This is a genomic window from Paenibacillus sp. UNC496MF (assembly GCF_900113915.1).
GTDB classification, from domain to species: Bacteria; Bacillota; Bacilli; order Paenibacillales; family Paenibacillaceae; genus Paenibacillus_Z; species Paenibacillus_Z artemisiicola.
This window is the reverse complement of sequence record NZ_FORE01000006.1, coordinates 669,473-718,865: the sequence shown is the minus strand read 5'-3', so window position 1 is coordinate 718,865 and position 49,393 is coordinate 669,473. Positions and strand designations below refer to the sequence as shown.

General features: G+C 60.2%; 43 protein-coding genes, 7 tRNA genes, 1 rRNA gene and 1 other RNA gene. 48 read left to right on the top strand and 4 right to left on the bottom strand.

The genetic code is table 11. From position 1 onward, the window contains the following. The 31 genes from BMZ79_RS11730 to BMZ79_RS11580 all read left to right on the top strand — a co-directional run. Positions 1–269, top strand: a 23S ribosomal RNA gene (locus BMZ79_RS11730); the annotation flags it as partial. Between the two features lie 192 nt (positions 270–461). Beyond that, positions 462–538: transfer RNA gene (locus BMZ79_RS11725), tRNA-Met, on the top strand. A gap of 9 nt (positions 539–547) precedes the next feature. Continuing rightward, a tRNA-Val gene (locus BMZ79_RS11720) sits at positions 548–623 on the top strand. 14 nt (positions 624–637) lie between these two features. Then, a tRNA-Asp gene (locus BMZ79_RS11715) sits at positions 638–714 on the top strand. Between the two features lie 77 nt (positions 715–791). After that, positions 792–867 (top strand) — tRNA-Phe (locus tag BMZ79_RS11710). A gap of 34 nt (positions 868–901) precedes the next feature. After that, a tRNA-Tyr gene (locus tag BMZ79_RS11705) sits at positions 902–986 on the top strand. Between the two features lie 15 nt (positions 987–1,001). Further along, positions 1,002–1,074 (top strand) — tRNA-Lys (locus BMZ79_RS11700). A 270-nt stretch (positions 1,075–1,344) separates the two neighbouring features. Beyond that, complete coding sequence (locus BMZ79_RS11695; protein WP_371263672.1) at positions 1,345–2,148, top strand: MraY family glycosyltransferase; 804 nt, start codon at positions 1,345–1,347, stop codon at positions 2,146–2,148. A 198-nt stretch (positions 2,149–2,346) separates the two neighbouring features. After that, positions 2,347–3,375, top strand: a complete 1,029-nt coding sequence (locus BMZ79_RS11690; RefSeq protein ID WP_256252677.1) for a PucR family transcriptional regulator — start codon at positions 2,347–2,349, stop codon at positions 3,373–3,375. 91 nt (positions 3,376–3,466) lie between these two features. Continuing rightward, complete coding sequence (locus BMZ79_RS11685; protein ID WP_090640055.1) at positions 3,467–4,588, top strand: ABC transporter ATP-binding protein; 1,122 nt, start codon at positions 3,467–3,469, stop codon at positions 4,586–4,588. A gap of 208 nt (positions 4,589–4,796) precedes the next feature. Beyond that, entirely contained in the window at positions 4,797–5,735 is a 939-nt protein-coding gene (hprK, locus tag BMZ79_RS11680) for an HPr(Ser) kinase/phosphatase (protein WP_090640053.1), read from the top strand. A gap of 61 nt (positions 5,736–5,796) precedes the next feature. Continuing rightward, positions 5,797–6,831 (top strand): prolipoprotein diacylglyceryl transferase, encoded by a 1,035-nt coding sequence (lgt, locus tag BMZ79_RS11675; RefSeq protein ID WP_090640050.1) that lies wholly within the window; start codon positions 5,797–5,799, stop codon positions 6,829–6,831. A 10-nt stretch (positions 6,832–6,841) separates the two neighbouring features. Beyond that, a complete protein-coding gene (gene ppaX, locus BMZ79_RS11670; protein ID WP_090640048.1) occupies positions 6,842–7,498 on the top strand; it encodes a pyrophosphatase PpaX in 657 nt (218 codons plus the stop codon). Positions 7,499–7,504: 6 nt separating this feature from the next. Then, positions 7,505–7,996 (top strand): acyltransferase, encoded by a 492-nt coding sequence (locus BMZ79_RS11665; protein WP_090640045.1) that lies wholly within the window; start codon positions 7,505–7,507, stop codon positions 7,994–7,996. A 1-nt stretch (position 7,997) separates the two neighbouring features. Then, on the top strand, positions 7,998–9,131 hold the full coding sequence (locus BMZ79_RS11660) for a polysaccharide deacetylase family protein (protein ID WP_090640043.1): 1,134 nt from the start codon (positions 7,998–8,000) through the stop codon (positions 9,129–9,131). Positions 9,132–9,290: 159 nt separating this feature from the next. Continuing rightward, positions 9,291–10,523, top strand: a complete 1,233-nt coding sequence (locus BMZ79_RS11655; protein ID WP_090640039.1) for an ATP phosphoribosyltransferase regulatory subunit — start codon at positions 9,291–9,293, stop codon at positions 10,521–10,523. A gap of 5 nt (positions 10,524–10,528) precedes the next feature. After that, positions 10,529–11,194 (top strand): ATP phosphoribosyltransferase, encoded by a 666-nt coding sequence (hisG, locus tag BMZ79_RS11650; protein WP_090640036.1) that lies wholly within the window; start codon positions 10,529–10,531, stop codon positions 11,192–11,194. A gap of 157 nt (positions 11,195–11,351) precedes the next feature. Continuing rightward, positions 11,352–12,647, top strand: a complete 1,296-nt coding sequence (gene hisD, locus BMZ79_RS11645; RefSeq protein ID WP_090640034.1) for a histidinol dehydrogenase — start codon at positions 11,352–11,354, stop codon at positions 12,645–12,647. Positions 12,648–12,856: 209 nt separating this feature from the next. Then, positions 12,857–13,456, top strand: coding sequence for an imidazoleglycerol-phosphate dehydratase HisB (gene hisB / locus BMZ79_RS11640; protein WP_371263671.1), 600 nt, complete (start codon positions 12,857–12,859; stop codon positions 13,454–13,456). Then, a complete protein-coding gene (hisH, locus tag BMZ79_RS11635; RefSeq protein ID WP_090640029.1) occupies positions 13,457–14,077 on the top strand; it encodes an imidazole glycerol phosphate synthase subunit HisH in 621 nt (206 codons plus the stop codon). It begins immediately after the preceding gene. Positions 14,078–14,306: 229 nt separating this feature from the next. Next, entirely contained in the window at positions 14,307–15,065 is a 759-nt protein-coding gene (hisF, locus tag BMZ79_RS11630; protein ID WP_090640028.1) for an imidazole glycerol phosphate synthase subunit HisF, read from the top strand. Then, entirely contained in the window at positions 15,062–15,751 is a 690-nt protein-coding gene (hisIE, locus tag BMZ79_RS11625; protein WP_090640025.1) for a bifunctional phosphoribosyl-AMP cyclohydrolase/phosphoribosyl-ATP diphosphatase HisIE, read from the top strand. The genes hisF and hisIE overlap by 4 nt, the downstream gene beginning before the upstream one ends. A gap of 357 nt (positions 15,752–16,108) precedes the next feature. After that, positions 16,109–17,059 carry a ribose-phosphate diphosphokinase gene (locus tag BMZ79_RS11620; protein WP_090640228.1) on the top strand — a complete coding sequence of 317 codons (951 nt, stop codon included), beginning with the start codon at positions 16,109–16,111 and terminating at the stop codon, positions 17,057–17,059. A 224-nt stretch (positions 17,060–17,283) separates the two neighbouring features. Beyond that, the gene (locus tag BMZ79_RS11615) at positions 17,284–19,026 is read left to right on the top strand and encodes a tetratricopeptide repeat protein (RefSeq protein WP_090640024.1); all 1,743 of its coding nucleotides are present in this window, start codon (positions 17,284–17,286) and stop codon (positions 19,024–19,026) included. A gap of 29 nt (positions 19,027–19,055) precedes the next feature. Beyond that, positions 19,056–20,003, top strand: a complete 948-nt coding sequence (trxB, locus tag BMZ79_RS11610; RefSeq protein ID WP_090640021.1) for a thioredoxin-disulfide reductase — start codon at positions 19,056–19,058, stop codon at positions 20,001–20,003. Positions 20,004–20,205: 202 nt separating this feature from the next. Then, positions 20,206–21,156, top strand: a complete 951-nt coding sequence (locus tag BMZ79_RS11605; RefSeq protein WP_090640019.1) for an ROK family glucokinase — start codon at positions 20,206–20,208, stop codon at positions 21,154–21,156. Positions 21,157–21,234: 78 nt separating this feature from the next. Then, positions 21,235–22,125 (top strand): RNase adapter RapZ, encoded by an 891-nt coding sequence (rapZ, locus tag BMZ79_RS11600; protein WP_090640016.1) that lies wholly within the window; start codon positions 21,235–21,237, stop codon positions 22,123–22,125. A gap of 8 nt (positions 22,126–22,133) precedes the next feature. Further along, a complete protein-coding gene (yvcK, locus tag BMZ79_RS11595; protein ID WP_090640014.1) occupies positions 22,134–23,117 on the top strand; it encodes a gluconeogenesis factor YvcK family protein in 984 nt (327 codons plus the stop codon). Positions 23,118–23,123: 6 nt separating this feature from the next. Next, a complete protein-coding gene (gene whiA, locus BMZ79_RS11590; protein ID WP_090640011.1) occupies positions 23,124–24,053 on the top strand; it encodes a DNA-binding protein WhiA in 930 nt (309 codons plus the stop codon). A gap of 98 nt (positions 24,054–24,151) precedes the next feature. Then, a complete protein-coding gene (locus BMZ79_RS11585; RefSeq protein WP_090583454.1) occupies positions 24,152–24,421 on the top strand; it encodes an HPr family phosphocarrier protein in 270 nt (89 codons plus the stop codon). Positions 24,422–24,610: 189 nt separating this feature from the next. Beyond that, complete coding sequence (locus BMZ79_RS11580) at positions 24,611–25,375, top strand: SIMPL domain-containing protein (protein ID WP_256252675.1); 765 nt, start codon at positions 24,611–24,613, stop codon at positions 25,373–25,375. Between the two features lie 97 nt (positions 25,376–25,472). Here the strand turns inward: BMZ79_RS11580 and sda are convergent, their stop codons facing one another. From sda to BMZ79_RS11565, 3 genes are all read right to left on the bottom strand, one after another. Then, entirely contained in the window at positions 25,473–25,640 is a 168-nt protein-coding gene (sda, locus tag BMZ79_RS33600) for a sporulation histidine kinase inhibitor Sda (RefSeq protein WP_256252673.1), read from the bottom strand. Between the two features lie 410 nt (positions 25,641–26,050). Further along, the gene (clpP, locus tag BMZ79_RS11570; RefSeq protein WP_090640226.1) at positions 26,051–26,632 is read right to left on the bottom strand and encodes an ATP-dependent Clp endopeptidase proteolytic subunit ClpP; all 582 of its coding nucleotides are present in this window, start codon (positions 26,630–26,632) and stop codon (positions 26,051–26,053) included. Positions 26,633–26,893: 261 nt separating this feature from the next. Next, a tRNA-Arg gene (locus tag BMZ79_RS11565) sits at positions 26,894–26,968 on the bottom strand. 249 nt (positions 26,969–27,217) lie between these two features. Between BMZ79_RS11565 and BMZ79_RS11560 the strand changes: the two genes are divergently transcribed. The 7 genes from BMZ79_RS11560 to BMZ79_RS11530 all read left to right on the top strand — a co-directional run bounded on the left by BMZ79_RS11560 (position 27,218) and on the right by BMZ79_RS11530 (position 35,505). Continuing rightward, on the top strand, positions 27,218–28,264 hold the full coding sequence (locus BMZ79_RS11560; protein WP_090640222.1) for a sugar-binding transcriptional regulator: 1,047 nt from the start codon (positions 27,218–27,220) through the stop codon (positions 28,262–28,264). Positions 28,265–28,353: 89 nt separating this feature from the next. Further along, positions 28,354–29,358 carry a type I glyceraldehyde-3-phosphate dehydrogenase gene (gap, locus tag BMZ79_RS11555; protein WP_090640003.1) on the top strand — a complete coding sequence of 335 codons (1,005 nt, stop codon included), beginning with the start codon at positions 28,354–28,356 and terminating at the stop codon, positions 29,356–29,358. A 263-nt stretch (positions 29,359–29,621) separates the two neighbouring features. After that, a complete protein-coding gene (pgk, locus tag BMZ79_RS11550) occupies positions 29,622–30,803 on the top strand; it encodes a phosphoglycerate kinase (protein ID WP_090640000.1) in 1,182 nt (393 codons plus the stop codon). A 40-nt stretch (positions 30,804–30,843) separates the two neighbouring features. Next, positions 30,844–31,596 (top strand): triose-phosphate isomerase, encoded by a 753-nt coding sequence (gene tpiA / locus BMZ79_RS11545; protein WP_090639996.1) that lies wholly within the window; start codon positions 30,844–30,846, stop codon positions 31,594–31,596. A gap of 1 nt (position 31,597) precedes the next feature. Beyond that, entirely contained in the window at positions 31,598–33,130 is a 1,533-nt protein-coding gene (gene gpmI, locus BMZ79_RS11540; RefSeq protein ID WP_090639993.1) for a 2,3-bisphosphoglycerate-independent phosphoglycerate mutase, read from the top strand. A gap of 111 nt (positions 33,131–33,241) precedes the next feature. Then, positions 33,242–34,534 (top strand): phosphopyruvate hydratase, encoded by a 1,293-nt coding sequence (gene eno / locus BMZ79_RS11535; RefSeq protein ID WP_090639991.1) that lies wholly within the window; start codon positions 33,242–33,244, stop codon positions 34,532–34,534. 203 nt (positions 34,535–34,737) lie between these two features. Further along, a complete protein-coding gene (locus BMZ79_RS11530; protein ID WP_090640218.1) occupies positions 34,738–35,505 on the top strand; it encodes a sugar phosphate isomerase/epimerase family protein in 768 nt (255 codons plus the stop codon). 179 nt (positions 35,506–35,684) lie between these two features. Here BMZ79_RS11530 and BMZ79_RS11525 read toward each other — a convergent pair whose 3' ends face one another. Beyond that, positions 35,685–36,611: an AraC family transcriptional regulator gene (locus tag BMZ79_RS11525; RefSeq protein WP_090639988.1), complete on the bottom strand. Its 927-nt coding sequence runs from the start codon at positions 36,609–36,611 to the stop codon at positions 35,685–35,687. A 178-nt stretch (positions 36,612–36,789) separates the two neighbouring features. Here BMZ79_RS11525 and BMZ79_RS11520 point away from each other — a divergent pair, with 178 nt between their 5' ends. The 10 genes from BMZ79_RS11520 to BMZ79_RS11475 all read left to right on the top strand — a co-directional run bounded on the left by BMZ79_RS11520 (position 36,790) and on the right by BMZ79_RS11475 (position 49,391). Then, positions 36,790–37,725 (top strand): phytanoyl-CoA dioxygenase family protein, encoded by a 936-nt coding sequence (locus BMZ79_RS11520; RefSeq protein WP_177222109.1) that lies wholly within the window; start codon positions 36,790–36,792, stop codon positions 37,723–37,725. Positions 37,726–37,840: 115 nt separating this feature from the next. Next, entirely contained in the window at positions 37,841–38,077 is a 237-nt protein-coding gene (gene secG / locus BMZ79_RS11515; protein ID WP_090639985.1) for a preprotein translocase subunit SecG, read from the top strand. Between the two features lie 228 nt (positions 38,078–38,305). Further along, entirely contained in the window at positions 38,306–41,392 is a 3,087-nt protein-coding gene (gene rnr, locus BMZ79_RS11510) for a ribonuclease R (RefSeq protein ID WP_090639983.1), read from the top strand. Positions 41,393–41,512: 120 nt separating this feature from the next. Further along, the gene (smpB, locus tag BMZ79_RS11505) at positions 41,513–41,992 is read left to right on the top strand and encodes an SsrA-binding protein SmpB (protein WP_090639980.1); all 480 of its coding nucleotides are present in this window, start codon (positions 41,513–41,515) and stop codon (positions 41,990–41,992) included. A 189-nt stretch (positions 41,993–42,181) separates the two neighbouring features. Next, positions 42,182–42,545, top strand: a transfer-messenger RNA (tmRNA) gene (gene ssrA / locus BMZ79_RS11500). A 209-nt stretch (positions 42,546–42,754) separates the two neighbouring features. Further along, a complete protein-coding gene (locus BMZ79_RS11495) occupies positions 42,755–44,548 on the top strand; it encodes a sensor histidine kinase (protein WP_177222108.1) in 1,794 nt (597 codons plus the stop codon). Next, positions 44,545–45,642, top strand: coding sequence for a response regulator transcription factor (locus BMZ79_RS11490; protein WP_090639976.1), 1,098 nt, complete (start codon positions 44,545–44,547; stop codon positions 45,640–45,642). Before BMZ79_RS11495 ends, BMZ79_RS11490 begins: the two co-directional genes overlap by 4 nt. A gap of 216 nt (positions 45,643–45,858) precedes the next feature. Beyond that, positions 45,859–47,505 carry an extracellular solute-binding protein gene (locus BMZ79_RS11485; RefSeq protein ID WP_256252672.1) on the top strand — a complete coding sequence of 549 codons (1,647 nt, stop codon included), beginning with the start codon at positions 45,859–45,861 and terminating at the stop codon, positions 47,503–47,505. 93 nt (positions 47,506–47,598) lie between these two features. Then, positions 47,599–48,489 (top strand): ABC transporter permease, encoded by an 891-nt coding sequence (locus tag BMZ79_RS11480; RefSeq protein WP_090639971.1) that lies wholly within the window; start codon positions 47,599–47,601, stop codon positions 48,487–48,489. Positions 48,490–48,503: 14 nt separating this feature from the next. Then, positions 48,504–49,391 (top strand): carbohydrate ABC transporter permease, encoded by an 888-nt coding sequence (locus BMZ79_RS11475; protein WP_090639968.1) that lies wholly within the window; start codon positions 48,504–48,506, stop codon positions 49,389–49,391. Positions 49,392–49,393: the final 2 nt, after the last annotated feature.

Here is a 49,393-nt window from a genome sequence, read left to right as displayed (position 1 = left end):
GGGCGCAGGAAATTTGAGAGGAGCTGTCCTTAGTACGAGAGGACCGGGATGGACGCACCGCTGGTGTACCAGTTGTTCCGCCAGGAGCACCGCTGGGTAGCCAAGTGCGGACGGGATAAGCGCTGAAAGCATCTAAGCGTGAAGCCCCCCTCAAGATGAGATTTCCCAGTATGTAAGACCCCTTGAAGACGACGAGGTAGATAGGTTCGAGGTGGAAGCGCAGCAATGCGTGGAGCTGACGAATACTAATCGGTCGAGGGCTTATCCAAGGTACATCGCTTCAGCTAAGCAAGACCTTCGCAAAGGTTCGTATCCAGTTTTCAGGGTGCAATTTCGAGTAATGACTGTCGACAAGCGCGGCATGTTAATTACCGATTGTAAAGACGTTTGGCGACGTCTGAACCTGACCTACATAACTGCCTCGGTTATGAATGGACAAGCAATTCGCGAGGCAACAATGTGGCGGCGTAGCTCAGCTGGCTAGAGCATTCGGTTCATACCCGGAGGGTCGGGGGTTCGAGTCCCTCTGCCGCTACCATATTTCCTAGGAGGCTTAGCTCAGCTGGGAGAGCATCTGCCTTACAAGCAGAGGGTCGGGGGTTCGATCCCCTCAGCCTCCACCATTCATTACAAACGCGGAGCCGTGGTGTAGAGGCCTAACATGCCTGCCTGTCACGCAGGAGACCGCGGGTTCGAATCCCGTCGGCTCCGCCATTTCTTTCAAAATCGTGAGTTGTCTTCAGATAGCTGAACAATCGGCCGAAGCTCGACGTCACATTTTGTTCTTGCTTGGCTCGGTAGCTCAGTTGGTAGAGCAGAGGACTGAAAATCCTCGTGTCGGCGGTTCGATTCCGTCCCGAGCCACCATCTGTTTTTTAGGCGATATGCCTGAAGTATTCGTGGAGGGCTAGCGAAGTGGCCAAACGCGGGAGACTGTAAATCTCTTCCTTCCAGGTTCGGTGGTTCGAATCCATCGCCCTCCACCATTCCCTTCACAGTAAGAGCCATTAGCTCAGTTGGTAGAGCACCTGACTTTTAATCAGGGTGTCGTAGGTTCGAGTCCTACATGGCTCACTTCGACGCTTCCTAGAACCTGTAGGTCATTGACCTGCAGGTTTTTTGTTGTTCTCCGAGCGGATTATTCATTCGGCAGCGGGTAAACTGAACTCAAAGACGTACTGCTTCGCGTCAGGGGGTCCCATCTGGATGATATTCGCATTTGCGGCATTGCTATGCTTTACGATCGTGGCTACGCTCGTTCCCATTCTTCGGCGACTGGCGATCCGTTACGGATTCGTCGACCGTCCGAATGCCCGGAAAATTCACAAGACGCCGGTTCCGCTTATGGGCGGCGCCGCGCTTTACGTCGGCATTGTCACGACGCTTTTGATCGTTCAAGGCGCTACGTCGCTCAGTCTGACCATCGCCATCGGCGGCCTCGCGCTCGTCCTGACCGGGCTGCTCGACGATGCGGCAAAGACCAAAGGAAAGGATTTTCCCGTCTGGCCGCGCGTGATCGTCTATTTGGTCGTTGCAGCTATGCCCTTATGGTTCGGCATTGAGATCGAAGGTTTGTCGAGCCCGCACGGCATGCTTATTTTCCCGCATTGGCTGGGCATCGTCGGGTCGATTGTTTGGGTGTTCGCCTTAATCAACATGATCAACTTCATTGATGGCGTAGACGGTCTCGCCTCTGGGGTCGCAACGCTCTCTTCGTTGACCCTCTTCGTTGCCGCGTTGATCAAACATCAATTCCCGACCGCGCTGCTTGCGGTAATTCTGGTTGCCGCTTGCATCGCCTTTTTAATGTATAATTTTTACCCGGCGCGGATCTTCATGGGCGATGCGGGTGCTACGTTCCTCGGCTATTCCTTGGCCGTCACGGCGGTGGACGGGGCGTTCAAGAGCGCTACGCTGGTTACGGTGGCGGTTCCGCTGCTGGCCCTCGGGGTACCGATTTTGGATACGGCCGTCGTCATGCTCCGGAGGCTCCTATCCGGCAAAGGGCTTCATCGCGCGGATAAGCTGCATACGCACCATGTTCTCATGCGTTGGGGACTCACGCAAATTCAGACGGTTTCCTTCATTTATTTGATCGCCGCCCTCTTCTCGCTGCTGTCGCTGGTGCTGCTGCTCGCGCTAAGCTGAAAAAACAGTCGATTTGTGGTATACTGATGCATAAAAAAAGCGCGATTCGCGCCGACGGATAGGGGCAAACCGATGAGTGATGCAAAATGGATCACGCAGTTGCAAGCCGTTCTGGATTGCCCGGTCCGAGAGCATCAGCTCCCGATTCATGACTGGCGATTGTTGAGCAGCGAGCAGAGCCATTCTTCGAATGGCCGATTGCAAAAGTCAAAAACGAATGCGGTTACAATTGGCGATTATGTCGAAGGTCCGGAAGGCGCGACGTGGTTTGCGCTGGAGCAGGAAACGGAGCTTCTGCATATTCTCGAAGTTCATCGGCGCGAGCTGAGCGAGACGGAGCAGCGTCTCATCGGATGGACGTTGAGTCAAATGTTTACGGATCGTTCCAAAACGTTCGACGGCATGACGGAGTCCGAACGCTACGCCAGAGAACTAGGCGCGTGGATCGACGAGCAGTTGGAAACCGGCGATTCGAAGCAGCAGCTGCCCGATCGGTTTGTCTCGCGGGGACGATTGTTCTCGTCCATGATCCCGTTCCTGCTGGTCAGCGAACAGCCGGAGCCGGGGGGATCCAACTTCGGCGAACTGGAAAAGCTGCTGCGGACGTTCTTGGCGGAAGAGGTGCTGATCATTCCGCTGAAGGAGCAAGAGTGGCTGATTCTGGGGCCGGCATCCCTCATTCATGACGCCCAGTCGGGCGAGCGGGACGAGGAGGATGACGAATCCCTCGAAGAGAGCTTGTCTTCGATCGCTTCCGGTCTGCACGAAATGCTGTCCAGCGAATGGATGGGCGGCGAGTGCCACCTGGCGGTATCCCACCCGATCTCGCCGGCGAATTCCATCGTCGGGACAACGGCTCTGCTGCGCGAAACCGTTCATCTCGGCCGTGCCTTTCATCTCGGGTCGAATATTCATTTGCCGTGGATGCTTCATCTGGAGCGGCTGCTTAATACCATTCCCGAAGCGCACCGCATCAAATTCGTGGAACAGGCGCTCAAACGGACGGACGCCTTCTTGGATCCGGAAATTCTGACGACGCTGGAAACGTTCTTCGCGTTGGATTGCAATGTCAGCGAAACCGCGAAAAAGCTCTACATTCATCGGAATACGCTGCTGTACAGGTTGGACAAGCTGAAACAGGAGACGGAGCTGGACGTCCGGCAGTTCCGGGATGCGGTGCTCGTCAAAATTATTTTGCTATTGTATAAAGTGACGAAAAGGGCTTAGTTTTTTTGTAAGGTATGTGCATAGTCATATGGACAGCACTGATATAAACTAAATGTAGTGAAAGACAACTAATCGTTAGGGGGAAGCACAAATGGCTGGTGTACGCTTAGAACACGTTTACAAAAAATACGCGGGTAGTGACCTCGCTTCGGTTAAAGATTTCAACCTCGACATCAAAGACAAGGAATTCCTGGTTCTGGTCGGTCCGTCCGGTTGCGGCAAGTCCACGACGCTTCGTATGATCGCAGGTCTTGAAGAAATCTCCGAAGGTAAACTGTTCATCGGCGAACGTCTCGTTAACGACGTTGCTCCGAAAGACCGCGACATCGCGATGGTATTCCAATCGTACGCCCTGTACCCTCACATGAACGTTTACCAAAACATGGCTTTTGGTTTGAAACTGCGTAAATTCAAAAAAGCGGAGATCGACAAGCGCGTTCGCGAAGCCGCTAAAATTCTCGATATCGAACACCTGCTCGACCGTAAGCCGAAAGCACTGTCCGGCGGTCAGCGCCAACGTGTCGCCCTCGGCCGTGCTATCGTCCGTGAACCGCAAGTTTTCTTGATGGACGAACCGCTCTCCAACTTGGACGCGAAACTTCGCGGTCAAATGCGCGCGGAAATCTCCAAGCTGGCAAAACGTCTGGAAACGACCGTTATCTACGTAACGCATGACCAGATCGAAGCCATGACGATGGGTGACCGGATCGTCGTTATGAAAGACGGCATCATCCAACAAGCCGCTTCTCCCGAAGAGCTGTACAACCACCCGGTTAACATCTTCGTAGCAGGCTTCATCGGAGCTCCTGCGATGAACTTCATCACGGGCACCTTGGCAGAGGCCGGCGGTTCCGTTCGCTTCAAAGCGACGGGCGTCGACGTTCTCGTTCCGGACGGCAAAGCGCAATTGCTGCGCGAAAAAGGCTTGATCGGGAAAGAAATCATTCTGGGCATCCGTCCGGAAGACCTGCACGAAGAACCGGTATTCCACGAGGCTTCCCCGCAAACGATCGTGAACGCTCACGTCGAGGTTGCCGAGAACCTTGGTCACGAAATGTACCTGTACCTGAACGGCGTAGGCAAGGATACGGTTATCGCGCGTATCGACGGCCGTTCCGGCGTAAAAGAAGGCACGAACGTGAAGCTCGCGCTCGATATGAACAAAGTTCATATCTTCGACAAAGAGAGCGAACTGAACGTATTCGAAGCTTAATCAACGGGACTTCTCCTTTACGAACAGCCGTCCGATTTTATCGGGCGGCTGTTTTTGCGTATAGGCGTCCGACGGAGCAAGGACCTGTCTGTCTTCCCACTCGCCTGGCGTTGATTTCGGTTCTTATTTCCTATAGGATGAATACATCTGGAATTTTACTATTACCAATCAACGCGTAGCCGGCTGCGGGTTTTGAGGAGGCCAATCGATGGGCAAGAAAGTGAAAGTATCGGATCTGGTGAGCCAGTTTCAGCTCGAAATTTTGGGCGGCGAAGAAGGTCTGAAACGCAGCATCTCCCTGGACGATTTGTCCCGACCGGGACTTGAAATGGCAGGGTATTTCGATTTCTACCCGAAGGAACGCGTGCAAATTCTCGGGAAAACGGAAATTACGTTCATGGACACGCTGTCCAAGCAGGAGCGGATCGACCGGATCGAGCGGCTGTTCGACGACGAAACCCCTTGCTTCATTATTACGCGGGGCTTGGACGCGCCCGCCGAGCTGATCGAACAGGCAAATCTGCGGCAGATCCCGGTGCTGCGCAGCAACGCGGCGACGACCATCTTCTTAAGCCGCATCACGAACTTCCTCGAGCGCAAACTGGCACCATCCGCGACGATTCATGGCGTCCTCGTGGACGTGTACGGGGTCGGGATGCTGATAACGGGCGGCAGCGGCATCGGCAAAAGCGAAACGGCGCTCGAATTGGTGAAGCGCAGCCATCGCCTCGTTGCCGACGATGCGGTGGAAATCCGCCAGACGTCCGACAACCAGCTGCACGGGACGGCGCCCGAACTGATCCGGCATCTGCTCGAGATTCGCGGACTGGGCATCATCAACGTCATGACGCTGTTCGGCGCAGGCGCCGTTCGCAATAATAAGCGGATCAGCGTCGTCATTAAGCTGGAGAACTGGCAGGCCGACAAGCAGTATGACCGGCTTGGCCTCGACGAAGAGACGACGCGGATCATCGATACGGACGTGCCCATCGTGACGGTGCCGGTCCGGCCCGGACGAAACCTCGCGGTCATCATCGAAGTGGCGGCGATGAACTTTAGGCTGAAGCGGATGGGGTACAACGCGGCGCTGCAGTTTACGAACAAGCTGACGGAGACGATCGCGGAGGACGCGGACGATTTCGATTGATTGCCGGCTTGAGATGGACCCGGAACATCAAAACCGATCATAGAGAAGGAGCCAAGGACGCATGTTTGGATTACGTTTAGATCCGATCGCTTTCTCGCTGGGCCCGATTAGCGTGCACTGGTATGGCATCATTTTGGGAAGCGCGGCGCTTGTCGGCTTGCTGCTGGCGGTGCGGGAAGGCCGGCGCTTCGGGTTATCGCCGGACTTTTTCATGGATTTGCTGCTGTTCGGGGTACCGTCGGCCATTATCGGCGCCCGCATTTATTTCGTGGCCTTTCAATGGGACGAGTACAAGAACCATTTGATGGACGTCTTTAAAATTTGGAACGGCGGGATCGCGATCTACGGCGCGCTGATCGGCGCGTTCGTCTGCGGCATTATCTATTTCCGGCAAAAGGGCTACAGCTTCTGGCGGATCGCCGACATCTGCGCGCCGTCGCTCATCGCGGGCCAAATGATCGGCCGCTGGGGCAACTTCGTCAATCAGGAAGCGTACGGCGGCCCCGTCGAGGAGGGCTTCTTGCGCAATACGCTTCACCTGCCGGGCTGGATCGTAAACCAAATGAACGTCGAAGGCACGTTCCATCACCCGACTTTCCTCTACGAGTCGCTCTGGAACCTGGTCGGTCTCGTCATCCTGCTCATTATTCGCCGCCGTCCGTTTCTGCGCGCGGGCGAGGCGCTCTTCTTCTACTTCATCTGGTACTCCGTCGGCCGCTTCTACGTCGAAGGACTGCGGACGGACAGCTTGGCGTTCCATGGGGCGGACTGGGCCGCTAGCGTCCTGAACGCGCTCTGGTCGCCGATGAAAACGGTATTCTCGGCGCAAGGATTCCTGGATCCGTCGTACGGCAACATCCGGATCTCGCAGCTGCTGGCGGTATTGCTCGTCGTCGCGTCCATCGCGATGATCATCGTCCGGCGCCGCACGGGGGCCGCTGCCGAGCATTATAACGATCCGATCATCAACTTCAAGACCGGCCTTCCCGCCGGTGCCGAAAACAAGAAAAAGACGGATGCTGCGAACGGCAATCCGCCTGTCGAACACGACGGCGGCATGACGCGCGGAGCGGACGAATCGCCGATAAAGGAGTAACTCGCAAGGCATGACAAACACGATCAAAGCGGTACTGTTCGACTTGGACGGCACAATCATGGATACGAACGAGCTGATTATTCAGTCGTTTCTCTTCGCCTTGAAGGACATCGTTCCGCCCGACTTCACGCGGGAGCACATCATTCCGAGCATGGGGCTGCCGCTGTTTACGCAGCTGCAGCTGTTCTCGGGCCGCGAGCAGGTCGAAGATCTGGTGTCGGCGTACCGGGAAGTGAATCTCAGGCTGCATGACGAATACGTAAAGGCTTTTCCCAACGTCAACGAAGCATTCCTGAAGCTGCGCGAAGCCGGCATCAAGATCGGGATCGTCACGACGAAAATTCGGCTCACGACCGAGCGCGGGCTGCGATATGTCGGCCTGTACGAGTATGTGGAACCGGGCGCGATCGTGACGATCGAGGACGTGACCCGTCCGAAGCCCGATCCGGAGCCCGTGCGGCGCGCGCTGGACATCATCGGCACCAAGCCCGAAGAGACGCTGATGGTCGGCGACAGCGTGGTCGATATCCAAGCCGCGGAAGCGGCCGGCGTCGGATCGGTCGGCGTGGCTTGGTCGCTGAAGGGCGAACGGGTGCTGCGGGAATGCGGAGCCCGGCACATCCTACGCGATATGCGCGATTTATACGCCTTGGTCGGATTGGAGTAATCGCCGTTGAGAAACGTGGAGCGTTATCCCGTGGAAGGGCCGAACGCGCTTTGGCAGGTGTACCGGACGGTAAGCCGCCTGAAGGCGGTGCGCAACTTCGTCTTTATCCAGGCGGCGCGCTATTGTCCCTCCTTGCCGGTCAAAAACTGGATCTATCGGCGCGTGCTCGGCATGCAGGTTGGGCGCCATGCCGCGTTTGCGCTGATGGTCATGGTGGACGTGTTTTTTCCGGAGAAGATCGCGGTCGGGGACAACTCGATCATCGGTTATAACACCACGATTCTGACGCATGAATATTTGATCCGGGAATACAGGCTCGGCCCCGTCCGCATCGGGGCGAACGTCATGATCGGCGCGAACACGACGATATTGCCCGGCGTGACGATCGGCGACGGCGCGGTGGTCGCGGCCGGTTCCGTGGTGCATAAGGACGTTCCGCCGGGCGCATTCGTCGGCGGCAATCCCATCCAAGACATCCACAGAAGGCAGGAGAACTGACGTGAACACGAACCGCAAAGCGTCCCTGACGGCGCTCCTCGTCGTGCTGGCTGCCGTGCTGACGGGCGGCTATTACCTGCAAGTCAAATGGTTATCGCATTCGTCGGCGGCCGCAATGGCACGACCCGGAGGCACGCCGCGCAAGCCGAGCGCAGCCGGCAAGCCGGGGGGCGGACCGATCGAAACCGACAATCCGCACGGGGTGTATTACCGACATCGCGTCATCGTTCTCATGTACCACGAGGTGGCGGCAAAGCCGATGGACGACAAGGCGCTGCCGCTCGACAAGTTCAAACAGCAGCTGATGCTGATGAAACGAAACAACTTTCATTGGATTACGATGGAACAGTACAGACGGTTTATATTGAAGGATGCGCCTGTCCCGGACAATGCCGTGCTGATGACGTTCGACGACGGCTACGAATCGTATTACACGGACGCTTATCCGGTGCTCAGACAGTTCCATGTGCCGGCGACGAACTTCCTGATCGTCAACACCGTCGGCAATCCGCATCATATCGGGATTCCGAAGCTGACGTGGCAGCAGGTCGAGGAGATGCATCGGAACGGGTACGACTTCCACAACCACACTTTCGATTCCCATGCGTACGCTTCGCACGACGGCAAAGGCGGCAGGCAGCTGCCGATGCTGGCGGCGCCGATGTACCTGAAGAAGCTGCACCGGAGCGAAACGACGAAGGAGTACCTCGCCCGCGTGAAAGACGACCTAGCGAAGGCGGATGACGTATTGGACGGCAAGCTGGGCAACAAGGATCATATCCTGGCCTTCCCGTACGGCGCGTACAGCAATGCCGTCCTCCGTCTCTGCCACAAGCTGGGCATCGACGTCACGTTTACCGTCAAGCCCGGCATCAATGGCTACGGTCAGCGCAACGGATACCGCGTCAACGCCGGCGGCATCGACGACAAGCCTGTCGCCCTCATCGATTTGATGAAAGAAGGAACCCGCATCACCAAACCGGGAAGCGACGCTTCCCGGTTTTTGCTGGAATTCGGCGCGTTCAGCACGGCGATTCTGACGACCGTCCTGCTGAAGCTCCTGGTGAACGCGTGGGAGGACAAGCATGGCCGGCGGATGCTGCGCAGGCGCCACGCGAAGGACGATCGGGGGTAACCGGTACCCGGCGCCGCGCTTAGGATGTTTCGCTGCGGTAAAGAGCTGCCGTATTGACGGAACATTCGGGGCGTGGTATTATTACGACTAATCCTTTATTTTGGCAGTATGGTAATATGGTAACACGTTAACAAACTAAAGCGTCGTGGGTGAAGAGAAATGTCCAAACCGAAGGTATTCGAGAAACCGATCGGCGTGAAGGATTATCTGCCGCATGCGGTAACGAAGCTGAGACAAATCGAAAATCAAGTGCTGGCTTGCATGCGTTCATGGGGGTATGAACAAATCATGACCCCGACGATGGAATATTACGATACGGTCGGCGTAGCGAGCTCGACGTCCGACCAGAAGCTGTTCAAGCTGCTGAATAACCGCGGCACGACGCTCGTGCTCCGCTCCGATATGACGGCGCCGATCGCGCGCGTCGTGTCTTCCGTGCTAAAGGACGTCCAGTTCCCGATCCGGCTGTCGTATCATTCGTCGGTCTATCGCGCGATCGAAGAAGAAGCGGGCCGCGACGCGGAGTTTTTCCAGACGGGCGTGGAATTGGTCGGCGACGCCTCGCCGGACGCGGACGCGGAAGTGGTCGCGCTGGCCATCGCGTCGCTGAAGGCGGCGGGCGTGAAGCGGTTCAAGATCGCGATCGGCCATGTCGGCTTCTTGAACGGGCTGTTCGAAGCGGCGCTTCCGGGCTGCCGCGACGCGCAGGAGGAACTAAAGGCGTACCTGCTCGGCCGCGACTACGTCGGCTACCGGGAACGTCTGCGCTCGCTGACGATCTCGGACGAGATGCGCGGGGAGCTCGAAGGCATCCTTCGCCTGCGGGGCGGCCAGGAGATTTGCAATCAGGCCATGGCGCTGCGGCTGGACGAAATGGCGCTATCCTCCATCCGCCATCTATGCGAAATGTGGGACGTGCTCGATGCATACGGCGTCTGCGAGCATGCGCTGATCGACCTGACGATGATCGGGGACTTCCAATACTACACGGGCATGACGTTCGAAGCGTACGCCGCGGATCTGGGCTTCCCGGTGGCGAGCGGCGGCCGCTACGACAATCTGCTGAAGCAGTTCGGGCGTCCGGCGCCGGCGACGGGCTTCGCGCTGAAGACGACGCGCATCCTCGAGCTGATCGGAGATGCCGTCGACGACGCGGGGCCGGCGCGCGTGCTGATCGGCTACGACCCGGCAGGCCGCGCGGTCGCGCTGGAGAAGGCGCGCGAGCTGCGCGAAGCCGGCGGAGCGTCCGTCACCGTCATGACGGAACGGATGGATGCCGTTTCGCAAGCGGCCGTGCGCGAAGCGGCGTCGGCGGGCGGGCAGGTGCTGTACAAGGGCGTCGCGTTTACGAAGCTGCTGACGTATTTCGGCGGCGAGCGGGAAGGGGAGTAGCTGGCATGAATGCAAACGAACCGCAAGCGGCCGGGCGCGAGCTGCTGAAGGTCGCGATGCCGAAGGGCCGCATCTATAAGGTCGCCTCGCAGCTGTTCCGCGACGCGGGCGTGCCGATCCCGAGCGACTTCGACGACACGCGCAAGCTGATTATCGAGCTGCCGGATGCGGGCATGTCCTTCATCATGGCGAAGCCGGTGGACGTGCCGACCTACGTGGAATACGGCGTGGCCGATATCGGGATCGTGGGCAAGGACGTGCTGATGGAGGAAAACAAGGACGTCTACGAGCTGCTGGATCTCGGCATCGCGAAGTGCCGCATGTCGGTCATCGGGCTTCCGGATTGGAAGCCGGTGATTCATCCCCGCGTGGCGACGAAATACCCGAGCGTGGCCTCGCAGTATTTCCGCGAGCAGGGGCAGCAGGTCGAGGTCATCAAGCTGAACGGCTCCATCGAGTTGGCGCCGCTGATCGGGCTGGCCGACCGGATCGTCGACATGGTCGAGACCGGGCAGACGCTTCGCGAGAACGGCCTCGTGGAGATGGAGACGATCTTCGGCATCACGAGCCGGCTGATCGCGAACCGCGTCAGCTACCGGATGAAGAACGAGGCGATCCAAAGCCTGTGCGATAAGCTGCAGCACACGATCGCGGCGAAGGCGAACGTGTAAGAAAAGCCAGCCTGGCTCGGCGGCGTCGGGTGTGGCGGGAAACGAACGGCTGGCTCAGGGTGGCGCGCTAGCATATGCGGCGCCCCGGCGGGCCGGATGCGGGCGCGTACGAGCCTGCCCGTACAAACGATAACGGGCGCGAAAGGAGCGAAGCGGCATGCGAAAGCTGCGTGCGGAGCAATTTGGATTAGAACGCAAAGTGGAGTACGGCTCCCCCGAGCAAAACGAGACGGTCGCCCGGATCGTCGAGGACGTCCGGACGGAAGGCGACGCGGCGCTGCTGCGCTATACGGAGCAGCTGGACCGGGTAAAGTTGGACGCGGGGGCGCTGCGCGTCGCGGACGAGGAGATACAGGCCGCGTACGATCGCGTGAATGCGGACTTCCTGGCGGCCATCCGTCAAGCGGCGGCGAATATCCGGGCGTTCCACGAGAAGCAGCTGCGGCAGTCGTGGGTCGACGTGCAGCCGGACGGGACGATGCTCGGCCAGCTGCTGCGTCCGCTGAAGCGCGTCGGCGTCTACGTGCCGGGCGGCAAGGCGGCGTATCCGTCGTCCGTGCTGATGAACGTGATTCCGGCGCAGGTGGCGGGCGTGCCCGAGATCGTCATGGCGACGCCGCCGGCGACCGGCGGGCAGGCGGGCATCGATCCGTACATCCTGGTCGCCGCCGCGGAAGCGGGCGTCAAGGAGATGTACCGCGTCGGCGGCGCGCAAGCCGTCGCCGCGCTGGCGTACGGCACGGCCACGATTCCGCCGGTGGACAAAATCTGCGGCCCCGGCAACATCTACGTCGCGCTGGCGAAGCGCGCCGTCTTCGGCGTCGTGGCGATCGACAGCATCGCCGGCCCGAGCGAGATCGTCGTGCTCGCCGACGAGACGGCGGATCCCGCCTACGTCGCGGCCGACCTGCTGTCGCAGGCGGAGCATGACGAGATGGCGTCGGCGATTCTCGTGACGACGTCCGAGACGCTCGGCGACGCCGTGGCGGCCGAAGTCGAGCGCCAATTGGCGACGCTGCCGCGCGAGGGAACGGCCCGCCGCTCCATCGAGGGCTACGGCGCGATTCTGCTGGCCGCGTCGATGGACGAAGCCGTCGCGGCCGTGAACCGGATGGCGCCGGAGCACTTGGAAATCATGACGGCCGAACCGATGACGGTGCTGGGCCGGATCGAGAACGCGGGCGCGATCTTCGTCGGCCCGTACAGCTCGGAGCCGGTCGGCGATTATTTTGCCGGCCCGAACCACATCCTGCCGACCAACGGCACGGCGCGGTTCTCGTCGCCGGTGAACGTGGACGATTTCGTGAAGAAATCGAGCTTGATCTCCTACAGCCGCGAGGCGCTGCTGGCAAACGGCGATCAAATCATGACGCTGGCGCGGCACGAAGGCCTCGAGGCGCACGCGAGAGCGATCGAGATCCGGCTGGAGCGGGAGCGACGGAACGAACGCTAAGTTCAAGATGTAAGTTCTCGAGGCAAGATAAGCGGTATGACCGAACGGGAGATCGAGCGGCGAGACGATCCGCGCCGGTGCCGGCTAGCGCAGGCTCGACGGCCGCAAGCCGGCAGCGCGTTAGGATCCGTCTGCATTAGGCTCGCATCGCGCGTGCCCGGCGGCGGCATTACGATCAGATTCGACGGGAAAGAAGGATGGATGCGATTATGGCGGAACAAGCAATTCGCGCGGCCGACGTGGCGCGCAAGACGAACGAAACGGATATTACCCTCGCGTTTGCGCTGGATGGGACAGGCGTTTCGAAAATCGAGACGGACGTGCCGTTCCTGAACCACATGCTGGACCTGTTCGCCAAGCACGGCCAGTTCGACCTGACGGTCGAGGCGCGCGGCGACGTGGACATCGACGACCATCACACGGTCGAGGACATCGGCATCTGCCTCGGGCAAACGATTCGCGACGCGCTGGGCGACAAGCGCGGCATCAAGCGTTACGCGTCGGTGTTCGTGCCGATGGACGAGGCGCTGGCGCAGGTCGTGCTCGACCTCAGCAACCGGCCGCACTTCGAGTACCGGGCGGAATATCCGTCCCAGCAGGTCGGCAGCTTCTCGACGGAGCTCGTGCACGAGTTTCTGTGGAAGCTGGCGCTGGAGGCGCGCATGACGCTGCACGTCATCGTGCATTACGGCCACAATACCCATCATATGATCGAAGCGGTGTTCAAAGCGCTTGGCCGCGCGCTTGACGAAGCGTCGAGCATCGATCCGCGCGTACAAGGAGTGCCCTCGACGAAGGGAGTGCTGTAAATGATCGCCATCATCGATTACGGCATGGGCAATCTGCACAGCGTGAGCAAGGCGGTGGAACGGCTCGGCTTCGAAGCGGTCGTCACCGCGGACGCGAAGGCGATCATGGACGCGGACGGCGCGATTTTGCCGGGCGTGGGGGCCTTCGGCGACGCGATGGAAAATCTGCGGAACACCGGGCTCGACGATACGGCGCGGGCGTACGCGGCGACCGGCAAGCCGCTGCTCGGCATTTGCCTCGGCATGCAGCTGCTCTTCAGCGAAAGCGAGGAGTACGGCCCGCACGAGGGCTTGAACCTGCTGCCGGGCACGGTCATGCGGTTCCGGGGCGACTTCAAGGTGCCGCACATGGGCTGGAACAAGCTGACGTTCCGCCAAAAGAGTCCGCTGTTCGCGGGGCTTGAGCCGGGGCACGTCTACTTCGTGCATTCCTTCCACGCGAAGCCGGAACGCGACGGCGATCTGCTGGCGACGACGGATTACAACGGTCCGGTCACGGCGATCGTCGGCAGGGGCAACGTGTACGGCATGCAGTTCCACCCGGAGAAGAGCAGCGATCTCGGCATGGGCCTGCTCCGCAATTTCCTGACGCTGACCGGCGCGCGCGAAGCGGTTCGCTGACCGCGGGCGGGCTGGGAAGCACGGGACGTGCGACGAACGGATCTCCGGCGAACCCTTGATGCGGTTAAGTATTCGGATCGTAAATAAGGCATGGCGTGAGATTAAAGATTCGCATTACAAAGGTTTCACTCACAAAACTTGGCATATGCTTCCGAAGCGAGTTTTGCTTTTCTTGCCGGATTCCCGGGCAAGGCTTCAATCACAAAACTTTTAGAATGGAGCGTCCTCCATGTTAGCGAAACGGATTATTCCCTGCCTCGACGTGAAGGACGGGCGCGTCGTCAAAGGCGTGAATTTCGTGAACCTTCGCGACGCCGGCGATCCCGTCGAGCTGGCGGCGATTTACGATAAGGAAGGCGCGGACGAGCTGGTGTTTCTCGATATTTCCGCTTCCGTCGAAGGCCGGGCCACGATGGTCGAGGTCGTCAGACGGACGGCCGGCGAAATCACGATCCCGTTCACGGTCGGCGGGGGCATCGCCCGCGTCGACGACATGAAGCGGCTGCTGCGCGCCGGCGCCGACAAGATCGGCATCAACACGGCCGCCGTGAAGAACCCTTCGCTTGTCCAAGACGGCGCGAAGAAGTTCGGCTCGCAATGCATCGTGGTCGCGATCGACGCCAAGTTCAACCCCGAATGGGGCGAGTGGGAAGTGTACACGCACGGCGGCCGAACCGCGACCGGCATCAAGGCGCTCGCCTGGGCCAAGGAAGTCGAACGGCTCGGCGCCGGCGAGATTCTGCTGACGAGCATGGACGCCGACGGCACGAAGGACGGCTTCGACCTGAAGCTGACCCGCGCGGTGTCGGACGCGCTCGGCATTCCGGTCATCGCCTCCGGCGGCGCGGGCCGGGTGGAGCACTTTTACGACGTTTTCGAGCAGGGGCGCGCGGATGCGGGCCTGGCGGCGACGATTTTTCACTACAAAGAAATGACGATCCGCGACGTGAAGGACGACTTGCGGTTGAAAGGGGTCGAGATTCGATGAGCACGGGCAAGACGATTGGGGAACTAACCGAGCAAATCAAATGGGACGAGGCGGGCCTGGTCCCGGCGATCGTGCAGGACGCGAAAAGCAAAGAAGTGCTGATGCTGGCGTACATGAACCGGGAATCGCTGGCGCTGTCGGCGGAGTCGGGGACGACGTGGTTCTGGAGCCGCTCGCGCGGCGAGCTGTGGAACAAAGGCGCGACCAGCGGCCACACGCAGCGCATCGTGGCGATGCATTACGACTGCGACGGCGACACGCTGCTCGTCCGGGTGGACCAAACCGGTCCGGCGTGCCACACCGGCGCGTACAGCTGCTTCACCGGCGAAGTGGCGGGCATCAAGGGCACGGATGAAGGCGCGAGCTCCTTCCAGCAATCCGGCGATCGGTTCGCGATGCTGAACCAGCTGGAAGCGACGATCGCCGAGCGCTACGCCGAGCGTCCCGAGGGCGCGTACACGACGTACCTGTTCGAGAAAGGCGTCGACAAGATCTTGAAGAAGGTCGGCGAGGAGACGGCGGAAGTCATCATCGCGGCCAAGAACCAAGACAACGACGAGCTGCGCTGCGAGACGAGCGATCTCCTTTTCCACCTGATGGTGCTGCTGCGCGAGCGGGGCTTGTCGCTGGACGAGGTCATGCGCGAGCTCGGCCATCGCCATAATCAGAAGAAGGCGTCCTCCTGATCCGTTCGGGGAGAAACGGGCCGCAACCGAGCCGCGGAGCGCGCTCGGTTCTGCCGCGTCCGGAGGCGCGAAAATGCGTCAAGTTCGTGAACAAGCCCCGCGAGACGCCGCAAAGCGCCGGGATCGTGACGGCGGCCCGGGGCACGCGCGGTTGAGCGTCGGCCAGGGGCGGTCAGGGCGGTTCATTTCCAAAGATCGTTTTTTGAAATATGGCGGTTTCCATGTATAATGAAAGTTGTCGAAACAAGCGGTATTTTCAAATGCCGGAAAGTCGGTCGTTAAGTTGTATCTCCAGGCCGTTCGCGGTGGGAAGAAAGTCTTAAATTCAGTGGTCTAATCGCTCAGGAGGGTATTATGTTGTTTAGCGACAAGCTGCGTATTTTCTCGGGTTCCTCGAATCCCCAATTGGCTGAAAAAATCAGCGGAGAGCTCGGGCTGCCGCTCGGCAAAATCAAGGTGTCCCGGTTCAAAAGCGGCGAGATTTATGTTCACTACGAGGAAACGATCCGGAACTGCGACGTATTTCTGGTCCAATCGTTTTCGCATCCCATCAACGATCACTTCGTCGAATTGCTCGTCATGATCGATGCGGCGAAGCGCGCTTCCGCCCGTACGGTAAACATCATCATGCCTTATTACGGCTATGCGCGGCAAGAGCGCAAAGCGGCTCCCCGCGAACCGATTTCCGCCAAGATGGTCGCGGACGTCCTGACGACCGTAGGCGCGACGCGCGTCATTACGATCGATCTGCACGCCCCGGCGATTCAAGGGTTCTTCAACATTCCGGTGGATCACCTGACGGGTCTCGACCTGCTCAGCGACTACCTGAAATCGAAGAATATCCGGAACCCGGTCGTCGTATCCCCGGATGCCGGACGCGCGTCGACCGCCGAGAAGCTGGCCAACTACTTGGATGCGCCGTTTGCCATCATGATCAAGAAGCGCCCGACCCACAACGAGTCCATCATCACGCACGTCATCGGCGACGTCCAAGGGCAGACGCCGATCATCATCGAGGACATGATCGACACGGGCACCACGATCGTCAACGTCGTGGAAGGCTTGAAGGAACGCGGCGCCGAGGACGTATACGTCTGCGCGACGCATCCGCTCTTCTCGGGTCCCGCCCTGCAGCGATTGGATCATCCCAATATTAGAGAAGTCGTCGTCACGGACACGATCGCGCTCCCGGACAACCGTTCCGACCGGTTCAAGGTGCTCTCGGTCGCGCCGATCCTGGCGGAAACGACGCGGATCATCATCGAAGGCGGCTCCATCAGCACGCTCTTCAAGAACGCGGGCATCTAACCGGCGGCGGCCGGGGAGACGCCCCATACGGCCGCATTTTGCGGCCACCCACCGGAATCGCGGGCACTCGCCCGCGATTTGCCACGTATTCTTGCGTGTATGGATAGGCCGCGTTATGGTATAATCGTAGAAACTTTGTACGGGGCTGTTCATAATGACGTGCATAATTTCTAATGCGCATGCGGGTACCGCTCGCCTGCGCAACCGAGGAGGTGCCTTGCGTTTTGAAAGAAAAGAAACTTGCGTTCGCCGGCCGCAGCACGAAAATCATACCGATTCAATGGGACGCAACGTTCTTCTTCGAGCGCGCGGTTCGCTCGATGGATCGATATCATTATGACAAGGCACTGAAATATTTCCGGCGCGCGGCCGAATACGAACCGGACAATCCCGTCAACCACTGCAACATGGCGGGCATTTTGTCCGAGATGGGGAACTACGAAGAATCCAACCGCATTCTCCAGTCCATCGTGACCGAGCTCGATCCCGAAATGACGGAATGCCACTTTTATATGGCGAACAACTACGCCAACATGGAAAGGTACGAGGACGCGGAGAACGCGCTGATCCGTTACCTGGAGGAAGACGCCGAGGGGCAGTTCCTCGAGGAAGCGGAAGAGATGATGGAGCTGCTCCGCTACGAGCTCGAGCGTCCGACGAAGCTGGCGTTCGTCAAGGCGCGCGAAGGCTTCTTCGAGCACGACAAAGCGAGAGCGATGCTGGAAGAGGGCAAATTCGCCGAGGCCGTCCGGCTGCTGGAGAGCATCGTCGAGAAGAACGGCGAGTTCCTGGCGGCGCGCAACAATCTGGCGCTGGCGTACTATTACATGGGCGTGTTCGATAAAGCGATGACCACGATCAAGCAGGTGCTGGAGCTGGAGCCCGGCAACCTGCACGCCTTGTGCAACCTGGCGATTTTCTACCAGCATGGCGGCGACAAAGAGCTGCTCGCGCCGCTCGTCGAGCTGCTGCGCAAGACCGTGCCGTTCCACCAGGAGCACGTGTTTAAGCTGGCGACGACAATGGGCATTCTAGGAGAGCATGGCGAGGCCTACCGGCACTTCATGCGGCTGCTCAAGGACGGCGGGCTGAAATCGGATGCCTGCTTGTATCACTACGCGGCCGTGGCGGCGTTCAACCTGGAACGCTACGACGAATCGCGGCGGTTATGGCTGCAGGTCCGGAAGCTGGACGCCGACTCCCATGTGCCGGGCTACTATCTGGAGCAGCTCGACCGCATGGCCCAAGGCCAGCCCGCCGCGCCGGCCAGCTATCATTATCACCTGCCGTTCGAGGAGCAATTCAAGCTGTGGGAGAAGTCGACGGAATCGCTGCCGGACCATATGAAGCGCGACCCGCTCGTCCGCTCGTCCTTCTTCTGGGCGCTGCGCCACGGCGACCGGCACACCAAGCTGCAGGTCATCCAGGCGCTCGGCATGATCGCCGACGGCGAAGTGAAGGACGCGCTGCGCGACTTCATCGTGGAGCCGCAGGAGGACGACTACCTGAAACGGATCGCGATCTTCGTGCTCCGTTCCATCGGGGTGCACGAATCGCTCCATGCGATCCTCGAAGGCAAAGAGACCGTCATCGAGCACAGCCGGATGCCGTCCCGCCTGCCGGTCTGGGAAGACAAATGGCAGTCCGTGCTGGAAGCGGCGCTCATGCGCATGAATAAGCAGTACGACCTCGTGCAGCAGCATGACCTGCTCACGCTCTGGATCGAATTCCTGTCGCGGGTCTACCCCGACGTGCCCAAGCTCGGGAAAGTCGAAGGGTGGGCCGCCGCGCTCGAATATCTGACCGCGAAGATGCACCGCCGCGAAATTTCGTACCACGAGGTCTCGCAGCGCTACGGCATCTCGATCGCGACCGTCAGCAAATGCGCCAAGCGCATCGACGAGATTTGCGGCATCAAAGAAAAAATGAGAACGATCTTCCCGGCATTGGCGGATCACCGCGACTAAGGGAGCGCACACGCAAAGGAGGCAACATCGTGTACAAAGCTATTATTATCGGAACCGGCCCTGCGGGCCTCACGGCCGCGATTTACCTGGCTCGCGCCAACATGAACCCGCTGGTCATCGAAGGCCCCGAACCGGGCGGCCAATTGACGACGACGACGGAAGTCGAGAACTTCCCGGGCTTCCCGGACGGCATCATGGGTCCGGACCTGATGGCCAACATGCGCAAGCAGGCGGAGCGCTTCGGCGCGGAATTCCGCACCGGATGGGTCAACTCCGTCGATACCTCCAAGCGTCCGTTCACGCTGCAGGTCGAAGGCCAAGGCGAGCTGCAGGCCGAAGCGCTGATCATCTCGACCGGCGCCTCCGCAAAATACCTGGGCATCGCGAACGAGCGCGAGAACGTGGGCCGCGGCGTCAGCACGTGCGCGACCTGCGACGGCTTCTTCTTCCGCGGCAAGAAAATCATCGTGGTCGGCGGCGGCGACTCCGCCATGGAAGAAGCGAGCTTCCTCACGCGCTTCGCTTCCGAGGTCGTGCTGGTTCACCGCCGTCCGGAAATGCGCGCCTCCAAAATCATGCAGGACCGCGCGCGCGCGAACGACAAAATCAGCTGGGCGCTCGATCGCACGCCGCTTGAAGTCGTGGCCGGCGGCATGGGCGTCACCGGGCTGAAGGTGAAGAACAATGCGACGGGCGAAGAAGAAGTCATCGAGACGAACGGCATTTTCGTCGCGATCGGCCATACGCCGAACACGAAGTTCCTGAACGGCCAGTTGGACACGGACGAGACCGGCTATCTGATCGTCAAGCCGGGCACGTCGGAGACGAACATCCCGGGCATCTTCGCCTGCGGCGACGTGCAGGATCATAAGTACCGCCAAGCGATTACCGCGGCCGGCAGCGGCTGCATGGCGGCGCTGGATTGCGAGAAGTTCCTCGAGGGCCACGCGGTTCACGACTGGAGCCAATCGCTGTAATCGAAGCTCAAGGTAAGCGTAAGCGCGACAAGGACGCTGTTCGGACGGACGAACAGCGTCGCTTCATGTCGGCGGACGTGCGCGAACAGGATGTTTTTGGCAAGTCCGGCTTATTCTTGACCAGTTGGAAGCGTTCGCTTATAGTTTAGTTGGAACGGAAGCAAGACTCGATCCTTATATTAGTTATAGAGGTGGCCCAGTGATGTCCGAGAAAATTGTCGTAGGCGTTGATATTGGCGGTACGTCCATCAAGGTAGGCATTTGCGATAGTGAAGGCAGTCTGCTGCATACGTATGAAGGACCGACGGAAGTCGAGAAAGGCTCCGACGTCGTCTGCGATAACATCGCGGCGTACGCCCGGCTCATCGTGGAGCAGTCCCCGTTCGAGTGGGACCAAGTCGAAGGCGTCGGCATCGGCATCGCCGGCTTTTTGGACATTCCGCGCGGTTTCGTCCACAAGTCGGTCAACCTGTTCTTCGAGAACGTGCCGCTTAAAGATATTTTGGAAGAGAAGCTCGAGAAGAAAGTGCTCGTGAACAACGACGCGAACGTGGCGGCGCTCGGCGAAGCATGGGCCGGCGCGGGCCGCGGCATCTCGGATTGCGTCTGCTACACGCTCGGCACGGGCGTCGGCGGCGGCGTCATCATCAACGGTAAAGTCGTCGAAGGCTACAAAGGCATGGCCGGCGAGCTGGGCCATATGGCGATCGTGCCGGATCTCGAAGCGATCCAGTGCGGCTGCGGCAACAAAGGCTGCCTGGAAACCGTGTCGTCCGCGACCGGCATCATCCGGATGGCCAAAGACGCGGTAGAGCGCGGCGACCGCACGTCCCTGACGTTCGTGGAGCATATTATGGCGAAGGACGTCATCGACGCGGCGAAGGCCGGCGACGAAGTGGCGGCGCGCATCGTCAACCGCGCGGCGTTCTATCTGGGCAAATCGATGGCGACGGTCGCCGTCGTGCTCAATCCGCAGCGCTTCATCATCGGCGGCGGCGTATCGAAGGCGGGCGAGTTCCTGTTCGAACAAATCCGCGACGTCTTCCGCAAATCGACGCCGGACATGGCGCAGGAAGGCGTGGAAATCGTGCCGGCCATCCTCGGCAACGACGCGGGCGTCGTCGGCGCGGCCGGCCTGATCATCCGCGCGTAAGCAACCCGGGAAGACTTTGGTTATCATAGATGCGTTATTCGACGGTTGAAGGGTTTCACGGGTAAGGAGGGATTGACGATGGAATCGGGAGGAACGGCGAAGGCGAAGCTCGTCATCATAACGGGCATGTCCGGAGCGGGCAAGACGATCGCGGTGCAGAGCCTGGAGGATCTGGGCTACTTCTGCGTCGATAATCTGCCGCCGGTGCTTATACCGAAATTCGCCGAGTTGATCGAACAGTCCAACGGTAAAATCGGCAAGGTGGCGCTCGTGATCGACTTGCGGGGACGCGAGTTTTTCACGGCGCTGTCGGAGTCGCTCAGCTATGTGAAAGAACATTATACGATCAGCTACGAGATCATCTTCCTCGACGCGACGGACAGCGTGCTCGTGCAGCGCTACAAGGAGAGCCGCCGGATGCATCCGCTGGCGCCCGAAGGGCTGCCGCTCGAGGGGATCGGGCTGGAGCGCCGGATGCTGGAGGATTTGAAGGGCTGGGCGACGCAGGTGATCGATACGAGCAGCCTGAAGCCGTCCCAGCTGAAGGAACGGATCAAATCCCGGTTTACGAACTCGGATTTGAGCACGATCTCGGTGAACGTCATTTCCTTCGGTTTCAAATACGGCGTCCCGATCGACGCCGATCTGATCTTCGACGTCCGGTTTTTGCCCAATCCGCATTATGTCGACCATCTGCGCCCGAATACGGGGCAGGATCCCGAGGTCTACGAGTACGTGATGAAATGGCCGGAGACGCAGGCGTTTCTCGCGAAGCTGCTCGACATGCTGCAATTTCTTATCCCGTTATACCGCAAGGAAGGCAAGAGTCAAGTCGTGATCGGCATCGGCTGTACGGGCGGCAAGCACCGGTCCGTGGCGATCGCGGAATATTTGGGGCGCATGCTCGGCAGCAGCGATACGGAAATCGTGCGCGTCAGTCATCGAGATGCAGATCGTGATCGGAGCTGAGGCAACCCATGGCGCAAGCTAGAAAGCAACAACTGCCCCGTATCGTCGTCATCGGCGGCGGCACGGGCTTGTCGGTCATGCTCCGGGGACTGAAGGAGAAGCCGCTCGACATCACCGCGATCGTCACGGTGGCCGACGACGGCGGCAGCTCCGGCATCCTGCGGAGCGAGCTGCAGATGCCGCCGCCTGGCGATATCCGCAACGTGCTCATCGCGCTCGCGGACGTCGAGCCTTTGCTGTCCGACGTGCTGAAGTACCGGTTCAATTCCGGCACCGGTTTGGCGGGCCATAGTTTGGGCAACCTGATGCTGGCGGCGATGACCGACATTTCCGGCGATTTCGTCTCCGCGGTCCGGATGCTGAGCAAAGTCTTGGCCGTCCGGGGACGGGTGCTGCCGGCCGCGGGCGAAGCCATCGTGCTGAAGGGCGAAACGGTCGACGGCACCATCATTACGGGCGAATCCAACATTCCGAAAGCCGGCCAGGCGATCAAGCGGGTCTTCATCGAGCCGCCGGACGTCGAGCCGCTGGAGGAAGCGGTGGAGGCGATCCGGGAGGCGGACGCCATCCTGATCGGTCCGGGCAGCCTCTACACGAGCATCATTCCCAACCTGCTCGTGCCGAAGCTCGCGCAGAGCATCGTGGAGTCGTGCGCGATCAAAATGTTCGTCTGCAACGTCATGACGCAGCCGGGCGAGACGGACGATTATGCGGTCAGCGACCACTTGGCGGCCGTGCAGCAGCATATCGGCCATCAGTTGTTCGACTATGTCATCGTCAACGACGGCGAGATCCCGGAGCAGGTGCAGCAGAAATACGCGGAGATGGGGGCGAAAGCCGTCCATCTCGATTTGGACGAAGTGCAGCGGCGCGGTTACAAGGTAATTGCCGACAAGCTGGTCTTGTTCCGCACGTATTTGCGGCATGACGCCGACAAGTTGAGTCATCATATTTATCAGCTCGTGGAAAACTGGATGGAACGAAAGAGGTGAGGGAACATGTCTTTTGCGGGACAAACCAAAAAAGAATTGACGCTCATCGAAGCGGATGCGTGCTGTGAACGGGCGGAGTTGTCGGCGCTCATTCGCATGAACGGTTCGGTCTCGCTGTCCAGCCGAAAAATCATTCTCGACATCTCGACGGAAAACGCGGCAATCGCCAGACGGATTTACTCCCTCATCAAGAAGCAGTTCGCCGTGCATACGGAGCTGCTCGTGCGCAAGAAAATGAGGCTGAAGAAGAACAACGTGTATATCGTCCGAATCCCGGCCAAAGTGCAGGAGATCCTGAGCGAGCTCAGAATCGTCTCCGAGGGGTTCGTCTTTAATCAAGGCATCGACAAGGAGATCATCCGCAAATCATGCTGCAAGCGCTCCTACCTGAGAGGGGCGTTCTTGGCGGGCGGCTCCGTGAACAATCCGGAAGGCTCCTCGTACCACCTGGAGATTGCCACGATGTATGAAGAGCATTGCAAGGCGCTCGTAGAGCTGGCGAACAAGTTCGACTTGAACGCCCGCTGCATCGAACGGAAGAAGGGGTTCATCTTCTACATGAAAGAGGGCGAGAAAATCATCGAGCTCCTCAGCATCATCGGGGCGCATCAAGCGCTGTTCAAGTTCGAGGATGTCCGAATCATGCGGGATATGCGCAACTCCGTCAACCGGATCGTCAACTGCGAGACGGCGAATTTGAATAAGACGATCGGGGCGGCGGTCCGTCAGATCGATAATATCAAGCTGCTGGAGCGCGAGGTGGGGCTCGAAAGCCTGCCCGATAAGCTCCGCGAGGTGGCGCATATACGATTGAGCCATCCGGACCTGAATTTGACGGAGGTCGGCGAAATGCTCAAAGGCAAGGTGAGCAAGTCCGGCGTCAACCATCGGCTGCGTAAAATCGACGAGCTTGCGGAAAAATTAAGGAACGGATAGGCAGAGGCTAGTGTACAATGCGTAAAAGTGGTATAATAGTGAATAAAACGACGTTTGCATATGGTAACGGTTGAATTTCGTATAGGGGGTAAGGTTTCATGACAAGGCATCCGGTTGTCGTTCGACTGAAGACAGGTCTTCATGCAAGACCGGCCGCACTTTTTGTCCAGGAAGCGAACAAGTTTTCTTCCGAGGTCTTTGTTGAGAAAGACGATAAAAAAGTGAACGCAAAATCCATTATGGGGATTATGAGCCTTGCAATCAGCTCAGGTACTGAAGTCACGATAAGTGCGGAAGGTTCGGATGCCGACCAAGCTGTAACCGCTTTAGTCAACCTGGTCAGCAAGGAAGAGCTTGAGAACCAATAAGGACGAAATTACGGCTGTTTGGGGCCGTTCATTTCGATACGAGGAAACTCCCGTACGGGGGTTTTTTCTGTTTTTGTCCGGAGACGGGAGAATGTTTGCGCTTTCCCGCAACATCGATGCGGCGGAACGCGTCATACATAATGGAATCACCTAAATTTGTCCAAAAGGGGCGGGTCGAACGTGATGAAGATGGCAAAACCGAAATGGCTGCTGGTGCCGGTCTTGGCGCTCGCGGTAGGGGTGGGTGCGATGCTCGGAGGAGCGGGACAGGGCGGCAAGCCGGTCTATGCGGTGGACAACGGCGCCGCGGCGCAGAAGAACACGGTCACGGTGTCGGGCAACGGCAAGATCGAAGCGGCGCCGGACGTCGCGTACGTCAGCGTGGCGGTCGAGGCGAGGGCGGCGACGGCGAAGGACGCGCAGGCGAAGAACGCGACGCAGTTCTCGGGGCTGACGAAGCTGCTCTACGAGACGTACAAGATCGCGACGAAGGACGTCAAGACGACGGGCTTCTCCGTGCAGCCGGAGTACGAGTACAACCCGAAGGACGGCTCGAGCAAGATCAAGGACTACGCGGCCGTGCATGCGGTGCAAGTGACGACCCGCGACTTGAACGGCATCGGCAAGCTGCTGGACGATCTGTCCGCTGCCGGCGCGAACCGGGTCGACGGCGTGCGGTTCGATACGGAGAAGCAGGAGCAGTATGAGCTGCAGGCGCTCGATAATGCGATGGCGAACGCCAAAGCGAAAGCCGCGGCGCTCGCGAAGTCGGCCGGCAAGCAGGTGACGGACGTCATCGCGATTACGCAGAACAGCGCAAGCAGCGGTCCGATCTTCATCAATAAAGGCGAAATGGCGGCGGCGGATTCGGCGGCAGGGACGCCTAGCACGAGCGTGCAAACGGGCGAAATTACCGTCTCCGCCGACATTACCGTCGTGTACGAAATGCAATAAAGCGTGCAACGTGCTAACGCCCGTGCATTAACCAAAGAAGACCGGCCTCTCCGGAAGAGGCCGGTCTTCTTTATGAACCGCCTTGCAAGCGGCGCGGCTAAGCCGGCGACTTCTGGTCGTCGTTGACGTTCAGTCCGCGCTGCTCGATCGCGTGCTCGATCAGCGAGATGAACTCTTCGGAGAGGTGCATCGCTTTCGCTTCCTGGTACACTTCGATCAGATGAGTATCGCTAAGCGGACGCAGCAAAAGCGATCGATCCTGCATCGGCAGAAACAGATTGTGCGTATCGGGTTCGGACGGCGCATGCGTAAATTTGGGTTCGAACGTGGGTGCGTATGGCGTAAAGGCATTGCCCGAGTCATTGGATCGAATGAAATTTCGCACGCTTGCGAATGGTTTCGTAAGTTTCATGCGTGTGCAACTCCGTTTTATAGATTTTACTGCGTAGCCTAAGGGAAGGTGAAACTGGAATCATTTAGTACATATTATCACGATTTAAAGGGATCGTCCTTATGCATTCACAGCGTTGAATGCTTATTGACAATCAGGCGTATGTGTGATATATGAGAGAAATTTAACAACATTAAAACGCGTTAACCCCGTGAAGGATTAACGCGCCTGAATGTCGTGCCGCATGAAATCTTACAAATCTTACACAAAGCAAATCGCGGACCTTACAGCTTTTCGATCACTTTGTCGACGAGGCCGTAGGCCGCCGCTTCGGCCGCCGACATGAAGTAGTCGCGGTCCGTATCGCGTTCGATTTTTTCGAGCGATTGGCCGGTGCGCTCCACGAGGATGCGGTTCAGCGTGTCCCGCGTCTTCAGGATGTGCTTCGCGCGAATCTCGATGTCGCTGGCTTGGCCTTGCGCGCCGCCGAGCGGCTGATGGATCATCACTTCGCTGTTCGGGAGGGCGTAGCGCTTGCCTTTCGCGCCGGCCGCGAGAAGGAAGGCGCCCATGGAAGCCGCCATGCCGACGCAGATCGTCGAGACCTCCGGCTTAATGAAGTTCATTGTATCGAAGATGGCGAGACCGGCCGAAACCGAGCCGCCGGGGCTGTTGATGTAGAGCGAGATGTCTTTGTCGGGATCGTCCGCCGCCAGGAACAGCAGCTGCGCGATAATGGAGTTGGCGACCAGATCATTGACCGGCGTGCCGAGGAAGACAATCCGATCCTTCAGCAAGCGGGAGTAAATGTCGTAGGCGCGCTCCCCGCGGTTGTTTTGCTCGATAACCATGGGTACGAAGTTCATCGATTCCATCGTGGTTCCCTCCTAAAACGGAAATGGTTTTTGAAAAAGATGTAGCGTGTAATGACATTCTAACGGATAAAACGGCAAAAGTCAAAGAAGGTCAAATAACGGGCGGAAGCGAGGGAAACCGGGCCTCGGGGGTTACTTTCCGGGAGATTTGGAGATGCTGATTGGGTCGCCCGCGGTTCCGGAAACGCAAGAAGGACCTTCCGGAAGCGGAAGGTCCTTCTTCATATGTAGACGTTCTGATTGATAAGGTAATGGCGCGCCCGCGAGGAATTGAACCTCGATCTCAGGCTCCGGAGGCCTACGTCATATCCATTGGACCACGGGCGCATGCTCGTTTGTGACAGCAAAACTGATTATAGGGGATAGCAAGCAAAATTGCAAGTCCGACTTTGAAAATAATTTTGTGTAAATCGTGTCCGTAATCGTTTTCAATCGTCCGGCCGGTCTTGCCCCCGCCAATCGAATGGGTTACAATAGCGGTGGGACGAAAAACGATCATGCGGGACATTTTATGTCCCTTGGTGTTGTCGGTCCCGGAATGATCCAGCTCTCTCGTAACTGGAGTTGATGTTGAAGATGCACGCGCTGATCGCCATACAACAGCAGCTTCTGCCGGACTTGCTCGTCGTCATGCGCAAGCGGTACCTTATACTCCGTCAGGTGATGCTCTCGGATATGATCGGCAGGCGCTCGCTCGCCGCATCCCTGGACATGACGGAACGCGTGCTTCGCGCCGAAACGGACTTTCTCAAATCGCAGGACCTGCTGATCATCGACGCCGGCGGCATGCGGATCAGCGAAGCGGGCAAACGCCTCCTCGAAGAGATGGAGCCGTTCTATAAGGCGATGTTCGGCTTATCGGAGCTGGAAGAGAAGATCCGCAGGCATTTCGGCCTGAAGCAGGTGGTCATCGTATCCGGAGACTCGGACGAATCGCCGGTCACGCGGCGGGAGCTCGGGCGGGCAGGCTGCAGCGTGCTCCGCAAGGATATGAAGGACAACGACGTCATCGCGGTGACGGGCGGGTCGACGCTCGCGCAGATGGCGGGCCAGCTGACCTCGCAGGCGCCGCTCAAGAACAACCTGTTCGTGCCGGCGCGCGGCGGATTGGGCGAAAGCCTCGATTACCAGGCGAATACGATCGCCTCCACCATGGCAAAGCGGACGGGGGCGCAGTACCGGCTGCTGCACGTGCCCGACCACCTGGGCGAGGAAGCGTACACGTCGCTCATGCAGGAACCGAACGTGCGCGAGATCGTGGAGGTCATCCGCAGGTCCCGCATCGTCGTTCACGGCATCGGAGACGCTATGGTCATGGCAAGACGGAGGCGCGTGGACGCCACGGTCGCGGAAGCGATGCAGGCGGAGGGAGCGCTCGCGGAATCGTTCGGGTATTATTTCGACCGCAACGGCGCCGTCGTCCACAAGATGCTGACCGCCGGACTGCGGCTCGAAGACATCATGGAGACGGAAGTCGTCATCGCGATCGCCGGCGGACGGAGCAAAGGCGAAGCCATCGCGGCGGTCATGCGCTTCGGGCACGACGACGTGCTCGTGACGGACGAAGCCGCGGCGCTGGAAATCGCGTCGATCATTGATAAGGAATCGGCGCAGCAAGGATGAACGCAGTGATCTTGACGAATCGGGGCGGCCCCGTGGCCCGCCGAAGCTCGTCTTGAGATAAATGAAATCATGTCTAGGAGGAAACAAAAATGGTAAAAGTTGGTATTAACGGTTTTGGTCGCATCGGTCGTAACGTATTCCGCGCCGCTCTGAACAACCCGAATGTCGAAATCGTCGCAGTCAACGATCTGACGGACACGAACACGCTTGCACACCTGCTGAAGTACGACACGACGCACGGCAAGCTCGACGGCACGGTTGAAGCGAAAGAAGGCGCGCTGGTCGTAAACGGCCGCGAGATCAAAGTGTTTGCTGAACGCAACCCTGAAAACCTCCCTTGGGCATCCGTCGGCGCGGAAATCGTCGTTGAATCCACGGGTATTTTCACGGCGAAAGAAAAAGCCGAGCTTCACCTGAAAGGCGGCGCGAAGAAAGTCATCATCTCCGCACCGGCTTCCAACGAAGACATCACGATCGTTATGGGCGTCAACGAAGACAAATACGATGCGTCCGCTCACACGATTATCTCCAACGCGTCTTGCACGACGAACTGTCTGGCTCCGTTCGCAAAAGTGCTTAACGACAAATTCGGCATCGTAAAAGGCATGATGACGACCATTCACTCGTACACGAACGATCAATCCGTGCTTGACGTTCCGCATAAAGATCTGCGCCGCGCTCGCGCTGCCGCGGAAAACATCATTCCTTCTTCCACGGGCGCTGCCAAAGCGGTATCCCTTGTACTGCCTGAGCTGAAAGGCAAATTGAACGGCATGGCCATGCGCGTACCTACGCCTAACGTTTCCGTAACCGACCTGGTTGCCGAACTGAAAGTCAACGTTACGGTCGAAGAAGTGAACGCGGCGCTGAAAGACGCTTCCGAAACTTCCCTTAAAGGCATCTTGAACTACAACGAAGAGCCGCTTGTTTCGAGCGACTACAACCACGACCCTGCTTCCTCCACGATCGATGCGCTGTCGACGATGGTCGTTGAAGGCAACATGGTTAAAGTCATCTCCTGGTACGACAACGAGTGGGGCTATTCCAACCGCGTCGTCGACCTGGCTGCATATATCGCGTCGAAAGGCCTGTAAGAAGCGGCGGATGTCCGTTGTCCCCCTTTGAACGGGGATACCGAGGGTCCTCCTCTGGACACCCGACGTTTGGCGAAGGAGCTGCCGGTGCAGCTCCTTCGCGGTGGTTTACGGGGACCCGCGGCCGGCGCCGCGCGCGCGGCGCCTTTACACATAGACAGATAGACCCGCGAGAGCGGATCTTGGATAGCGTGGAGAATTTCAATACACTTTGACCTGTTTTCCGCCTCGTGGCGGCTTGGGTACCGGGAGGAATTCTGCTAATGAACAAAAAGAGTGTGCGTGACGTAGAAGTAGCGGGCAAGCGCGTATTCGTGCGCGTCGATTTCAACGTGCCGATGGAGAACGGATCGATTACGGACGATACGCGGATCCGCGAGACGCTGCCGACGATCCAGTACTTGATCGAGAAGGGCGCGAAAGTGATTTTGGCCAGCCACATGGGCCGTCCGAAAGGCCAAGTCGTGGAAGAGCTGCGCCTCACGAAAGCCGGCGAGCGTCTGTCCGAGCTGCTCGGCAAGCCCGTGGCGAAAGCCGACGCGGCGATCGGCGACGCGGTGAAGGCGGCGGTGGCCGGACTGAAGGACGGCGACGTGCTGCTGCTGGAGAACGTGCGCTTCTACGAGGGCGAAGAGAAGAACGATCCGGAGCTGGCGAAGGCGTTCGCCGAGCTGGCCGACCTGTTCGTCAACGACGCGTTCGGCGCCGCGCACCGCGCGCATGCGTCGACGGAAGGCATCGCGCACCACCTGCCGGCCGTATCCGGCCTGCTGATGGAGAAGGAACTCGACGTTCTCGGCAAGGCGCTCTCGAACCCCGAGCGTCCGTTCACGGCGATCGTCGGCGGCTCCAAGGTCAAGGACAAGATCGACGTCATCAACAAAATGATCGAGATCGCGGACAACATCATCATCGGCGGCGGCCTGTCCTACACGTTCTTCAAGGCGCAAGGCCATGAAATCGGCCAATCCCTGTGCGATAACTCGAAGCTCGACCTGGCGCTGGAATTCATCGAGAAGGCGAAGGCGCAAGGCAAGCAGTTCCTGCTGCCGGTCGACATCGTCATCACGGACGAGTTCAGCCCGAACGCGAACACGAAGATCGTCGACGTCGACGGCATCCCGGCCGACTGGGAAGGCATCGACATCGGACCGAAGACGCGCGAGATCTACGCGGACGTCATCAAGAACTCCAAGCTGGTCGTCTGGAACGGCCCGATGGGCGTGTTCGAGATCGAGCCGTTCTCCCACGGCACGCGCGCGGTCGCGCAAGCCTGCGCCGAGACGGAAGCCTATACGGTCATCGGCGGCGGCGACTCCGCGGCGGCGGCCGAGAAGTTCCACCTGGCCGACAAAATGGACCACATCTCCACGGGCGGCGGCGCTTCCCTGGAATTCATGGAAGGCAAGGCGCTTCCGGGCGTCGTTGCGCTGAACGATAAGTAAGAACCGAACCGATTGCGAAGGTAAAGGAGCGATTGCGACCATGCGTAAACCGATTATTGCGGGCAACTGGAAAATGTTCAAAACCGTGTCGGAGGCGACGGCATTCTTCGCGGACGTGAAGGGCAAAGCGGAAGTCGACGGCGTCGAAACCGTCATCTGCGCGCCGTTCACGGCGCTGCCGGCGCTCGTCGAAGCGGCGAAAGGCACGTCGATCGCCATCGGCGCGCAAAACGTCCATTTCGAGGACAACGGCGCGTTCACGGGCGAGATCAGCGGCGTCATGCTGAAGGACCTCGGCGTGAAATACGTCATCATCGGCCACTCCGAGCGCCGCGCGTACTTCGCGGAGACGGACGAGATCGTGAACAAGAAGGTGCAGGCGGCGTTCAAGCACGGCCTGACGCCGATCGTCTGCGTCGGCGAGAAGCTCGAAGAGCGCGAAGCCGAGCAAACGAAAACCGTCTGCAAGGTGCAGACGGAAGCGGCGTTCCAAGGCCTCTCCGCCGCGCAAGCGGCCGAAACGGTCGTCGCGTACGAGCCGATCTGGGCGATCGGAACGGGCAAATCGTCGACGGCGGCCGACGCCGAAGACGTCATCGCGTTCATCCGCGGCGTCATCGCCGGGCTGTACGACCCGGCGACGGCGAACGCGGTCCGCATCCAATACGGCGGCAGCGTAAAGCCGAACAACGTAAGCGAATATATGGGACAATCCGACATCGACGGCGCCTTGGTCGGCGGAGCGAGCCTCGAGCCCGCTTCCTTCATTCAGCTGGTCGAGGGGGCGAAATAAGATGACGGCACCGGTAGCACTCATCATCTTGGACGGTTTCGGCCTTCGCAATGACGTGACGGGCAACGCGGTCGCGCAGGCGAACAAGCCGAACTACGACCGTTATTGGTCGACGTATCCGCACACGACGCTCACGGCGAGCGGCGAAGCGGTCGGCTTGCCGGAAGGCCAGATGGGCAACTCCGAGGTCGGCCATCTGAACATCGGCGCGGGCCGGATCGTGTATCAAGACCTGACCCGCATCAGCAAGTCCATCCGCGACGGCGAGTTCTTCGATAACGAGACGCTGGTCGGCGCGGTTCGCCACGCCAAGGCGAACGGCAAGAAGCTTCACCTGTACGGCCTGCTCTCCGACGGCGGCGTGCACAGCCACATCGAACACCTCTTCGCGCTGCTTGACCTGGCGAAGAAGGAAGAGATGCCGGACGTGTACATCCACGCGTTCCTCGACGGCCGCGACGTCGCGCCGGACAGCGCGAAGGGCTACCTGGAGAGGCTGACGGCGAAGATTCAGGAAGTCGGCGTAGGCAAAATCGCGACGGTGCAAGGCCGCTACTACGCGATGGACCGCGACAAGCGCTGGGAGCGCACCGAGAAGTCGTTCCGCGCGATGGTATACGGCGAAGGTCCGCAATATACGGACCCGATCCAAGCGGTCACGGAATCGTACGAGAAATCGGTGTTCGACGAGTTCGTCATGCCGACGGTCATCGTGAAGGAAGACGGCAAACCGGTCGGCCTCGTCGAATCCGAAGATTCCGTCGTGTTCTTCAACTTCCGGCCTGACCGCGCGATTCAGCTGTCGCAGGTGTTCACGAACGAAGATTTCCGCGGCTTCGACCGCGGGCCGCAAGCGCCGAAGAACCTGTACTTCGTCTGCCTGACGCTGTTCAGCGAAACCGTGGGCGGGTACGTGGCGTATTCGCCGAAGAACCTGGACAACACGCTGGGCGAGGTGCTCGTGCAGAACGGCAAGCGCCAGCTGCGCATCGCCGAGACGGAGAAGTACCCGCACGTCACGTTCTTCTTCAGCGGCGGACGCGACCATGAGCTCGAAGGCGAAACGCGGATTCTGATCCCGTCGCCGAAGGTCGCCACGTACGACCTGAAGCCGGAAATGAGCGCGTACGAAGTGGCGGCGGCCGCGGTGAAAGAGATCGAAGCGGATCGTCAGGACGTCATCATCCTGAACTTCGCGAACCCCGACATGGTCGGCCACTCCGGCATGCTGGAGCCGACGATCAAGGCGGTCGAAGCGACGGACGCGTGCCTCGGACAAGTCGTGGAAGCGGTGCTGGCCAAAGGCGGCGTCTGCCTCATCACGGCGGACCACGGCAACGCGGACATGGTCATCGACGAGAACGGCCGTCCGTTCACGGCGCATACCACGAACCCGGTTCCGTTCATCGTGACCAAGCAGGTCGGCCCGCTGCGCGAAGGCGGCATCCTGGCCGACATCGCGCCGACGATCCTCCATTTCGCGGGTTTGAGCCAGCCGGAAGAAATGACCGGCCGGTCGCTTGTCCAAGGCTGAGAGATACAGTACAATCGTAGACGATAACGACCGGTACCGGGCGCGTCCCATTCGGCGCCCCCGGGGCCGCGCAAGAACCCAACCATCTATTAAAAGGAGTGTTTCGAAACCATGTCCATCATCACCGACGTATACGCACGCGAAGTCCTGGATTCCCGCGGCAACCCTACGGTAGAAGTCGAAGTCATCCTCGAGTCCGGCGGCAAAGGCCGCGCGATCGTGCCGTCCGGCGCGTCCACGGGCGCCTACGAAGCCGTTGAGCTCCGCGACGGCGACAAGTCCCGTTACCTCGGCAAAGGCGTCCTGAAAGCCGTCGAGAACGTCAACACGATCATCGCGCCGGAAATCATCGGCCTCGACGCGCTGGACCAAGTGCTGATCGACCGCAAGATGATCCAACTGGACGGCACGCATAACAAAGGCAAGCTGGGCGCCAACGCGATCCTCGCCGTATCCATGGCATGCGCGCGCGCGGCAGCCGACGCGCTGGACGTGCCGCTGTACACGTACCTGGGCGGCTTCAACGCCAAAACGCTGCCGGTTCCGATGATGAACATCGTCAACGGCGGCGAGCACGCCGACAACAACATCGACGTGCAGGAATTCATGGTTCTGCCGGTCGGCGCGGACAGCTTCAAGGAAGCGCTGCGCATCGGCGCGGAAATCTTCCACAACCTGAAATCGGTCCTGAAAGACAAAGGCCTGAACACGGCCGTCGGCGACGAAGGCGGCTTCGCGCCGAACCTCGGTTCCAACGAAGAAGCGATCACGACGATCATCTCCGCGATCGAGCGCGCGGGCTACAAGCCGGGCGAAGACGTATTCCTCGGCATGGACGTCGCGTCCACGGAGTTCTATAAAGACGGCAAGTACCACCTCGAAGGCGAAGGCCGTTCGTTCACGTCCGCCGAGTTCGTCGACCTGCTCGCTTCGTGGGTAGACAAGTACCCGATCATCACGATCGAAGACGGCTGCTCCGAAGACGACTGGGAAGGCTGGAAGCTGCTGACCGACCGTCTGGGCGGCAAAGTGCAGCTCGTCGGCGACGACCTCTTCGTCACGAACACCGAGCGCCTGTCCGACGGCATCGAGAAGGGCGTAGGCAACTCGATCCTCGTTAAAGTCAACCAAATCGGCTCGCTGACGGAAACGTTCGACGCGATCGAAATGGCGAAGCGCGCGGGCTACACGGCGGTCATTTCCCACCGTTCCGGCGAATCCGAAGACAGCACGATCGCCGACATCGCGGTCGCGACGAACGCCGGCCAAATCAAAACGGGCGCGCCGTCCCGCACGGACCGCGTCGCGAAGTACAACCAATTGCTCCGCATCGAGGACGAGCTGGGCTCCACGGCGCAATACGCCGGCAAGAGCGCGTTCTATAACCTGAAGAGCTTCAAATAAGAACATAAGATACAGGCCGGCCCTCATTCGGGCCCGAGGCCAAAAAAACAAAAGAATGTCCCAAATGGCGGCGTGGATTCGCCCCGGGGGACGGCTATAATTAGGGGAGAGACGACAGGGCGCAAGGACCTGCGGCTCTCCTCTTTTTTAGCCGAACGCAAGGACCGAAGACCGACTATACTCAATCATTCGAGGTGGATATCGTGGCAAAACCGGTGGTGGGCTTGCAGCTGTACACGCTCCGCGATCAGACGGAGAAGGATTTCCTGGGCACGATCCGCAAAGTGGCGGAAATGGGCTACACGGCGGTGGAATTCGCGGGGTATTACAACACGCCGGCTTCCGAGCTGAGAGCGCTGCTCGACGAGCTGAAATTGGAAGCGCCTTCGGCGCACGTCGGACTGAACTTCGGCGAGCCGGAGAAGATCGACCAAGACCTAAGAAAGCAGATCGACTACGCCAAGGAGCTCGGCTTGAAATACATCGTGACGCCATGGGCGCCGCTGCCGGAAAATCCGACGATCGACGACGTCAACAAGCTGGCGGGCATTCTCGAAGCCGCGGGCAAGCAGGTGACGGAAGCGGGACTCAAATACGGCTACCACAACCACGACTTCGAATTCAAGCTCGTGGAAGGCAAGCCGGTCATCGACTGGCTGCTGGAGAAGGTGTCGCCGGAGTACCTGGTCGCCGAATTCGACCTCGGCTGGGTGCATATGGGCGGCCAGAAGCCGACCGATTACGTGAACCGCTATGCGGGACGCGTGCCGCTGGCGCATTTTAAAGACTTCGGCCAAGGCCGCAGCGACACGGAGGTCGGCAAGGGCGTCGTCGACCTGAAAGGCGTCCTCGACATCGCCGAGCAGGCCGGCATCGAATACTTCATCGTCGAGCAGGAAGAGTTCGAGAACTCCTCCCTCGAGAGCGCCAAGCTCAGCCTGGAGTTCTTCCGCCAGCACGGCTTCGCGTAGGACGGCCCTAAGGGATGGGCGCGGCCGGCTAAGCGGCATAACCCGTTTCCGGCCGGACAAGCCGGCGATATTTCATCGCCTAAACGAATAAGGCCCCGTTCTCCGTCGCTTCGCGGCGCGGAGGCGGGGCCTTTTTCAGATGCTTCGCGGCCTTAAGGACCGGCGAACCGTTCGCGTCCTTAAATAAACCGGCTGCCCCCGCGAAACTTCCCGGGCGGCACGCCGGCGAGCTGCTTGAACCATTTGGTGAAATTGTGGATGCTGCCGGCTTCCAGCTCCGCCGCGATCGCGAGGAGGGGGAGCTCGGTATGGGCGAGCAGGTCCTTGGCCAGCTGGAGCTTGCGGGCCATGAAGTAATCGTACGGCGTGACGCCGAGCTGCGCGCGGAACTGCCGGGCGATATAGTCGGGGTGGTAGGCGCTCCACTCGCCCAGCCAGCGGCGGTCGTAGCGCTCCCGCGCGCGGCGGGCCAGCCGTTCGGCGATGCCGGCGACAAGCGGCGAGATCGGCTGCCGGCCCTCGCGCCGCTCCCCCTGCTTGATGGAGGCGATGAGCTCCAGCAGCAGGCCGCGCAGCAGCGACGCCTTGAAGCCTCGGTCCTCCATGCGGTAGCATTCGGCGATCCGGGCGAACAGGGGCTCGAAGCGCTCCGCGGGCAGCTCGCGGACGTCGCCGATCGTCAGATCGTCCTCGGGGCGGCCGGGGCTCCCGACGACCATCCGGTTGTCGCGCTTCGCGTCCGTGGCGGGGTCGAAGGACGCTTCCCGGATCGAGATGCCGGCGCCCGTCCCGGCATATTCGCCGGTCCAGCTGAAGTGGAGCCCGTACAGCAGGAACGGCCGCTCCCGGTCCGCCTCGAAGCGATGCACCGTCTCCGGCCCGTAGTAGAACAGGCTGCCGGGGACCGCGTCATAGCGTTCGCCCTGGATCCAGGCCGATCCGAGCCCGTCCGCGACCAAGATGAACTGGTGCTCGTCGATCACCCGCGGCCCGAAGACGAACCCCGGCGGACACTGCATCCGGTTGGCGTACCAGACGACCGGCTGCAGAGCGTCCCAAGCGATCGTCCGGGGCGGCGGGAGGTCGGCCGGGCTATTGCCGCACATGCGATTTCACCTCGCTTCCTCGGTTATGGATGCGTTTGCAAGTTGTCGGCGAGAGTTAAACCTTCGTCGGGTTTCAGCAAATACGTTCCGCTTCCTACACCATACAATGGGGATAACCGATCGGCAAGGGTTAATCGGACGCGATCGACCAACCAACGACGGAAGGGACGGGATCGGCATGGATCCGGCAACGAAACCGGCAACGCGGGCGTTCGAAGACGCGACGCCGCTGCTCGCGCGGCCCGAGGCGCTGCGCCGCGAAGCCAAGGCGAAAGGCTATTTGTTCTTCAAGGGGTTCTTGGAGCGGGAAGAGGTCATGGACGCGCGGCGCCTGCTGCTGAACATTCTGGACGAAGAGGGGCTGCTCGACCCGGCGCGGCCGCTCATGGACGGCTTCGGCAATCAGCCCGTCATCGACGCGCTGAAGCCGGAGGAGATCAACTGGAACGGCATCGGCACGACGCAGCGGGTCTACCATCGGGTGCAGAAGCTGGAGGCGTTCCATGCGTTCGCGCAGCATCCGAAGCTCATGGCGCTGTTCGACGCCCTGTTCGGCGAGCGGACGTTCCCGCACCCGCGCAACATCGCGCGCATCATGCTGCCGAGCGCGTCGCTGAACGTGACGCCGCCGCATCAGGATTTCCTGCATATCCAGGGCAGCGCCGACACCTGGACCTGCTGGGCGCCGATGGGGGATGTGCCGCGTTCGCTCGGCGGGCTGTCGATCCTGGAGGGCAGCCACGAGGCCGGCCTGCTCGGCGTGACAGCCAACCCCGGCGCCGGCGGGCTGGAGTCCATCCTTTGCGGCCTTGGCTACGAGTGGGCCGAAGGCGACTACGAAGCGGGCGACATCGTCGTCTTCCACAGCCACACGGTGCACAAGGCGCTGCCGAACCGGGAGCCCGGCCGCGTGCGCCTGTCGCTCGACCTGCGTTACCAGCCGGCGAGCCAGCCGATCGAGCGCGCGTCGCTGCTGCCGCACGGGCCGTTCGAGTGGGAGGAGCTGTACGAGGGCTGGACGCGCGAGGACCTGAAGTATTACTGGCGGCGCGAAGACTTCGCGTACCTGACCTTCGACGAATCGATCCGGTGGCAAAAGGATAAGATCTGTTAACTTGTATTCATTTTAGGCCTATGATACAATCATATTGGTGTTTCTAGGTCTTGTCCCCACTACTGACAAGGCAGCGGAAATCGAAAAATGTGCTCCTTGTGCAGGAGGTGGAACCATGGATATTACGTTTAAAATTTTGCTCATTATCTTCGCTCTTGCTTTGATTGCGATCGTACTGCTTCAAAAAGGGAAGAGCGCAGGGCTTTCCGGCGCAATTTCCGGCGGCGCCGAGCATTTGTTCGGCAAGACGAAAGCGCGCGGCCTGGACCTGTTTTTGCAGCGTCTGACGGTTGCGGTCGCGGCGGGCTTCTTCATCCTGGCGCTTGTCGTGGCGTATCTCGTGAAAGTTTAATATCCGGAACGAAAGCGGGCGTACGGCCCGCTTTTTTTTGTGCCTCCGGTTCGTGGAAGATGTTGGCAGGGTAATAAACCGGAACGGGCGCGGCATTTTTTGTATTTTGGCCGGGCGGCCGCGGATGGTCGTCCCCGCTTTCGTGTATACTATATGGTATATGATAATCTATTAACCGACTGCTGCAATTGTGGATGGACGGCATCGCGGTATATGAGGTGAAGAAGAATGGTAACCGAGCAGCAGCTCCTTGATTATATGCGCGAGCAATCGTACAAGCCGATGACGTATCAAGAGCTGGACCGGCAGTTCGGGGGAGAGGGCACGGCGTCGTCGTTCCGGTCGTTCCTCGTGCTGTTGAACGATTTGGAGAACGAAGGGAAAATCGTGCGCGACGCGAACGACCGTTACGGGCTGCCCGAACGGATGCATCTGGTACGCGGGCGGATTCAGGCGCACGCGAAGGGCTTCGCGTTCCTCCTTCCCGAGGACAAGGAGCACGGAGACGTGTACATCGGCGCGAACGATCTCAAGAGCGCGATGAACGGCGACGTGGCGCTCGTGCGCATCACGTCGCGCAGCGCGGCCGGAGGCCGCATGGAAGGCGAGGTCATCCGCATCGCGGAGCGCGCGGTGACGCAGCTGGTCGGCACGTTCCAGAACCACGAGGTCTACGGCTTCGTCATTCCGGACGACAAGCGGATCAACCGGGATATTTTCATCCCGCAGGGCAAGTTTCTCGGAGCGGTGACGGGACAGAAGGTCGTCGCGCGCATCGTCGCGTATCCGGAAGGCCGTTCGGCCGCGGAGGGCGAAGTGATCGAGGTGCTCGGCCACAAGGACGACCCGGGCATCGATATTCTCTCCATCATCCGCAAGCATCAGCTGCCCGAGAGCTTCCCGGACGACGTGATGCAGGAAGCGGAAGCCGCGCCGGATTCCATCACGGAGGACGAGATCGTCCGGCAGGGCCGCCGCGATCTGCGGAACAAGGTCATCGTCACGATCGACGGCGAAGACGCCAAGGACCTGGACGACGCGGTCAACATCGAGCGGCTGGAGAACGGCAACTACGTGCTCGGCGTCCATATCGCGGACGTCGGCTACTACGTGCGGGAGAACTCCGCATTGGATCAGGAAGCGTACCGCCGCGGCTGCAGCGTCTATCTCGTCGACCGGGTCATTCCGATGCTGCCGCACCGGCTGTCGAACGGCATCTGCTCGCTCAATCCGCAGGTGGACCGCTTGACGATGTCCTGCGAGATGGAATTCGACGCGCAGACGCTGAAGCGGGTACGCCACGACGTGTTCACGAGCGTGATCCGGACGAAGGAACGGATGACGTACGCGAACGTGCGCAAGATTTTGCAAAACGAGGACGAGGACGTAACGGCGCGCTACGCCGATCTCGTCGACACGTTCAAGCTGATGGAGGAGCTGGCGACGCGGCTGCGCGGCATGCGGATGAAGCGGGGCGCGATCGACTTCGACTTCGTCGAGGCGAAGGTCATCGTCGACGAGGAAGGCAAGGCGGTCGACATCGTCAAGCGCGAGCGTTCCATCGCGGAATCGATCATCGAGGAATTCATGCTGGCGGCCAACGAGACGGTCGCGGAGCATTTCTACTGGCTGAAGGTGCCGTTCCTGTACCGGACGCACGACAATCCCGATCAGGAGAAGCTGCTGCATTTCGTGCAGTTCGCGGCGAATTTCGGCTATACGATCAAAGGCAAGGGCGGCAGCGTGATCCATCCGCGCTCGCTCCAGACGCTGCTCGAGGACATTCGCGGCACGAAGGAGCAGACCGTCATCTCGACGGTCATGCTGCGCTCGATGAAGCAGGCGAAGTACGACGCCGAGAGCCTGGGCCACTTCGGCCTGGCCGCGGAGTTCTACACGCATTTCACGTCGCCGATCCGCCGGTATCCCGACTTGGTCATCCACCGCGTGATGCGGGAGGTGTTCGAGAACGGCGGGACGCTGCCGGAGGCCCGCATCGAGGCGCTGGCCGCGAAGATGCCGGACATCGCGCAGCAATCGTCCGAACGGGAACGAGTCGCCGTCGACGCGGAGCGCGATACGGAGAAGCTGAAGAAATGCGAGTACATGGTCGATAAGGTCGGCCAGGAATTCGAAGGCATCGTCAGCAGCGTGACGAGCTTCGGCATCTTCGTGGAGCTGCCGAACACGGTCGAAGGACTCGTCCGGCTGAGCGAGCTCTCGGACGATTATTACCACTTCCACGAGCAGCACATGCTGCTTATCGGCGAGCGGACGTCGAAGACGTTCCGCATCGGCGACGAGGTGCGCGTCCGCGTGGAGCGGGTGAACATGGACGAGTATACGATCGATTTCGCGATGCTCGAGAACTTGGAAGCGGGCGCGGCGAGCGGCGATCTGGCGCGGGAGCTGGGCTTCGGCGGCCGCGAGCGCGGGGGCGCGCGCGGCCGCAAGGGCCGCGGAGGAGCGGGCCGCGAAGGCGGCGCGGCCGCGCAGCAGCGAAGCGGCGGCGAGCGGGAAGGCGGCTCGCCCGAGGGCCGCGGCCGGCGGGGCCGGGGCGCAGCCGGCTCCGGCGGCGGAGCCGCGCCGCGCGGCGAGCGCGGCAGCGCGGCGCCCGCGAGCGTGGGCCCGCGGGGCCGCGGGCCGCGCGACGGCGAGGCCGGCGCGAGCGCCGCGACCGCGGAGGAGCGGCGCGGCCGCAGGCGCGGCAGCCGCGGGGAGCAGCCCGCGGGCGGCCATGCCGGCGGCGGGGCGCCGCAGGCAGAGCGCGCGCGCGGCGAGCAGCGCGCGTGGAAGCCGGAGGACGATTACAATCTCGATCGTCTGCTCGGCAAGGACCGCAGCGGCGGCGAGAATGCCGGCGGCGGCGATCCGCACGGCGGCGCCCAAGGCAGCGGCGGCGAACGGCGCAAAGCCATCCGCACCGACATGTGGGGGCTGCCGGTCCGCAACGCCGGGTCGCTCAAGGATTACGGCGAGGACCCGGACGACAGCTACCGCTCGCGCGGCGAAGGCTCGCGGCGCGGGCGCGGCGGCGACCGCGGCTTCGGCGGCGGAAGCGGCAGGCCGGGCGGCGGCGGCAGGCCGGGCGGCGGACGCCGCGGCCAGGCCGGCGGCAGCGCGCCGCAAGCCGGCGGCCAGGCCGGCGGCACGGGCTCGCGCCGCAAGAAGAAGGCCGGCGGCAATGCCGAAGGCGGCCAACTGCAGACCGCGCCGGTGAACGGCGGCGGCGGGCAGGGCGGCGCGGGTCCGCGCAAGAAGAAGTCCGGCGGCGGCAACGCCACGGCTGCCTTCGTCCGGAAGAAACGCAAGTAAGGCGCGGCTTTCGCGCGTGGCCCGTTGTTGATTTCGGTTCGCAAAGTTGCTACAATGGACTTCTAGCTGCGGTTAGAAGTCCATTTTTATCCGGCGACGGACAAGGGAGAGGTGAACGGCATGGCGAAGAAGAGCGAAGGCAAGCAGCTCGCCCAGAACAAGAAGGCTTCCCATGACTACTTCATCGAGGATACCTTCGAAGCGGGCATGGTGCTGATGGGGAGCGAGATCAAGTCGCTGCGGATGGGCAAGGCGAACATCAGCGACGCGTTCGCGACGATCCGGAACGGCGAGATTTTCATCCACAACATGCATATCAGCTACTTCGAGCAGGGGAACCGGAGCAATCCCATGGACCCGACCCGGGCGCGCAAGCTGCTGTTGCACAAGGCGCAGATTCACAAGCTGCTCGGTCTGTCCAAGCAGGAAGGCTACGCGATCGTGCCGCTCAAGATTTACGTCAAGAACGGCTACGCGAAGCTGCTGATCGGCCTCGGCAAAGGCAAGAAGCAGTACGACAAGCGCGAATCCGCGGCGAAGAAAGACGCCCAGCGCGACATCCAGCGCGCGCTTCGCGAGAAGCAGAAGGTCGCCCGCTAGCGGCAAGCAGGAAGCGCAGGAGAACGTCGCCTCGGCTTCCAACAAGACGGCGGTTCCCAATGGGCCGACCTGTGGTATACTAATTAAGCAACACAACGACATGCTCAGTAACGTGAGGCCCGCGATTGCGGCTTCATGCGTCGGCGCGTCGCCTGCTAAACGGAGCGCCAATAGCCGTTTATGCGATTCGGGGGCGTTTATGGATTCGACGGGGATAGTTCGAGCATGGGTTGCGGGTAGTGGGGAGCGTCCGCTTCATCAACGCTAAAGCCTATTAAACGGCAAACAACAACAACAACTCGCTTTCGCAGCTTAATAACCTGTGACGCGGCTTCTACCTTGCATCGCCCATGTGCCAGGCTAGGGGCTAACCTTTAGTGGGATACGCCGATCGGTCTCCGCCTGGGGTCGTTCGGAAGAAGATAATCAGGCTGACCCAAAACGTAGTCGGTTACGGGACGACGTTCGGGTGACATCAATACCGTGACTACACCCGTAGAAGCCTGTGTGGCGTTGTCTTCGGACAGGGGTTCAAATCCCCTCGCCTCCACCAAATGATCAACCACATCCGCATGAGGATGTGGTTTTTGCGTTGTTAGGGCACGCTTAGTCCGCCGCCTCAGCCAACTCGCAACCTCATTTCATTCAATGCCTTAACCCCTCTCCGCGCCATCCCTCTCCTTCCCAGAAGGAGAAATGCCGTCGGCAGGCGAATTAATTGCTCCGGACTTGTTGTTCCAGACTTATTGTGAGGTGATGGGGATGCATCGCAATCGTTGGCTCGCTTCTGCGCGGACGGTTCAGGGGAAGATCGGCTTGTTGGCCGGGCTGCGGAACCGCTTCGGGTTTTCCTCGCTTCGCAAGCGCATCATGGCGTTTCTCACCGTCGGGTTCGCCGGCTGCGCCATCTTGATGGCGACGGTGTCGTATAATGCGATTTACGCCATGCAGCGCGATAAGATTCAGACCTCGATGGCGTTCGATCTGTACCAGCAGACGACCAAGCTGAACCAGATGTACAACAACCTGCTGCTGGTGACGCAGCAGATGACGCCGGAGGGGACGGTCGGCAACCTGATGGAGACGTACGTGTCCGCCAAGGAGTCGTACAGCCAGCGCGTGCTTTCGCGCGACATCTCCTACAATATCGGCTTAATCACGTTCTCGAATCCGGCGATGGAGCTCGTCATGTATTATAATCCCAAGGTCGGGCAAGCGGCGTTGTCGAATTTGCCGCTGCGCGGCGACTTTGATTTGCAAGCGCTTCCGAACGTAGCCGCCAAGGGCGTGCTGAGCTATCAGTCTCCGCACAAATCGCTATGCCGGTTCAGCGACGATCAGGTGGTATCGGTGACGCGGGACGTGACCTTCTCGGACGGCACGCAGCTGGTCGTATACGTCGAGGCCAAGACGGATATCGCGACCGACATGAATTCGCTGACGGCGAATCTGAACATGCCGTATACGCTGGCGTTCACCGATGCGGACGGCGACGTGACCTACAGCAGCAATCCGGCGGCGCGCGCGGCGGGCGAGCGGCTCCGGCTGAGCGGGGAATCCGGCACGACGGACGATTACGTCTGGAGCCGGATGAAGGGCGATTACGGCTACGACATCACGCTGCTGCTGCCCGTCGCCAGCTACAACCACGAGCTCTACACGTGGAAGAACCGCATGTATTGGATTCTCGCCGTCGGGCTGCTGATGATGGTGCTCCTCACGTTGCTGCTGCGGCGGCTCATCAACCGGCCGTTCCGCCTGATCGAGAAGGAGATGATCACGTTCGGCAAAGGGTACATGGGCACCCGGCAGTACCATACGGGCATCGACGAATTCGACCGGATCTTCGAGCAGTTCAACATCATGAAGCGGCAGATCCAGCAGCTGATCGTGGAGTCGGAGCAGAAGGAGAAGCGCCGGCATCAGCTGGAGCTGGAGAAGCTGGCGTACCAGATCAACCCGCATTTTCTGATGAATACGCTGAATTCGGTCCGCTGGCTGGCGGTGCTGCACAAACAAGAGGACATCGAGAAGTTCGTCGCTTCGCTGATCTTCCTGCTGAGCTACAACTTGGGCAAGTCGGAGGAGGCGGCGACGTTCCGCTCGGAAATCCAGGTGATGCGGACGTATTTGGAGCTGCAGCAGATGCGGCATGACTTCGACGTGGAGCTGGACATCGAGGAAGGCGCCTATCTCGACAGCCCCGTCGCGCGGTTCATCCTGCAGCCCATCGTGGAGAACGCCGTCTGCCACGGCCTGGACGATCACGGCCGGCTGGACATTCGCGTCACGTCCGACGACGCGGCGCAGCTGGTGCGGATCACGATTCGCGACGACGGCAAAGGGCTGAGCCGGGAGACGCTGGCCCTGCTGCAGCGCGACACGCCGGACCAACAGCAGACGGGCTGGGGGATCGGGCTGCGTTACGTGCGCTCCATGCTGGAATCCTTTTATGGCCGGAACGCCCGCATGGAAATCGACAGCACGCCGAATCACGGCACGACGGTCACGCTGACCCTGCCGTTTATCCAGACCGGAAAGGAGCAAGCAATATGATCCGGGTATTGATCGTGGACGACGACAAGCTTGCGCGGAAAGGCTTGATCTCGATTTTGCCGTGGGCCGAGCACGATATGACGGTGGTCGGCGAAGCGGCGAACGGCGCGAAGGCGTTGGAGTTTATGGAACGTCACGAGGTGGATCTCATGTTCGTGGATCTCTCCATGCCCGTCATGTCGGGCATGGAGCTGCTCCAAGTCGCGCGGCAGAAGTTCCCGGGCCTGCGCTCCGTCGTGCTCTCGTTCCACGAAGAGTTCGAGAACGTGCAGACGGCGTACCGCATGGGCGTGCTCGATTACATCTCCAAGGTGCGGCTGGAATCCGAGGACGACGAGCAAATTCTGAAACGGATCCAACAGCAAATGGCGGGCGAAGCCCAGCTGCCGGCGGCTTCTCCTCGCGCGGCCGAGCCCGATGCCTTGCCGATGCCCGCGCTGCCGGCGCCTGTCCCCGAGCCGGCCGGCGGCTCCTTGGAAGAAGGGCGGTGGGCCGCGCTGGAGCAAGAGTGGCGGGCGCTGTACTGGCTCTATAACGATGCGGCCTTCCAGCGCCTTTGCAAGGAGACCGCGGAAGCCAAGGTATCCTTCCGCCGGCTCGAGGGGCTGTTCGTGCGCGTCTTGTCCCACATGGAGAGCGTGGTCGCGCTCGATGCCGAGCTGCGCTCCGACGTCCACGACGTCCGCTCGGCGATCGAATGGCTGCGCGATTACCGGCAGCGCGTCTACGCGCGGGTCGCCGCGTCCGCGGACGTCGCCAATACGACGGTCAGCATCCTGAAGGCGGTGCTGTTCATTCGCGAGCAGGCGTCGAATCCGGTGCATGCCGAGGACGTCGCCGACCACGTGCACATGAGCCGGAGCTATTTCAGCCAATGCTTCAAGAAGCTGACGGGCGCGACGTTTAACGAGTTCCTGCGGCAGGAGCGGATCAGCGCCGCCGAGCGGCTGCTCTGCGAGACCAACCGCTCGATCGCCTGGGTGGCGCAGGCCGTCGGCTACAACGACTCCAAGTATTTCTCCCAGCTCTTCTACGAACAGACCCGTCTGCTGCCCTCCGAGTTCCGCGCCCAATTTCACAAGGGGGAGGAATGATCGCAGCGGAGCGAACAAATCTCTACCCGGTCGACGGATCCGCCGCAAATCCCGGCACATCCGTCCGACTTTTTTTATGCGCTTACATTGTAAAATGAGAAGGCAAGATCAAAGGGGAGGGATTAGATGAAAAGGAATATGGCTACGCTGCTTTCCGTCGTATTGCTTGGTCTAAGCTTGACGGCATGTTCTTCCAACGATTCATCCAACAATGACGTGAAAGCGCCATCAAACGCAAACGCGGGCTCGAATTCGGGCACCGACTCGAACACCCCGCCGCTGACGGGAGACGATCTGGCTTTCTCCAAATTTCCGAAACCGGTCGACGTCCACATCGGCATGGTCGTGGATCCGACGGACAAAACGCTGCCGGAAGGCGACAGCGTCGGCAACAACCAGTACACGCGCTACCTCAAGGACAAGTACAACATCAACGTCATCGTCGATTGGACGGCGGCGACCGGCAACGACTTCAAACAGAAGGTCAGCCTGACGATCGCATCCGGCAAGCTGCCCGACGGCATGGTCGTCGACGACCGTTCCTTCATGACCAAAGCGGCCAGCTCGGGGCTGCTGTACGATATCACCGATTTGTTCCAGCAATATTCGTCCTCGCAGGTGAAGGACATCATGAACAGCACCGAAGGCCGCGCGATGGAGAACGCCAGCTACAAAGGCAAGATGGTCTCGCTTCCGAACATCACCGTGGATACCGACGGCGTGCACGTCATGTGGATCCGCAAGGATTGGCTCGACAAGCTGAACCTGCCGGTGCCGAAGACGCTGGCGGATATCGAGAAGACGGCGCAAGCGTTCATCGACAACAAGATGGGCGGGGATAAGACGATCGGGATCGTCGGTCCGTCCAAGAACACGTTCCCGTACTCCACGTTCCTCGTCTCTTCGAACAACATGGGCGGCTTCGATCCGGTCTTCGGCGCGAACGACGCGTATCCGGGCTACTGGCTCGACAACGGCGACGGAACGGTCTCGTACGGCACGCTGTCGGACAATACGAAGAAGACGCTGGCGCAGCTGGCCGGCTGGTACAAGAAAGGGCTGATCGATCCCGAGGTCGGTACCCGCGACAACGTCGGGGATCCGATCAACGCCAATCAATCGGGGATCTTCTTCGGCCCGTGGTGGAACGGCGGCTACGGCAACGGCGACTCCTTCAAGAACGATCCGACCGCCAACTGGCAGGCGTACCCGGTCTACTCCGACGATAACAAGTGGAACGTGCACATGAAGACGACGGGCAGCACCTACACGCTGATCAGCAAGAACGCGAAGCCGGACGTCGCCAAAGCCATTCTCATCATGAACAACGCGCTCGTGCGCGACGAAGCGACCTTCGACCTGTCCGTGAGCGTGGGCTGGTATCCGCTCCGCAACGTCATGGCCGCGGCCAACGAGACGGAATACGAGTATACCGAGCTGCTGAAGGTGCTGAAGGGCGAAACCAAGCCGGAAGATTACAACAAGCCGAACAGCTTGTACAAACTGATGTATTCGGACGCCACCAAGGTGCAGAACGTCGTCAAGCCTCCGTATGACGACTTGAGCGTCAGCAACTTCAATACGGCGAACTTCGGCGACTTCCAGCGGATGTATTCGCTCCTGATCGGCGACCGTCCGTTCGCGACGACGCCGATCGACAAGAAGGTGTACAGCGTCACGTACAACCAGACGCCGACGATGGAGACGAAGTGGGCCAACCTCAAGAAGATGGAAGACGAAACCGTGCTGAAGATCATCCTCGGCCAGGCGTCCATCGATTCCTTCGACAAATTCGTGAAGGACTGGAAGGCGCAAGGCGGAGACGAGATTACGAAAGAAGTCGCGGAGCTGCTCAAGAAGTAAGCATGCCATGCGGAATCTTGCGGAGGGCGCCGGCAGCGTCCGGGCCTTCCGCGGGCTTCGCGATTCGGGCGGGAGAACGGAGGTTAGGCCGCAATGCGGAAATTGGGCCATCAAAAGCACTACTATGTCATGCTGCTGCCGGGCATGGTCTGGCTCGCGCTGTTCAATATCGTGCCGATGTTCGGCATTCTCATGGCGTTTCAGAATTTCAATCCGGGCGCGGGCTTGTTCAAGTCCGAGTGGGTCGGGCTGGATAACTTCACCTACATGTTTCAGCTGAACGACAGCAAGACGGTCATCATCAATACGTTCATCATCGCGATCGGCAAGATCGCGTTCAATTTGCTCGTCCCGCTCGTGTTCGCCATCCTGTTGAACGAGCTGCGCGGCATGCGGTACAAGAAGCTGGTGCAGACCGTCGTGTACCTGCCGCACTTCCTGTCGTGGGTCATCATGGCGACGATCGTCATCGGGATCTTCGGCTACTACGGCGTTATCAATACGATCATCGGGATGTTCGGCGGGGATCCGAAGCTGTTCATGGCGGATGCGGGGATTTTCCGTCAGCTCCTCATCGGCACCGACGTGTGGAAGGAATTCGGCTTTAACGCCATTATCTATCTCGCGGCCCTGACGGGCGTCAATCTCAATCTTTACGAGGCGGCGGCCATCGACGGCGCGAATCGCTGGCATATGATCCGGCACGTCACGCTGCCCGCGCTGTCGACCACGGTCGTGCTGCTCGGCGTCCTAAGTCTCGGCAACGTCCTGAACGCCGGCTTCGATCAGGTGTACAACCTGTATAATCCGCTCGTGTATTCGACCGGCGATATTTTGGATACTTGGGTCTACCGGCTGGGCTTGCAAAACCTGCAGTTCTCGCTGGCGACGGCGGCCGGCCTGTTCAAATCCGTCATTAGCTTCGTACTGATCTTCATCTCGTATCGTCTGGCGTATCGCTATGCCGACTACACGGTATTCTGAGGGAGGGCGCTACCTTGGTCAGAAATAAAACGTTAGGCTCCAGGACGTTTGAAATCGCCAACGTCCTCATCCTCGGCCTGCTGCTCGTGAGCTGCTTGTATCCGCTGTGGTACACGTTCTGCGTGTCGATCTCCGACAAATCCGCCGCGAACGCGGGGCTCGTCACGATCTATCCGATCGGCTTCTCGCTGACGCCGTACAAGGAAATCATCAACGACGGCCACTTCTTCAACGCGTTCTGGATCTCCATCCAGCGGACCGTGCTCGGCACGGGGTTCTCGCTCTTGATGACGGTCCTGATGGCGTATCCGCTCGCCCGGCCGGCGAAGGATTTCAAGATGCGCAACACGTTCATGTGGGTCCTGGTGTTCTGCATGCTGTTCAACGGCGGCCTGATCCCGTGGTACCTCACGATCCAGAACTATCACCTGATCAATACGATCTGGGCGCTCGTGCTCGGCGGAGGCGTGCCGGTGTTCGACGTCATCCTGATCATGAACTTCTTCCGCAATCTGCCGAAGGAGCTGAACGAAGCGGCCGTCGTCGACGGCGCCGGTCCGTGGTCGATCCTGTTCCGGGTGTATATCCCGTGTTCCATCCCCGTGCTGGCGGCCGTGGCGCTGTTCCTGAGCGTGTACCATTGGAACGAGTTCTTCAACGGCCTGGTGCTGATGAACACCGCCGATAAATATCCGCTCCAAACCTACATCCAGCAGCTCGTCGTCAACATTCCGGTCGGCACCAACCTGACGCCCGAGCAGTACAAGAAACTGTCGGAGCTGTCGAACCGGACGCTGAACTCGGCCAAGGTATTCATCGCCATGGTGCCGATGCTGGTCGTTTACCCGTTCCTGCAGAAATACTTCATCTCCGGCATCATGCTGGGCGCCGTGAAGGAGTAAGG

Coding starts and splice junctions, on each gene's coding strand:
- eno (WP_090639991.1), top strand. CDS start 33,242: ATGTCCATCATCACCGACGTATACGCACGCGAAGTCCTGGATTCCCGC.
- BMZ79_RS11560 (WP_090640222.1), top strand. CDS start 27,218: ATGCACGCGCTGATCGCCATACAACAGCAGCTTCTGCCGGACTTGCTC.
- BMZ79_RS11495 (WP_177222108.1), top strand. CDS start 42,755: ATGCATCGCAATCGTTGGCTCGCTTCTGCGCGGACGGTTCAGGGGAAG.
- yvcK (WP_090640014.1), top strand. CDS start 22,134: ATGGCGCAAGCTAGAAAGCAACAACTGCCCCGTATCGTCGTCATCGGC.
- BMZ79_RS11490 (WP_090639976.1), top strand. CDS start 44,545: ATGATCCGGGTATTGATCGTGGACGACGACAAGCTTGCGCGGAAAGGC.
- whiA (WP_090640011.1), top strand. CDS start 23,124: ATGTCTTTTGCGGGACAAACCAAAAAAGAATTGACGCTCATCGAAGCG.
- rnr (WP_090639983.1), top strand. CDS start 38,306: ATGGTAACCGAGCAGCAGCTCCTTGATTATATGCGCGAGCAATCGTAC.
- pgk (WP_090640000.1), top strand. CDS start 29,622: ATGAACAAAAAGAGTGTGCGTGACGTAGAAGTAGCGGGCAAGCGCGTA.
- clpP (WP_090640226.1), bottom strand. CDS start 26,632: ATGAACTTCGTACCCATGGTTATCGAGCAAAACAACCGCGGGGAGCGC.
- BMZ79_RS11605 (WP_090640019.1), top strand. CDS start 20,206: ATGTCCGAGAAAATTGTCGTAGGCGTTGATATTGGCGGTACGTCCATC.
- BMZ79_RS11480 (WP_090639971.1), top strand. CDS start 47,599: ATGCGGAAATTGGGCCATCAAAAGCACTACTATGTCATGCTGCTGCCG.
- hisB (WP_371263671.1), top strand. CDS start 12,857: ATGGCGGAACAAGCAATTCGCGCGGCCGACGTGGCGCGCAAGACGAAC.
- BMZ79_RS11585 (WP_090583454.1), top strand. CDS start 24,152: ATGACAAGGCATCCGGTTGTCGTTCGACTGAAGACAGGTCTTCATGCA.
- hisD (WP_090640034.1), top strand. CDS start 11,352: ATGCGAAAGCTGCGTGCGGAGCAATTTGGATTAGAACGCAAAGTGGAG.
- hisIE (WP_090640025.1), top strand. CDS start 15,062: ATGAGCACGGGCAAGACGATTGGGGAACTAACCGAGCAAATCAAATGG.
- tpiA (WP_090639996.1), top strand. CDS start 30,844: ATGCGTAAACCGATTATTGCGGGCAACTGGAAAATGTTCAAAACCGTG.
- BMZ79_RS11525 (WP_090639988.1), bottom strand. CDS start 36,611: ATGTGCGGCAATAGCCCGGCCGACCTCCCGCCGCCCCGGACGATCGCT.
- secG (WP_090639985.1), top strand. CDS start 37,841: ATGGATATTACGTTTAAAATTTTGCTCATTATCTTCGCTCTTGCTTTG.
- smpB (WP_090639980.1), top strand. CDS start 41,513: ATGGCGAAGAAGAGCGAAGGCAAGCAGCTCGCCCAGAACAAGAAGGCT.
- sda (WP_256252673.1), bottom strand. CDS start 25,640: ATGCAGGATCGATCGCTTTTGCTGCGTCCGCTTAGCGATACTCATCTG.
- hisH (WP_090640029.1), top strand. CDS start 13,457: ATGATCGCCATCATCGATTACGGCATGGGCAATCTGCACAGCGTGAGC.
- hisF (WP_090640028.1), top strand. CDS start 14,307: ATGTTAGCGAAACGGATTATTCCCTGCCTCGACGTGAAGGACGGGCGC.
- BMZ79_RS11695 (WP_371263672.1), top strand. CDS start 1,345: ATGGGCGGCGCCGCGCTTTACGTCGGCATTGTCACGACGCTTTTGATC.
- BMZ79_RS11655 (WP_090640039.1), top strand. CDS start 9,291: ATGTCCAAACCGAAGGTATTCGAGAAACCGATCGGCGTGAAGGATTAT.
- BMZ79_RS11520 (WP_177222109.1), top strand. CDS start 36,790: ATGGATCCGGCAACGAAACCGGCAACGCGGGCGTTCGAAGACGCGACG.
- BMZ79_RS11685 (WP_090640055.1), top strand. CDS start 3,467: ATGGCTGGTGTACGCTTAGAACACGTTTACAAAAAATACGCGGGTAGT.
- ppaX (WP_090640048.1), top strand. CDS start 6,842: ATGACAAACACGATCAAAGCGGTACTGTTCGACTTGGACGGCACAATC.
- gap (WP_090640003.1), top strand. CDS start 28,354: ATGGTAAAAGTTGGTATTAACGGTTTTGGTCGCATCGGTCGTAACGTA.
- gpmI (WP_090639993.1), top strand. CDS start 31,598: ATGACGGCACCGGTAGCACTCATCATCTTGGACGGTTTCGGCCTTCGC.
- hprK (WP_090640053.1), top strand. CDS start 4,797: ATGGGCAAGAAAGTGAAAGTATCGGATCTGGTGAGCCAGTTTCAGCTC.
- BMZ79_RS11580 (WP_256252675.1), top strand. CDS start 24,611: ATGGCAAAACCGAAATGGCTGCTGGTGCCGGTCTTGGCGCTCGCGGTA.
- hisG (WP_090640036.1), top strand. CDS start 10,529: ATGAATGCAAACGAACCGCAAGCGGCCGGGCGCGAGCTGCTGAAGGTC.
- lgt (WP_090640050.1), top strand. CDS start 5,797: ATGTTTGGATTACGTTTAGATCCGATCGCTTTCTCGCTGGGCCCGATT.
- rapZ (WP_090640016.1), top strand. CDS start 21,235: ATGGAATCGGGAGGAACGGCGAAGGCGAAGCTCGTCATCATAACGGGC.